Origin of the sequence: Burkholderia sp. MSMB1589WGS, from assembly GCF_001636105.1 — a bacterium.
Taxonomy (GTDB): domain Bacteria; phylum Pseudomonadota; class Gammaproteobacteria; order Burkholderiales; family Burkholderiaceae; genus Burkholderia; species Burkholderia humptydooensis.
Genome location: NZ_LNJT01000006.1, coordinates 1 through 56,269 on the forward strand (window position 1 = coordinate 1; position 56,269 = coordinate 56,269).

The window sequence follows — 56,269 nt, forward strand, 5'->3', positions numbered from 1 at the left end:
GAGGCGGGCAGCCGGGCGGTCGTCAAGGATGCGTTTCCGTTTCTGACGGCGATCGTCTGCACGTCGCCGTGAGCGCGCCGGCATACGACGGCCGACAGCCCAATGCGCGGGCGGCACAACCGGATCACGCGCCCGTATAGACGACGCGATACGGAATGCCGACCTTCTCCCACTCGGCAGCCTCCTGACTGAGGCTGTAGTCGGTGAGCGGATTCTGCTGGACCCACGCGCTCGGCAGGTGCACCTCGTAGCCGCCCTTTTTCATCTGCGCGACGCTGATGTCGGGCAGGCCGGCGTCGTTCCGGCGCCGGCACAGCAGCGACGCGAGGCGCAGGCAGAACAGCAGCGGCCATTCGACTTCGCGCGACTGCGACAGCTTGCCGAGCTTGCCCGCGTGCCCGAGCACGAGCGCGGCGAGCCGCGCCTGGTCGGTGCGCGAGAAACCCGGCATGTCGGCGTTGCTCGCGATGTACGCCGAATGCTTGTGGTACGCGCTGTGCGAAATCGACAGCCCGATCTCGTGCAACGCGGCCGCCCAGCCGAGGAACGTGCGGCTTTCGTCGCGAGCCTCGCCTTCGGGCTCGTCGAGCTGGTCGTAGAAACGCGCGGCGAGCGCGCCGATGCGCGCCGCCTGCGCGCGATCGACGCCGTAGCGGCGCGTGAAGCCGTCGACCGTCACCGCGCGCATGTCCTCGTGCTGCGTGCGGCCGAGCAGGTCGTACAGCACGCCCAGGCGCAGCGCGCCGTCCGTCGTGTCGACGTAGTCGATGCCGAGCTCCTCGAACACCGCGAGCATGATCGACAGGCCGCCCGCGAGCACCGGCACGCGATCGGGCTTCAGCGCGACGAGCTTCAGCCGGTTCACGTTCTCGGCCTTGATGAGCGCGCGCTTCAGGCGCTCGAGCCCGCCGCGCGAGATGCCGTGCGACACGCCCGCGTCGTTGAAGCCGTTCGCCTCGACGAGCTCCGCGAGCGCGCGCGCGGTGCCGGACGAGCCGATCGCCTGATCCCACCCGCCTTCTTGTATTCGCCGGAAATGATCTGGATTTCGCGCTTCGCGGCGAGCTCGGCCTGGCGCATCGTGTATTCGTCCACGTTGCCGGCCGGAAAGAACGCGCGGCTGTGACTCACGCAGCCAATGTAGAGGCTCTCCATCACGAGCGGCATGTAGTGCTGGCCGATGATGAACTCGGTCGAGCCGCCGCCGATGTCGACGACGAGCCGCTTGCCGGTGTTCGCCGGCACCGAGTGCGCGGCGCCCGCATAGATGAGGCGCGCTTCCTCGCGGCCCGCGATCACCTCGATCGGAAAGCCGAGCGCCGCCTCCGCCTCGGCGAGAAACTCGCCGGCGTTCTTCGCGACCCGCAGCGTATTGGTCGCGACCGCGCGCACGTGATCGGGATGAAAATCGCGCAACCGCTCGCCGAAGCGCTTGAGCGCCTCCCACCCGCGCTCCTGCGACGCGCGATCGAGCATCTTGTCGCGGGACAGGCCCGCCGCGAGCCGCACGGGCTCGCGCAGCGCGTCGACGGGATAGATCTGGCTGCCGGCGGGCGTCTCCTCGACGCGCCCGACAATGAGCCGGAAGCTGTTCGAGCCGAGATCGACGGCAGCCAGTAGATGCGGGGATGTAACCATCGAGGGGGCTCCGTTCTCGCCTGGTGCGCGCAGGCGATGCTGCGCGTACCGAAAAGATCAAAGGCGCCATTTTAAGCGCTGCGCGCCTTCCGGTGTCGGCCGCGAGCCGGCCGACACATGCTTTCATTGTATCCAGAGGACGCTTTTATGAAATCCCAGGTTTTCGAGCGTATGATTTGCCGATAAACATCAAACTGTCATCAGCACGTCATCGCACCGTGAGAATTTCCGAGCGACCTTTCGAGTCTGCGCCTGACCTTCCGTATTCTCTGCCGATGTCCCTTCGTTATCCGCTTCTGAATCGCGAGCTCGGCATCCTCGGCTTCAACGAGCGCGTGCTCGCCCAAGCCGCCGATCCGCACGTCCCGCTCCTCGAACGCCTGCGCTTCATCTGCATCACGAGCAGCAACCTCGACGAATTCTTCGAAGTCCGGATGGCCGGCCTTCAGGAGCAGATGCGCGACAATCCGGGCGCGCTCGCGCCGGACGGCATGTCGCTGCAGCATGTGTACGACCTCGTCGTCGAGCGCGCGCAGCGGCTCGTGCACCGGCAGTACACGATGCTGCACGAAACGATCCTGCCCGCGCTCGAACAGGAAGGCATCTATTTTCACGGCACCGAGACATGGAGCGACGCGCAGATCGAATGGGCGCGCCGCTATTTCTTCGACGAGCTGCTGCCCGTTCTCACGCCGATCGGCCTCGATCCCGCGCATCCGTTCCCGCGCGTGCTGAACAAGAGCCTGAACTTCGTGATCGAGCTCGAAGGCCGCGACGCGTTCGGCCGTCAGGCGGTGATGGGCATCGTGCAGGCGCCGCGCGCGCTGCCGCGCCTCGTGCGCGTGCCGCAGGAACTGTCGGGCTTTCAGCACGGCTTCGTGCTGCTGAGCTCGCTGATGCAGCGCTTCGTCGGCGAGCTGTTTCCGAAGCTCGTCGTCAAGAGCTGCAACCAGTTTCGGATCACGCGCAACAGCGAGCTCTTCGTCGACGAGGACGAAATCACGAACCTGCGCGTCGCGCTGCAGGGCGAGCTGCCCGCGCGCCATCTCGGCAATGCGGTGCGGCTCGAGGTGTCGGCCGACACGCCGCCGCATCTCGTGCGGCGCCTGCTCGACGAAAGCGGCCTGACCGAGAAGGATTGCTATCGCGTCGACGGCCCCGTCAATCTCGTGCGGCTGATGCAGTTGCCGGATCTCGTCGACCTGCCCGAGCTCAAGTTCACGCCATTCCTGCCGGCGATCCCGCCCGCGGTCGCGAACGCGCCGTCGATGTTCGACGCGATCGATCGCGGCGACATCCTGCTGCACCACCCATACGAGAGCTTCCAGCCGGTGCTCGAACTGCTGCAGCAGGCGGCGCGGGACCCGAGCGTCGTCGCGATCAAGCAGACGATCTACCGCACGGGCACCGATTCGCCGCTGATGGACGCGCTGATGGAAGCCGCGCGCAACGGCAAGGAAGTGACGGTCGTGGTCGAGCTGCTCGCGCGCTTCGACGAGGAGACGAACATCAACTGGGCCGCGCAGCTCGAATCGGTGGGCGCGCACGTCGTGTACGGCGTCGTCGGCCACAAGTGCCACGCGAAGATGATGCTGATCGTGCGCCGCGTGACGCAAGGCGGCAAATCAATGCTGCGCCGCTACGCGCACCTCGGCACCGGCAACTATCATCCACGCACCGCGCGCGTCTACACCGACTTCGGATTGATGACGTCGGAGCCCACGATCTGCGAGGACGTGCATCACGTGTTCCAGCAATTGACGGGCATCGGCGGCGAGCTGAAGCTGCACGAGATGTGGCAATCGCCGTTCACGCTGCACCCGCGGCTGATCGAGCACATCCGCGCGGAAGCCGGGAACGCGCGCGCCGGCAAGCGGGCACGGATCGTGGCGAAGATGAACGCGCTGCTCGAGCCGACCGTGATCGCCGAGCTCTACGAGGCGTCGCAAGCCGGCGTGAAGGTCGACCTGATCGTGCGCGGCGTCTGCGCGCTGCAGCCCGGCGTGCCGGGGCTGTCGGAGAACATCACGGTGCGCTCGATCGTCGGGCGCTTTCTCGAGCACCATCGGATCTATTACTTCCACGCGGACGGTGAAGAGCTCGTCTATCTGTCGAGCGCCGACTGGATGGATCGGAATCTGTTCCGTCGTGTCGAAGTCGCGTTCCCGGTGCGCGAGCGCAAGTTGAAGCGCCGCGTGATCGCAGAAGGGCTGTCGGTGTTCCTCGGCGACAACCAGTCCGCGTGGCTCATGCAGAGCGACGGCCACTATCGCCGCCGCCGCGCGGGCAAGGCGCCGCGCAACGCACAGCTCGGGCTCCTCGCGAAATTCTGCTGACGGGCGGCGGCGCGGCGCGTTTTCCGCCGAGTCGAAAACCGTTGACGGAGAAGCACGACACCCTCCGGCGCGGCGCAGGCGTCGAGCGCACCGCGCCGCACGCGCGTCACGTCACGCCGCATGCCGCCGGCTGATCGTCCGATGCGCGGGAAAGCGCGCGGCAAACGTGCTGCCGCGCCCTTCCTCGCTCTGGATCGCCAGTTGCGCATCGTGCCGTTGCAGCACGTGCTTGACGATCGCGAGCCCGAGCCCCGTGCCGCCCGTGTCGCGCGAGCGGCTGCGATCGACGCGGTAGAACCGCTCGGTGAGCCGCGGCAGATCGGCGACCGGGATGCCGAGCCCGCTGTCCGTGACCGAGAACACCGCCTGCGCGCCGTCACGCCGCCATTCGACGCGAATCGTCCCGCCCTCCGGCGTATAGCGGATCGCATTCGTCACGAGATTGCCGAGCGCGCTGAAGATCTCGGTCTGCGCGCCCGTCACCGCGAGCGTCTCGTCGACCTTGAACGTGATCTCGTGATGCCCGTTCGACAGCGTCTGCGCATCGTCCTTCAGGTGATCGAGCACCGTGCGCATGTCGACCGCGCGATCGGCAGGCGGCTTGCCTTCGCCCTCGAGCTTCGCGAGCACGAGCAGATCGGTGACGATGTGCCGCATCCGCGACGCCTGCTGCTCCATCAGCTCCAGATAGCGCGCGCGCTCGTCGTCGGACAGCGGCAGCTCGCGCATCGTCTCGAGAAAGCCCGACAGCACGGTGAGCGGCGTCTTCAGCTCGTGCGACACGTTCGCGACGAAGTCGCGCCGCATCGCGTCGGTGCGCTCGAGCTCGGTGATGTCCTGCGTGAGCAGCAGCTTGCGATTCTCGCCGTATGGAAACACCTGCACGGCGAGCACGTTCTGCCGGTTGCCGCCCATGCCGCGCATCACGAGCGTCTCGTCGTAATGCTGGCCGTTCAGGTAGCGGACGAAATCCGGATGGCGGACGAGATGCGTGATGTGCTGGCGCAGGTCGCGCTTCGTGTCGAGTCCGAAGTGCACTTCGGCGATCGCGTTGCACCACTCGATCTGATCGCGGTCGTCGAGCATCGCGACGCCGTTCGGCGACGCCTGGATCGCCTGGATGAAGCGCGAATGCTGCTGCTCGACCTGGCGCACCTGCGCGTGCCATTGCTTCGCGAGCTTGTGCAGCCGGTAATAGATCTCGCCCCAGATGCCCGGCGCGCTCGGCACTTCTCCGTAGACGGGCGCATCGAGCAGGCGCCAGAGGCGCTGCGTGTGAAACGTGCTGACGAAGCCCTGCACGACGAGCATCGCGAGCGCGAAAACGAGGCCCGGCACGGGGCCCGCGATTGCGCCGATGATCGCGCTGACGAGCGCGAGCAAGACGAGCGACACCAGAAAGCGCGCCCAGATGATGTTCATGATACGGCGCCCGACGAAAGAGGAAAACGATGGCACGCTGCGGCGCGGCTCCCTCGCGCCGCGCGCCCGTTACGCGTGTTTCGCGAGCCGGTAGCCGCTGCCGCGCACGGTTTCGATCATAGCATCGCAGCCGGCCGGCTTGAGCGCGGCGCGCAGCCGCTTGATGTGCACGTCGACCGTGCGCTCCTCGACGAACACGTGGTCGCCCCAGACCTGGTCGAGCAACTGCGTGCGGCTGTGGACGCGCTCCGGATGGGTCATGAAGAAATGCAGCAGGCGGAACTCTGTCGGGCCGAGATCGAGCTTGATCTCGCTGCCGTCCCCCTGCGCGGCGACGCGATGCGTCGCCGGGTCGAGCCGCAGCCCGTTGATCGACACGACGTCCTCGGTCAGTTGCGGCGCGCGACGCCGCAGCACTGCCTTGATCCGCGCCATCAGCTCCTTCGGCGAGAACGGCTTCGTCACGTAGTCGTCCGCGCCGATCTCGAGGCCGAGCACCTTGTCCTGCTCGTCGCCGCGCGCGGTCAGCATGATGATCGGGATGTGCTTCGTGCGCTCGTTGTTGCGCAGGTCGCGCGCGAATGCGATGCCCGACTTGCCCGGCAGCATCCAGTCGAGCAGCACCAGATCGGGCAGCACGTCGCTGATCAGGCTCTGCGCCTGCTCCGCGTTGTAAGCGCGAATCGGGCAATGTCCCGCGTGTTGCAGGTTCACCGAAATCAATTCGGAAATCGCGGGCTCATCTTCGATGACGAGAATGTTGCTGGGCATCGGCACCTCGGTCCGTCCTTGTCGGCAGTTAGCTATTGGCTTCGCGATCGAGCAGGTCGCGCGGCTGGTGCCGCACGTCGGTGCCCTTCACGATGTAGATGATGAATTCGGCGATGTTCTTCGCGTGATCGCCGATCCGCTCGATCGCCTTCGCGATGAACAGATAATCGAGGCCGACCGAGATCGTCCGCGGATCTTCCTGCATGTACGATACGAGCTTGCGCACGAACGCACGGAATTCCTGGTCGATCTCCTTGTCGTCCTTGACGATCTGCGCGGCGGCGACGGTATCGAGGCGCGCGAACGCATCGAGCGCGCGGCGCAGGATCGTGACCGCCATGTCGCCCGACACCTTGATCTCGGCGATGTTCACGCCGCGCGCGGCGGGCTCGTCGACGAGACGGCGCACGCGCTTCGCGATCTTCTCGGCCTCGTCGCCCGCGCGCTCGAGGTTCGTGATCGTCTTCGAGATCGACATCAGGAGACGCAGGTCGCGTGCGGCCGGCTGCCGGCGCGCGATGATGTTGCCGCACTCCTCGTCGATCTCGACTTCCATGTGATTGAGGCGCTCCTCCGTCTCGATCACGCGCTCGGCCGCGTTGCGGTCGAACTCGTTCAGCGCATGCATCGCTTCGGTGATCTGCGCCTCGACGAGGCCGCCCATTTCGAGCACCTTCGACGACACCGCGTTGAGATCGGCGTCGAACTGGCTCGACAGATGTTTATCCGACATTGTTGCCCTCCGTCACCCGGTCAGCCGAAGCGGCCCGTGATGTAGTCTTCCGTTTCCTTGCGCACCGGCTTGATGAAGATCTTCTCCGTTTCGCCGAACTCGATCAGCTCACCGAGATACATGTACGCGGTGTAGTCCGAGCAGCGCGCCGCCTGCTGCATGTTGTGCGTGACGATGACGACCGTGTAGTCGCTCTTGAGCTCCGCGATCAGCTCTTCGATGCGGCCCGTCGAGATCGGATCGAGCGCCGAGCACGGCTCGTCGAGGAGCAGCACCTCGGGCCGGATCGCGATGCCGCGCGCGATGCAAAGACGCTGCTGCTGGCCGCCCGACAGGCCGTAGCCGCTCTGGCCCAGCTTGTCCTTCACTTCGTTCCAGAGCGCCGCCTTCGTGAGCGCCCATTCGACGCGGTCGTCCATCTCCGAGCGCGTAAGCCGCTCGAACATCTTCACGCCGAACGCGATGTTGTCGTAGATCGACATCGGGAACGGCGTCGGCTTCTGGAACACCATGCCGATGCGCGCGCGCAAGAGCGAGATGTCGAGCTTCGACTGCAGCAGGTTCTCGCCGTCCATCACGATCTCGCCTTCCGCGCGCTGCTCCGGGTAGAGCGCGTACATCTTGTTGAACGTGCGCAGGAGCGTCGACTTGCCGCAGCCCGACGGGCCGATGAACGCCGTCACCTTCCCCTCGGGAATGCTCAGGTTGATGTTCTTCAGCGCGTGGAAATTGTTGTAGAAGAAGTTCAGGTTCTTGACTTCGATCTTCGCGTTGAGCGGCGCGAGCGGACGCTGCCCCGCCGCCGCGCCGACGCCGGCCGGACCCGTGGCGAGTTTCGAGGGATCGAGGTGGCTTTCTGCCATGTTCATCGGATTGCTCCGCCGTTACTTTTTCGAGAAGACCGAGCGCGCGAGGATATTGAGTCCCAGCACCCCGAGCGTAATCAGGAACACGCCCGCCCATGCGAGCGACTGCCATTCCGCAAACGGGCTCATCGCGAACTTGAAGATCGTGACGGGCAGGTTCGCCATCGGCTGGTTCATGTCGACCGAGAAGAACTGGTTCGACAGCGCGGTGAAGAGGAGCGGCGCGGTTTCGCCGGCAATCCGCGCGACCGCGAGCAGCACGCCCGTGATGATCCCGCCCACCGACGCGCGCAGCGTGATCTTCAGGATCATCCGCCACTTCGGCGTGCCGAGCGCGAAGGCAGCCTCGCGCAGCGCATTCGGCACGAGCTTCAGCATGTTCTCGGTCGTGCGGATCACGATCGGGATCTGCAGCAGCGCGAGCGCGATCACGCCCGCCCAGCCGCTGAAGTGGCCGGATTTCGCGACGACGAGCGCGTACACGAACAGACCGACGACGATCGACGGCGCCGACAGCAGGATGTCGTTGATGAAGCGCATCACGCTCGCGAGCCAGCTCTTCTGGCCGTACTCGGCGAGATAGACGCCCGCGAGAATGCCGATCGGCGTGCCGACGAACGTCGCAAGCGCGACGAGCAGCAGGCTGCCGACGATCGCGTTCGCGAGCCCGCCGCCCGCCGTGTTGGGCGGCGGCGTCGATTCGCTGAAGAGCGTGAGCGACAGCCCGTCGATCCCCAGATGCAGCGTCGTGTAGAGAATCCAGACGAGCCAGAGCAGGCCGAACGCCATCGCGGCGAGCGACGCGGTCAGCGCGATCACGTTGGTCGCCTTGCGGCGGCGCTGCAATCGCGCGCGCATCGCGTCGAGCACGGCGCCGTCCGGACCCGGCATGTTGACGATCGGCGCGCTCATTTGCGGCCCTCCCCGCGTTCGAGGCGCAGCAGCATCAGCTTCGAGATCGCGAGCACGATGAACGTGATCACGAACAGGATCAGGCCGAGCTCCATGAGCGCGGACGTGTGCAGCCCCGGCGCCGCTTCGGCGAATTCGTTCGCGAGCGCCGACGTGATGCTGTTGCCGGGCGAGTACAGCGACACGTTGTCGAGCAGGTTCGTATTGCCGATCACGAACGTGACGGCCATCGTCTCGCCGAGCGCGCGGCCGAGGCCGAGCATCACGCCGCCGATCACGCCCGTCTTCGTGTAGGGCAGCACGATCTTCCACATCACTTCCCAGGTCGTGCAGCCGATGCCGTATGCGGACTCCTTCAGCAGCACGGGCGTCACCTCGAACACGTCGCGCATCACCGATGCGATGTACGGAATGATCATGATCGCGAGAATCACGCCGGCGGACAGGATGCCGATGCCGATCGGCGGCCCCTGGAACAGCGCGCCGATGACCGGAATCGGGCTCAGCAGCGCGCCGATGGGCTTCTGGAAATACGTCGCGAAGATCGGCGCGAACACGAGGAGGCCCCACATCCCGTAGACGATCGACGGGATCGCGGCGAGCAGTTCGATCGCGACGCCGAGCGGCCGGCGCAGCCAGACGGGCGCGAGCTCGGTGAGAAAGAGCGCGATGCCGAAGCTCACGGGCACCGCGATGACGAGCGCGATGATCGACGTGACGACGGTCCCGTAGATCGGCACGAGCGCGCCGTATGTATCCGAATTGGGGTCCCATTCCGAGTGCCACAGGAACGGAAGGCCGAATTTTCCGATGGTCGGCATCGACGCGATGATGAGCGACACGATGATGCCACCGAGGAGGAGTAGCGTCACGATGGCCGCGAGGCGCGTGAGGCCGCCGAACACGATGTCGCCGTAACGGCTCGGCGCGCGCATGGGCGCCTGGTCGCCGGATCGTGTCGACGCGAAAGGAATGTCAGACATGGGAGCCTGTTTCTCAATGACGGGCGGCTTGCGTCGCCCGCCTGTACCGCACACGCCGCCCGGCCCTGCAGCCGGGCGGCGAACCGCTATGACGCTGCCGTCAAGCTTACTCGGCGACCGTCTTGCCGGCCGCGTCCGTCACCTTCGCCTTCCACTGCTTGCGGATTTCCGTCTCGACCGACGCCGGCAGCGAGATGTAATCCAGATCGTCCGCCGCCTTCGCGCCGTTCTTGAACGCCCAGTCGAAGAACTTCAGCGTCGCCGCGCCTTGCGCCGGCTTGTCCTGCTTCGCGTGCAGCAGCACGAACGTCGCGCCGACGACCGGCCACGCTTCCTTGCCCGGCTGGTTCGTCAGGATCTGATAGAACGACTTCGACCAGTTCGCGCCGGCGGCGGCGGCCTTGAACGTCTCGGTCTTCGGCTCGACCACGGTGCCCGTCGAGTTCTTCAGCGCGGTGTAGACCATGTTGTTCTTCTTCGCGTACGCCCACTCGACGTAGCCGATCGCGCCCGGCAGACGCTGCACGAATGCCGCGACGCCGTCGTTGCCCTTGCCGCCCGTACCCGTCGGCCAGTTGACGGTCGTGCCCTCGCCGACCTTCGACTTCCACTCGTCGTTGACCTTCGACAGATAGTTCGTCCAGATGAAGCTCGTGCCCGAGCCGTCCGCGCGGCGCACGACCGCGATGTCCGTATCCGGCAGCTTGACCTTCGGGTTCAGCGCCGCGATGGCCGGATCGTTCCACTTCTTGATCTTGCCGAGATAGATCTCGCCAAGGACCTCGCCCGACAGCGCCAGTTCGCCCGCCTTCACGCCCGGCACGTTGATGACGGGCACGACGCCGCCCACCACCGTCGGGAACTGGAAGAGGCCTTCCTTCGCGAGTTCGTCATCCTTCAGCGGCGCGTCCGAGCCGGCGAAATCAACCGTCTTCGCGATGATCTGCTTCAAGCCGCCCGACGAGCCGATGCCCTGATAGTTGACCTTCACGCCGCCCGACTGCTGATAGTCGGCTGCCCATTTCGTGTAAATCGGCATGGCGAAGGTGCTGCCTGCTCCCGTGATGTCGGCATGTGCGGCGACCGCGAAAAGCGCGCTGGCAAGACCGGCGAACGCGGTTTGCATCAATTTCATGAGACCTCCAGTGTGTGAGCGGATGACTACGGCACCGCGAAGATTAGGGGCTACTCATGACAGTAATGTGACAATCGATGAACCTCGTATGACAGTAACATGACTTAATTGAAAGGCGGCAGCGCCGTCTGTCAGGGGTGCCTGCGAGCGCGAGCGGACCGCCTGTAGAGCGTAGGAAAAAATTCACGCAAAGGAAAAGCCGACGTTGGCGGAGGATCGCGGGCGGACCGCATCGCCGCGATCGATGCGCGCCTGCCTTTTGTTTTTCTATTAGCCGGACGAATTTTCGAGGGGATGCGCGGTAACGCCGCGGGGCCGCCGATTCGTCCCGGATCGGCGGCCCCGCGATATGAGGTCCAGCTTCGGCTTCGACTCCGGTCCGGCCCCGCCCGACCGCACCGGCGCCGGCGCGAGCGCGCCGCGCTTACGCTGTCGCCTGCCTGACCGCGTTGGCGATCGCCTCCGCATGATGGTTCGCGTCCGCCGCCTGCCGCGCCTCGACCATCACCCGCAGCACGGGTTCCGTCCCCGACGCGCGGATCAGCACGCGGCCGCTGCCGGCAAGCGCCTGCTCGGCCGAATCGATCGCGCGGCGGATCGTGTCGCTGCCCTTCCAGTCGGCGCCCGGCTTCATCCGCACATTGATCAGCTTCTGCGGAAACAGCGTGACGCCCTCCAGCATCTGAGCGAGCGTCTTGCCGCTGCGCTTGAGCGCCGCGAGCACGAGCAGCGCCGAGACGATCCCGTCGCCCGTCGAATGCCGATCGAGCGACAGAATATGGCCCGAGCCCTCGGCGCCGAGCTGCCAGCCGCGCTCGCGCAACTGCTCGAGCACGTAGCGATCGCCGACCGCCGCCCGCACGAACTGCACGCCCGCATCTTTCAGCGCGACCTCGACGGCGAAATTCGTCATCAGTGTGCCCACCGCCCCTTCGACTTGGCCGTTAGTTGCAATGCGATCCTTGACGAGCACGTACAGCAGCTCGTCGCCGTTATACAGCCGCCCGGTGTGGTCGACGACGAGCAGGCGATCCGCATCGCCGTCGAGCGCGATGCCGAGATCGGCGTGATTCGCGCGCACCGCGCGCATCAGCGCGTCGGGCGCCGTCGCACCGACGCCGTCGTTGATGTTGAAGCCGTTCGGCGCGACGCCGATCGGGATCACGTCCGCGCCGAGCTCGTGAAACACGTGCGGCGCGACCTGATACGCGGCGCCGTGCGCGCAATCGACAACGAGCTTCATCCCGCGCAGATCGAACGCCGCCGGGAACGTGCTCTTGCAGAACTCGATGTAGCGGCCGGCCGCGTCGTCGAGACGCCGCGCCTTGCCGAGCCCGTCCGACGGCGCGCATTCGAGCGGCTTGTCGAGCCACGCCTCGATCTCGGCCTCGATCTCGTCCGGCAGCTTGTTGCCGTCGGCCGAGAAGAACTTGATGCCGTTGTCGTGATACGGATTGTGCGACGCGCTGATCACGACGCCCGCCGACAGCCGCAGCGCGCGCGTCAGATACGCGACGCCCGGCGTCGGCATCGGGCCCGCGAGCATCACGTCGACGCCCGCCGCGGAAAAGCCTGCCTCGAGCGCGGCTTCGAGCATGTAGCCCGACACGCGCGTGTCCTTGCCGATCAGCACCGTCGGGCGAGCGCCCGACGCCGCGCGCCCGGGCGCGCTCGCGAGCACCTTGCCCGCCGCGTAGCCGAGCCGCAACACGAAATCGGGCGTGATCGGCGCATCGCCGACCTTGCCGCGAATACCGTCCGTGCCGAAATAACGACGTCCCATGTAGAACCTTCCTCCTTGTTTCGACTTATTCGCGCCGCGCGGCATCGCGCACGGCGCTCCATACTTTCAGTGCGTCGACGGTCGCCGCGACATCGTGCACGCGCACGATCGCCGCACCCCGCTCGGCCGCGCAGACCGCTGCGGCGACGCTCGCCGCGACGCGTTCGGGCGCGGGCTTGCCGATCAACGCGCCCAGCATCGATTTGCGCGACATGCCGGCGAGAATCGGATACGCGCGCCCGTCGGGCCGCGCGGGCGCCGTCCGCGGCAAATGAGCAAGCAGCGCATAGTTGTGTTCTATCACCGACTTGCCGAAACCGAACCCCGGATCGACGCTGATACGCCGCGAATCGATGCCGGCCTGCACGAGCGCGTCGGCGCGATCGGCGAGAAACGCGCGCACGTCGGCGACCACGTCGCGATAGTCGGGCTCGCGCACCTGCATCGTCTGCGGCTCGCCGAGCATGTGCATCACGCAGAGGCCGCACGCGCTGTCGCGCACCGCGTCAATCGCGCCCGGCTGCCGCATGCCCCAGATGTCGTTGATCAGATCGGCGCCCGCGGCGAGCGACGCGCGCATCACGGCGGGCTTGTACGTGTCGATCGATAGCGGCACGTTCATGCCGCGCAGCGCTTCGACGAGCGGAATCACGCGCTCGAGCTCCTCGTCGAGCGGCACGGGCGGCGCGCCGGGGCGCGTCGATTCGCCGCCGATGTCGATGATGTCGGCGCCTTCGGCCAGCATCCGCTCCGCCTGCGCGAGCGCGGCGTCGCGGGCGACGTAACGGCCGCCGTCGGAGAACGAATCGGGGGTGACGTTGAGGATCCCCATCACGAGGGGCCGCTCGAAGGTCAGCGTGAAACGGCCGCACAGCAGCGGCTCAGGAACGGGAAAAACGGGATCGGAACTGGACACGGGCTGAAGCGTCGGATCGAACGCGATGGGAAGCGGCGAAAAGCGTCTGACAAGAAAGCAAAACGGGCCGGTGTGACAGCCACACCAGCCCGTGAACGAAAACCGCGATCGTTTATGCCGGCGCGGTGGCGTTGCCCGGCTTGACTTCGGCGCCGGACGAACCGCCCGACGAAGGATCGCCGGCCGGCGGCACGCTCTTCGGCGAGCGCGGCGGACGCCCTTCCATGATGTCGTTGATCTGATCGGCGTCGATCGTTTCCCATTCCATCAGCGCGGCCGTCATCGCCTCGACCTTGTCGCGGTTCTCTTCGAGCAGACGGCGAGCAAGGCCGTATTGCTCGTCGAGCACGCGGCGGATTTCCGAATCGACCTTCTGCTGCGTCGCCTCCGAGATCGTGCGCGTGAAGCCGCGCCCGAACGGACCGCCGTCGTTCTCGTCGTCGACGTAGACCATCGGCCCGAGCGCGTCCGTCATCCCGAAGCGGGCCACCATCGCGCGCGCGGTCTGCGTCGCCTTGTTGAAGTCGTCCGACGCGCCGGTGCTGACGAGATTCAGGAACAGCTCTTCCGCCACCCGGCCGCCGAACAGGATCGCAAGGCGGTCGAGCAGGTAGTCCTTCGAATACGTCTCGTTGTCGTGCTCGGGCAACTGCCACGTGACGCCGAGCGCGCGCCCGCGCGGGATGATCGTGACCTTGTGGACCGGATCGGCCTTCGGCAGCAGCTTTGCGATCACCGCATGGCCTGATTCGTGGTAAGCGGTCGCGCGCTTCGCCTCCTCGCGAATCACGGCCGACTTGCGCTCCGGCCCCATGAAGATCTTGTCCTTCGCGTCCTCGAAATCCTGCATCTCGACGATCCGCTTGCCGCGGCGCGCCGCGAAGAGCGCGGCCTCGTTGACGAGGTTCGCGAGATCGGCGCCCGAGAAGCCCGGGGTGCCGCGCGCGATGACCGCCGCATCGACGTCGTTCGCGATCGGCACCTTGCGCAGGTGCACGCGCATGATCTGCTCGCGGCCGCGGATGTCCGGCAGGCCGACGTAGACCTGGCGGTCGAAACGGCCCGGACGCAGCAGCGCCTTGTCGAGCACGTCGGAGCGGTTCGTCGCGGCGATCACGATCACGCCCGAATTCGCCTCGAAGCCGTCCATCTCGACGAGCATCTGGTTCAGCGTCTGCTCGCGCTCGTCGTTGCCGCCGCCCATGCCGGCGCCGCGATGACGGCCGACCGCGTCGATTTCATCGATGAACACGATGCACGGCGCATGCTTCTTCGCCTGCTCGAACATGTCGCGCACGCGGGCCGCGCCGACGCCGACGAACATTTCGACGAAGTCCGAGCCCGAGATGCTGAAGAACGGCACCTTCGCCTCGCCCGCGATCGCGCGCGCGAGGAGCGTCTTACCGGTGCCGGGGGGCCCGACGAGCAGCACGCCGCGCGGGATGCGGCCGCCGAGCTTCTGGAATTTCTGGGGATCGCGCAGGAAATCGACGAGCTCGGACACTTCCTCCTTCGCTTCGTCGCAGCCGGCGACGTCGGAGAAGTTGACCGCGTTGTTGTTCTCGTCGATCAACCGCGCGCGGGATTTGCCGAACGAGAACGCGCCGCCTTTGCCGCCTCCCTGCATCTGTCTCATCATGTAGAACCAGAACACGATGATGAGCAGCGTGGGACCGAGATAGTAGAGCGCGGAGACGAGCGCGTTCGGTTCGTCATCGGCCTTGCCGCTGACCTGCACGCCGTACTTCATCAGATCGCCGACCATCCAGATGTCGCCCGGCGACACGATCTGGTACTTCTGACCATCCGCGGGAGTGACGGTGAGGTTGCGCCCCTGCACGACAACGTTCTTGATCTTGCCGTTCTTCGCGTCATCCATGAACTGCGAATAGGAGACGCCTTCCTGGACGCGGGGCTTGTCGAACTGCTTGAACACCGTAAACAGCACCAGTGCGATCACCAGCCACACTGCTGCCTTCGAAAACATATTGTTGTTCAAAGCACCACTCCTTCACTCATAGACGAGCGCCTACATTTGCCTTGCGGCGCTCATCAGGCATTCTAATCCAGTCCGCAGCCCCTCGCCATAAGGATTCGCTACCGCGCCGAGAGGCGCGCGGCACGGCTGGCAAGGGCTCCGGCTCATCCTGCCGCGCGAAGCCACGTTCAGCGCGGCTGCTTCAGATGCCGACCCAAAATAAACGTTTCGGACGATTTGTCGCGGGAAGCTTTTGGCTTGCGCGGCGCCACCGTTTTAAATTGGTGCTTGAATTTCTCGACAATCTGGCTGTAGCCGCTGCCGTGGAAGCACTTCACCAAAAGGGCGCCATCCGGTTTCAGATGGTTTTGCGCGAATTCGAGCGCCAGATCGCAGACATGCTCGATCCGCGCCGCGTCCGCGACCGCCACGCCGGACAGGTTGGGGGCCATGTCGGAAATTACAAGGTCGACCGAGCGCCCTGCGAGGACTTCCTCCAATTGGTGCAGCACGCTCTCTTCGCGGAAGTCGCCCTGGATGAAATGGACGTCGGCGATGGGCTCCATCGGCAGCATGTCGAGCGCGACGATCGTGCCGTCGATGCCGCCTTCGCGCACCGCGTCTCGCCGCGAGCCCTGCGCGAGCTTGTTGCGCGCGTACTGGCTCCAGCTCCCCGGCGCCGCGCCCAGATCGACGATCACCTGGCCCGGACGGATCAGCTTGTCCTGCTCGTCGATCTCCTTCAGCTTGTACGCGGCGCGCGCGCGGTACCCTTCCCGCTGCGCCATTTTGACGTACGGGTCGTTGATGTGGTCGTGCAACCAGGATTGGTTAAAGCGGTTCTTTGCCATGCGATGGAGAGATTGCTGCCAATTGCTTCGTGAAGCCGCGCTTTTGGCGGATAATACGGGTCTTATTGGCGCGGCTTTCGGCCCCGAGGGGCCCAAGCCGCGATTTTACGTGGTTTCGGCACGCCGCCGCGGAAAAGCTTCGTCGCTCGTCCCGGCCCGCCGCCGTCAATTTGATTCGAATTCCTCATTCCGATGCCCGCCCTTTCGCTTTCCCCCGCCGAGCGCTCCGCGCTGCGTTCCGAAGCCCATGCGCTCAAGCCCGTCGTGCTGATCGGCGCCGAAGGGCTGACCGACGCCGTGCTCGCCGAGATCGAGGTCCACCTCGCCGCGCACCAGTTGATCAAGATCCGCGTGTTCGGCGACGAACGCGACGAGCGCGTCGCGATCTACGATGAAATCTGCGATCGCCTGAACGCCGCGCCGATCCAGCACATCGGCAAGCTGCTCGTGATCTGGAAGCCCGAGCAGGCCGAAGCGGCGCCGCAGCGCGGCCGCCGCGGCATGCCGAGCGCGCGCGAGGCGGCCCGCGCGGGCGCCGCGCAGCCCGAGGCCGCGAAGGGCCGCGCGCCGCGCGTCGTCAAGGTGATCAAGCAATCGCCCAACGCGCCCGCCGTGCGCCGGCCGAAGCCGCAGGCCGTGCGCGTGCTCGGCAACGAGCGCGTGACGGCAGGCGGCAACGTGAAGCGCGCGAAAAAGCGCCAGTCGAGCGCAAAGCGCCAGCATCAGAACGAGAAGTGATCGCCGCCCCGGGCGCGCCGCGCGGCCGGATCGGCCGGCCGGCGGGCCCGCGCACCGACGCGCGCAGGCCGCGCTCCGCAGGCTCAGGCGCGCCGCTCGCCGCCGAGCGGGCTCGTGCCGCCCTGCCCCGGCAGCCGCCAGATCAGCCACACGCCGACGAGGCTCTCGACGAGATAGAAGAAGCTCGATACGCCGTGCAGCAGCGCGAAGCGCCCTGCATACGCGGTATGGCCGACATCCGTGCCCGCCTCGAGCGCGGCGACGCGCAGCGCGTTCATGAACGGCTGCAGCGCGAAATAGCCGACGAGCACGCAGCCGAGCATCGCCGCGAGCAGCCAGCGCAGCCGCCGGTACGCGTCGTGGCCGCGCCGCACGAGCAGATTCGACAAGCCGATCAGCAACACGCCGCACACCGCGCCGATCGTCGCCTCGATGCTGAACAGGCGCGCGGCGACGGAACCCGCCGCCACCCGGTCGAGCGTCGCGAACAGCACCGGCGCGACCGCGTAGCCGATCGTCAGCAGGCTGCCGACCCAGACCGTCGCCAACAGGCGAAAGAGGCGATGCGGCGCCGCGGAACCGGCCATCAGATGTACAGCACCGAGATGATTTCGTACTCGCGCACGCCGCTCGGCGCCTGCACCGCCGCGACGTCGCCTTCGGACTTGCCGATCAGCGCGCGCGCGATCGGCGAGCTGACCGAAATCAGGCCGTGATCGAGATCGGCTTCGTCGTCGCCGACGATCTGATACTTGACCGTGTCGCCCGTCTCGAGATCCTCGAGCTCGACCGTCGCGGCGAACACCACACGGCCGTCGGCATCGACGACCGTCGGATCGATGATCTGCGCAGCCGACAGCTTCGATTCGATTTCTGCGATGCGACCCTCGATGAAACCTTGCTTTTCCTTCGCGGCATCGTATTCGGCGTTCTCGGACAAGTCACCCTGCGCGCGCGCCTCGGCGATCGCGTTGATGACGGCCGGCCGCTCGACAGACTTCAGGCGCTGCAGTTCATCGCGCAGTTGATCTGCGCCACGCTTCGTCAACGGAATGGTGCTCATAAACGACTCAATAGCTAAAAACGGCCATATAAAAAATCACCGCGATTAAGCGCATTTCCGAAACATCGGAAACGCCGCTTAATCGCGGCACGAATTGTCTTCGACAGGTAACTGGAGGCTTAGTTTAGGCGAGCGTGCAGACCTTGTAAATCATAGACTTCCAAGTCCTTCAGGTACCGAAGCCCCTCCACCGCCGCGCGCGCGCCCGACATCGTCGTGTAATACGTGACCTTGTGCGCCTGCGCGCTCATCCGGATCGAACGCGAATCGGCGATCGCCGCGCGCGTTTCATCGACCGTCGTGAACACGAGCGCGATCTCGCCGTTCTTGATCATGTCGACGATGTGCGGACGGCCGTCCTTCACCTTGTTCACGACCTTCACCGGCACGCCCGCCGCCTCGATCGCGGCGGCGGTGCCGCGCGTCGCGACGAGCGGATAGCCGAGATCGTGCAGCATCTTCGCGACCTCGACCGCCTTCGGCTTGTCCGCGTCCATCACCGTGAGCAGCACCGTGCCCGACTCCGGCAGGCGCGAGCCCGCCGCGAGCTGCGACTTGAAGAGCGCTTCGCCGAACGTCGCGCCAACGCCCATCACTTCGCCCGTCGAGCGCATCTCGGGCCCGAGCACCGGGTCGACGGTCGGGAACTTGATGAACGGGAACACCGCTTCCTTCACGCTGAAGTACGGCGGCACGACTTCCTTCGTCACGCCCTGCTGCGCGAGCGTCTGGCCGACCATCGCGCGCGCGGCGATCTTCGCGAGCGGCAGGCTCGTCGCCTTCGACACGTACGGCACCGTGCGCGACGCGCGCGGGTTCACTTCGAGCACGTAGATGACGTCTTCCTTCGAGCCGTCGGACTGCGGCACCTGCTGGATCGCGAACTGCACGTTCATCAGGCCGACCACGTTCAGCGCCTTCGCCATCGCGGCCGTCTGGCGCTTCAGCTCGGCGACGGTTTCCTTCGACAGCGAGTACGGCGGCAGCGAGCACGCCGAATCGCCCGAGTGGACGCCCGCCTGCTCGATGTGCTCCATCACGCCGCCGATGAACACGGCGTCGCCGTCGCAGATGCAATCGACGTCGCATTCGATCGCGTCGTTCAGGAAGCGGTCGAGCAGCACCGGCGAATCGTTCGACACCTTCACCGCCTCGCGCATGTAGCGCTCGAGGTCGCGCGGCTCGTGGACGATCTCCATCGCGCGGCCGCCGAGCACGTATGACGGACGCACGACGAGCGGGTAGCCGATCTCGTCGGCGAGCGCGAGCGCTTCGTCCTCGGCGCGCGCGGTGCGGTTCGGCGGCTGGCGCAGGCCGAGGTCCTGCAAGAGTTTCTGGAAGCGCTCGCGGTCTTCGGCCGCGTCGATCATGTCCGGCGACGTGCCGATGATCGGCACGCCATGCGCCTCGAGGTCGAGCGCGAGCTTCAGCGGCGTCTGGCCGCCGTACTGGACGATCACGCCAACCGGCTTTTCCTTGTCGACGATCTCGAGCACGTCCTCGAGCGTGAGCGGCTCGAAGTACAGGCGATCGGACGTGTCATAGTCGGTCGACACCGTTTCCGGGTTGCAGTTGACCATGATCGTCTCGTAGCCGTCCTCGCGCATCGCGAGCGCCGCGTGCACGCAGCAGTAGTCGAACTCGATGCCCTGGCCGATCCGGTTCGGGCCGCCGCCCAGCACCATGATCTTCTTGTTGTCGGTCGGCTGCGCCTCGCACTCTTCCTCGTAGGTCGAGTACATGTAGGCGGTCTTCGTCGCGAACTCGGCCGCGCAGGTGTCGACGCGCTTGTAGACCGGGCGCACGTTCAGCTCGAGGCGGCGCGCGCGCACGTCGGCGGGCGTCGCGCCGAGCAGCTTCGCCAGGCGCCGGTCGGAAAAGCCGCTTTGCTTCAGATAGTGCAGCTCGTCCTTCGTCAGGCTCGCGAGCGTGCGGCCGGCGAGCGCCTTCTCCTTCAGCACGATCTGCTCGATCTGCGCGAGGAACCACGGATCGATCGACGTTTCCTCGAAGATCTGCTCGCGCGACATGCCGACGCGGAACGCGTCGCCCACGTACCAGATCCGGTCCGGGCCCGGCTCGCCGATCTCGCGGATGATCTCGTCGCGGCTCGTCGTCTTCTCGTCGAGGCCGTCGACGCCGACTTCGAGGCCGCGCAGCGCCTTCTGGAACGATTCCTGGAACGTGCGGCCGATCGCCATCACTTCGCCGACCGATTTCATCTGCGTCGTGAGACGCGAATCGGCCTCGCGGAACTTCTCGAACGCGAAGCGCGGAATCTTCGTGACGACGTAGTCGATCGTCGGCTCGAACGACGCCGGCGTCGCGCCGCCCGTGATCTCGTTCTTCAGCTCGTCGAGCGTGTAGCCGACGGCGAGCTTCGCCGCGACCTTCGCGATCGGGAAGCCCGTCGCCTTCGACGCGAGCGCCGACGAACGCGACACGCGCGGATTCATCTCGATGACGACCATGCGGCCGTCCTTCGGGTTGATCGAGAACTGCACGTTCGAGCCGCCCGTGTCGACGCCGATCTCGCGCAGCACCGCGAGCGATGCGTTGCGCAGGATCTGGTATTCCTTGTCGGTGAGCGTCTGCGCGGGCGCGACGGTGATCGAGTCGCCGGTGTGCACGCCCATCGGGTCGAGGTTCTCGATCGAGCAGATGATGATGCAGTTGTCGGCGCGGTCGCGCACGACTTCCATCTCGTATTCCTTCCAGCCGAGGAGCGACTCCTCGATCAGCAGCTCGCGCGTCGGCGACAGGTCGAGGCCGCGCTTGCAGATCTCCTCGAATTCCTCGCGGTTGTACGCGATGCCGCCGCCCGAGCCGCCGAGCGTGAACGACGGACGGATCACGACCGGGTAGCCGCTGCCGCCCGTGGCCGCCATGATCTCGCCGTGCACCTTGTTCGCCTCTTCCATCGAGTGCGCGATGCCGGACTTCGCGGAACCGAGGCCGATCTTCGTCATCGCGTCCTTGAACTTCTGGCGGTCCTCGGCCTTGTCGATCGCTTCCGGCGACGCGCCGATCAGCTCGACGCCGTACTTGTCGAGCACGCCGTGGTGGAACAGGTCGAGCGCGCAGTTGAGCGCGGTCTGGCCGCCCATCGTCGGCAGGATCGCGTCGGGGCGCTCCTTCGCGATGATGCGCTCGACGACTTCCCACGTAATCGGCTCGATATACGTGACGTCCGCCGTGTTCGGATCGGTCATGATCGTCGCCGGATTGCTGTTGACGAGGATGACCTTGTAGCCCTCCTCACGCAACGCCTTGCATGCCTGCGCGCCCGAGTAGTCGAACTCGCACGCCTGGCCGATGATGATCGGGCCGGCGCCGATGATGAGGATGCTGTTGATGTCTGTGCGTTTTGGCATGGCTCTTGGGATTCAAAAAATAATCGTTGATGCGCGATCCGCGAACGGCGCTCAGCTCATTGTCGCCAGCGCGAGCTTCACGGAAAAGCCGACGAACAGGCCGCCCACGCCGCCCGACGCGCCCGCCGCGAGCTTGCGGCGGCGGCGGAAGTGATCGGCGAGGCGCGCGCCCGTGAAGATCAGCGTGCTCAGATACACGAAGCTCGCGAGTTGCGCGATCGCGCCCAGCACGACGAACGTCAGCGCCGGATGCGCGTAGGCCGGATCGACGAACTGGATGAAGAACGAGATGAAGAACAGGATCGCCTTCGGATTCAGGAGGCTCACGACGAGCGCCTTGCGAAACGGCCGCTCGCCGTCGACCGCGCGCGGCGCATCGGCGCCCGCGTCAGCGGGCCGCGCGAGCTTGCGCCACGCGCCGCGCAGCATGCCGAGCCCGATGTACAGCAGGTACGCGGCGCCGCCGTACTTGACGACCGAGAATAGCAGCGGGTTCGCCTTCAGGAGCGACGCGACGCCCGCGGCGGACAGCACCATCAGCACGGTGTCGCCAAGGAACACGCCGCACGCGGCGCGGTAGCCGGCTCTCACGCCGCGCTGCGCGGCGAGCGACAGCACGTACATCGAGTTCGGCCCCGGCAGCAGAATGATGAACACCACGCCGAACACGTAGGTCCAGAGATCCGTGATGCCGAGTGCGTGACCGAACATGATGCGAGGCTCCGTAACCGATGCGATGGGCTCAGGCGCTGCGTGTCTTCGCCGCGTCCATCAGCGCGGTGAAGCGGTCGAACAGATAGCCGATGTCGTGCGGGCCGGGCGATGCTTCCGGGTGGCCCTGGAAGCAGAACGCGGGCTTGTCGGTCAGCTCGAAGCCCTGCAGCGTGCCGTCGAACAGCGAGACGTGCGTCGCGCGCGCGTTCGCGGGCAGCGAATCGGCGTCGACCGCGAAGCCGTGGTTCTGCGACGTGATCACGACGCGGCCGTTCGCGAGATCCTTCACCGGATGGTTCGCGCCATGGTGGCCCGTCTTCATCTTGAGCGTCTTCGCGCCGACCGCGAGGCCCATGATCTGGTGGCCGAGGCAGATGCCGAAGGTCGGCACGCCGCGCTCGATGAATTCCTTCGTCGCGGCGATCGCGTAGTCGCACGGTTCCGGATCGCCCGGGCCGTTCGACAGGAAGATGCCGTCCGGATTGAGCGCGAGCGCTTCGGCCGCGCTCGATTGCGCCGGCAGCACGGTCACGTGGCAGCCGCGCTCGGCGAGCATGCGCAGGATGTTGTATTTCACGCCGAAGTCGAACGCGACGACACGGTAGCGCGGCGTCTCCTGCATCCCGTAGCCGCTGCCGAGGCGCCACTCGCTCTGCTTCCACTCGAACGGCTTCGCCGTCGACACGACCTTCGCGAGGTCCATCCCCGCGAGCCCCGGGAACGAGCGCGCGAGCGCGAGCGCGAGCGCCTTCGATTCATCGTCGGAGCCCGTCAGGATGCAGCCGTTCTGCGCGCCCTTGTCGCGCAGGATGCGGGTCAGCTTGCGAGTGTCGATGCCCGCGATCGCGACGACGCCTTCGTCGCGCAGATAATCGCCGAGCGTGCTCGCCATCCGGAAGTTCGACGCGAGCGCGGGCAGATCGCGCACGATGAGGCCGGCGGCATGGACTTTCGTCGCTTCGACGTCCTCGGCGTTCACGCCGACGTTGCCGATGTGCGGATAGGTCAGCGTGACGATCTGGCGCGCATAGCTCGGATCCGTGAGGATTTCCTGATAGCCGGTGATCGCGGTGTTGAACACGACTTCGCCGATCGTATGGCCGGCCGCGCCGATCGAATAACCACGAAAGACCGTGCCGTCGGCGAGTGCGAGCAAAGCGGGAGAAAAAGACGGCAACACGGGGGGCTCCTTGGGGGACACCCTTGCCGCCGACCTGTCTATCCTGCCGCGCGCTCGCGGGCCGCGTGACGCATCACGCGCGCGTGGGCGCTTTCGCGCGCGGGCTTGCGGTCGAGCGCGAAACGGCGCGCGCAGGCGCGGGTTTCGCGGCATCGCCTGCATCAAGCGGCGTGCGGCGGACGAACGGGATGAAGGAGGTAGGCGCTAGGGTGCGAGGTTGATTAGCACAAACTTTCAAATTATAGCGTGAAATTGGCCTTATCTTCAATCGATCAGCGCACTTCCCGCGCGCTTCGCGCCAGCCGGGCGGAACTCGGCTGCGCGAAGCGCCGAGCCGGCGCGGCTCGCCTCCCCTCTTTCAGTGTCGCTTGGTTGTATGCGGCGACGATCGATTCGTCAAGCCGATATTCATTCCTCAGCCGATTCGCGCCGCCGGCCTGTCGAGCGCGCGATCGGGCAGCACGTACCAGACCGCGCTCGCGATCTGCAGCGCGACGAGCGCGCCCCAGGCGCTCAGGTGCGCCGCGGCCGGATAATGCCCGGCCTGCGTCGGCCAATGCGACAGCACCGCGCCCACGCCGACCTGAAAGCCGAAGATCAGCACGAAGATGACGAGGGTGAGCGTCGTGTTCGCGCGACCGATCAGGTGCACGGGGAAGTATTCGGCCAGCACGGCGTAGCTCAGAATGCCGACGCCTCCGAATACGCCGTACGCCGCCCACAGCACCGTGGCGGGCAGCGGCGCGCGCAGCATGATCGCGAGCTGGGTCGCGACGAAAAGCGCCATCCCGAGCCCGCAGAACGCGTACAGCGATACGCCGCGCCGCTCGAGCCCGCGCGCCGCCGCGCCGAAGCCGACGCAGCCCGCCATCATCGCGAAGCCGAGCACCGACACGAGCGCAGCCGCGTCGCGCGGCGCGAAGCCGCTCACGTCGCGCAGGTACGCGCCGACCCACAGCGACTGCATCGCGTAGAACACGCCCTGCGTGGCGACCGAGAACGAAGCGATCTTCCAGAAGGTCCGGTTCGTGACGATCCGCCAGGTGCCCGCGAATTGCTCGGCGACGCTCGCGTCGTGGCGGCCTGCCTGCGCGTCAGGGGCGAACGCCCACAACGCGGCCGCGACCGCCGCCGTGAACGCGCCGAGCCCCGCGCACACCGCGCGCCAGCCGGCGAAGCCGAGCAGCCATTCGAGCGGCGAGCCGACCGCGACGCCGCCCAGGCCGCCCACCGCCATCACGAAGCCGTTCAGAAGCGGCAGCCTGGCGACCGGGAAATGCTGCGCGAGCGCCTTGAACGCACCGCCGAGGCACACCGACACGCCGACGCCGATCAACAGCCGCCCCACCATCATCGCGCCGATGTCGTGCGCGGCGCCGAACACCCATGCGCCCGCCGCCGCGACGAGCAGCAACGCGGCGCTCACGCGGCGCGGGCCGTAGCGGTCGAGCAGCACGCCGGCCGGAATCTGCGCGCAGGCGAAGCCGAGGAAATAGAGACTCGTCAGCAGCCCGAGATCGGCGGCGGACAGACCGAGGTCGCGCGTGATGAGCGGCGCGAAGCCGAGATTCACGCCACGAAAGACATACGAAACGAAGTAGCCGATCGCGAACAGCGCGAACACGCGAAATTGCACGAGGGACATCAACGGTCACCGGTAAAGCGCCGGCCGACGAACCGACGGCGACGCGCACAAACGAAAACGCCGTCACCTGGGTGACGGCGTCCGGCGATGATAGTCGATTGCGCGCCAGCGGCCGGAAAGCCCCCGCGGCGCGCGCGCCCTTTCGTCTTACTTCTTCTTCGCCGTCTTGCGGCTCGAGGTCTTGGCGGGCGCGGCCTTCGCGCCGCTCTTCGCCGCGGCCTTCGCCGACGGCTTCGCGGCGACGGGCGCCGCCTTGCGGCCGCGGCTCGACGCCTTGCCGCCCGTATGCAGGCTCGCGCGCTCGATGTGGCCGCCCGCGACCGACGTCGCGATCCGCTCGGGCCCGGGCTCGGCCGGCACCGCGCGGCCGACGGGCACGTGCAGCACCATCGTCTGGCCCGGCATCACGACCGCGCGGCGCGTGCGGTTCCATCCGCGAAGCTGCGCGACCGACACGCCGTAGCGGCTCGCGAGCGCCTCCATCGACTGCTTGCGGCGCACGCGGATCAGCATCTTGCGCGTATCCGGCACGTCCGGCTCCATCGCGAGCACGCCGTTCTCGGCGACGTCGGCGCTGATGTCCTCGTCGTCGTCGTCGGTGCGCGGCACGACGATCGTCGAGCCGGGCTTCAACCGCATGCCGGCCGGAATCTTGTTCACCTGCATCAGCGTGTCCGCGTCGACGCCGATCTTCTCCGCGATCGCGGCGGGCCGCGCGCGCTCGGTGACGGTGTACGCGGTCCACGACGACAGTTGGCCGTCGTACGACTTCAGGCTCTTCTCGAACGCCGACGCGTTGTCGAACGGCAGCAGGATCTGCGGCTGCGTCGCGCCGAGGATCACGGGCTTCGAGAACGACGGGTTGAGCGACTTGAATTCGTCGAGCGGCAGATTCGCGAGCTTCGCGGCGACCGTCACGTCGATGTCGCGCGACGTCGTGACCGTCACGAAATACGGGTGGTTCGGAATCTCCGGCAGCGCGAGGCCGTACTGCTGCGGGTTCATCACGATGTTCTTGACCGCCTGCAGCTTCGGCACGTAGTTGCGCGTCTCGTTCGGCATCCGCAGGCTCTGGTAATCGGTCGGCAGGCCGGCCGCCTGGTTGCGCGCGATCGCGCGCTGCAGGTTGCCCTCGCCCCAGTTGTACGCGGCGAGCGCGAGATACCAGTCGCCGAACATGTCGTGCAGGCGCGACAGGTAATCGAGCGCGGCGCTCGTCGACGCGAGCACGTCGCGCCGCTCGTCCTGCCACATGTTGCGCTTCAGGTTGAACGTGCGCCCCGTGGCCGGCATGAACTGCCACATCCCCGCCGCCTTCGCGACGGACAGCGCCTGCGGGTTGTACGCCGATTCGATGAACGGCAGCAGCGCGAGCTCGGTGGGCATGTGGCGCGACTCGAGCTCCTCGACGATGTGATACAGGTACTTCTGCGAGCGCTCGGTCATCCGCTGCACGTAGTCGGGACGCTGCGCGTACCAGGACGCCTGCATGTCGACGAGGTCGCTCTGCAGATCGGGCATCTGGAAGCCGCGGCGGATGCGCGCCCAGAGATCGCTGTCGGCGGTGGTGAGGTCGCCGACCGATTGCTTGTCGACGTCGACGGTTTCTTTTGCGGAAGCAGACTTGCGCAAGTAGTCCGAAGCGGCTTGCGGGTCGGAGGCTGCGGGATTTTGGGCAGTCGGCCCGGTGCCCGCGCACGCGGCGAGCGTCAGGACCAATAGCGCACTGAGGAGGAATCGCATGAAAATCTCGGCTTCCAACGGCTGGAAATTGCAGGCGATAGTACGAAAGTGCGTGCTTCGCGTCAACAAAAAGGCCGGAAAAACCCGCTAAATCGGATATTTGGGGCCGATTCTCCAGATTCCGGTTGAGCTTGACCCGACTGTCCGCGAGCTCAACGAAAACGGTTTTTCCACTCCCGCATCAGCGTGAATGCCGCGAGCCGGTCGGGCGCCGCCTCGTGCAGTTGCGTTTCGAGCGTCGCGCGGATTGACGGGCTGTCCGCGCGCAGGAACGGGTTCACCGCGCGCTCGTGCGCGATCGTCGTCGGCAGCGTCGGCTCGTGGCGCGCGCGGCGCGCGAGCGCTTCGTCGCGCCACGCGGCGAGCGCCGCGTTCTCCGGCTCGCACGCGAGCGCGAACTGGATGTTCGACAGCGTGTACTCGTGCGCGCAATGCACGCGCGTGTCGCCCGGCAGCGCCGCGAGCGCGTCGAGCGACGCGAGCATCTGCGCGGGCGTGCCCTCGAAGAGGCGCCCGCAGCCGCACGAGAACAGCGTATCGCCGCAAAAGAGGTGTGGCGCGGCGTTGCCCGGCCCGGCCGGCTGGAAGTACGCGATATGGCCGCGCGTGTGGCCCGGCACGTCGATCACGTCGAACTCGAGCGCGGGCGAACCGATGCGCACGCGCTCGCCGCCCGTCACGCGGCGCGTGATGTGCTCGATCGCCTCGTGCGCGGGGCCGAACACCGCGAGCGGCTCGCCTTCGCGCGCGGTCGCGAGCAACTCGGCCACTCCGCCGACGTGGTCGCGATGGTGGTGCGTGAGTAAAATAGCGGTCAGCCGCCAGCCTCGCGCGTCGAGATGGCGGCGCACCGGCGCGGCTTCGCCCGGATCGACGGCGACCGCATGGCGGCCATCCGACACGAGCCAGATGTAGTTGTCGTCGAATGCCGGCACCGGCACGTATTCCAGCTCGTTCATGGGCGCGCAATCACCGAGATATGTCTGACCGTTCGATTATAGACTGGCCCGCCTGGACCGACTCCCCGCCCGGGCGCTACGTGCTCGGCTGGGAGCAGGCGCAGCTCGACCGCACCGTGTCCGACGTGTTCGGCTTCCACGCGCTGCAGCTCGGGCTGCCACAGCTCGACGCGCTGCGCGAGAACCGCATGCCGTGCCGCGGCCTCGTGCTCGATCCGGCGAGCGGCGCGAGCGCGCCCTATCATTATCCGTGGGCGCGCGAGGCGCGCAGCGCCGAGCACGCGCCCGCCGGGCGCAGCACCGTGTGGTGCGACCTGCTCGATCTGCCGTTCGAATCGCAAAGCGTCGATCTGATCGTGATGCCGCACACGCTCGAGTTCACGTCCGATCCGCATCGGCTGTTGCGCGAAGCCGAGCGCGTGCTGATGCCTGAAGGCCAGCTCGTGATCACGGGCTTCAATTCGCTGAGCCTCTGGGGCGCGCGGCATTCGGTCGGCAAGATGGCAAGGCGGCCGTTCGTCCCCGCCACGCGCGACCAGATCACCTTCATCCGGCTGAAGGACTGGATCAAGCTGCTCGGTTTCGATCTCGAGCGCGGCCGCTTCGGTTGCTACCGGCCGCCGCTCGCCACCGACAAGTGGCTGTCCCGCTACGCGTTCATGGAGGCCGCGGGCGACCGCTGGTGGCCGATCTTCGGCGCCGTCTACATGGTGACGGCGATCAAGCGCGTGCGCGGAATGCGGCTCGTCGGCCCGATCAAGATGAAGAAGCCGGTGCGCGCGCCAGGCCTCACGCCCGCCGCCACCCCGACCACCCACCAAGAACATTCATGACGTTGCAAACCATCGACATCTATACCGACGGCGCCTGCAAGGGCAACCCCGGCCCCGGCGGCTGGGGCGCGCTGCTGCGCTACGGCACGCAGGAGAAGGAACTCTTCGGCGGCGAAGCCGGCACGACCAACAACCGGATGGAGCTCACTGCGGTGATCGCCGCGCTCGCGGCGCTCAAGCGCCCGTGCAAGGTGGTCGTCCACACCGATTCGCAGTACGTGCAAAAAGGCATCAGCGAATGGATCCACGGCTGGAAAAAGAAAGGCTGGGTGACGGCCGCGAAGACGCCCGTGAAGAACGCGGACCTCTGGCAGCGGCTCGACGCGCTCGTCGCGCAGCACGACGTCGAATGGCGCTGGGTGAAGGGGCACGCCGGCCATCCGGAGAACGAGCGCGCGGACGCGCTCGCGAACCGCGGCGTCGAATCGCTCGCGCAGGCATGAGCCCGCTCGCGCCCCTCTTTCCGCTTCACGACTGACTCGAATTCCGTATTCCCGACATGCGCCAGATCATTCTCGATACCGAAACCACCGGCCTGAACGCCCGCGCGGGCGACCGCATCATCGAAGTCGGCTGCGTCGAGCTGCTGAACCGGCGGCTCACCGGCAGCAACCTGCACTTCTATGTGAATCCCGAGCGCGACAGCGATCCGGGCGCGCTCGCGGTGCACGGCCTCACGACCGAATTCCTGAGCGACAAGCCGAAGTTCGCCGAAATCGTCGATCAGTTGCGCGACTTCGTCCGCGACGCGGAACTGATCATCCACAACGCGCCGTTCGACCTCGGCTTTCTCGACGCCGAGTTCGCGCTGCTCGGCCTGCCATCCTTCACCGACCACTGCGCGGGCGTGATCGACACGCTCGTGCAGGCCAAGCAGATGTTCCCCGGCAAGCGCAATTCGCTCGACGCGCTGTGCGACCGGTTCGGCATCAGCAACGCGCACCGGACGCTGCACGGCGCGCTGCTCGACTCGGAACTGCTCGCCGAGGTGTATCTCGCGATGACGCGCGGGCAGGAAAGCCTCGTCATCGACATGCTCGACGAAGCCGGCGACGCGCACCGCAACAGCGACGAGCCGCGGATGGCGTTCAGCGGGCTCGACCTGCCGGTGCTCGCCGCGACCGGCGAGGAGCTCGCCGCGCACGAGGCGCAGCTCGACGCGCTCGACAAGTCGGTCAAGGGCTCGTGCGTGTGGCGCAAGGAAGCAGCGGCCGGCGAGGCCTGACGGGGCGGTGGGCGGCACGGCGCGCATCGCCGCGCCGAACCGGTCTCACCCGCGCGGCTGGAGCGCGATCACCGACATCCCGGCGAGCGCGAGCGCCGCGCCCGCCGCATCCCAGCGCGACAGCGGCACGCCGTCGACGATCCTCAGCCACGCGAGCGCGACGGCGATGTAGACGCCGCCGTACGCCGCGTAGGTGCGCGCGGCGGCGGCGGGATGCAGCGTCAGGAGCCACGCGAAGAGCGCGAGCGACATCGCCGCGGGCGCGAGCAGCCACGCCGGCTTGCCGGCCTTCAGCACGAGCCACGGCAGATAGCAGCCGACGATCTCGGCGACGGCGGTCAAGACGAACAGCGCGGCGATCTTCGCGAGTGAGAGCATGCCGGAGAGCGCGCGAGACGCGCGTCGAAAACGCCGCGCGACGCCGCGGCAACGGGCGCGATCATACCCCCCGCAGCGCCCGCGAAATCGGCACCCGATCGGCAATTTGCGCGATCCTCCGCTATCGTGCTATCATGTCGCTTCTTTCAACAGTCTACGTCTGCCATTTATTTCGGTCATCAGGCCGTCCGGCTTTACGCCGCAACGGGTTGACCGGAATTTCGCTCACAAGAAAGCACGCCTTCGGGCAGCTTTTTTCGTTTCGACGCCCTTGAAGGGCATTCAACCGGCCGCGCGCGCCACGCGATGCGCCGGTTCGCCGACCGTCCCCAAGCGGCGGTCTTTTCTCACGAGTGCACGTGCGCGACAACCACCGGGTCCGCGCCGATCGGCTCCCGTTATGGATTAAGCGCTTCATGCGCCCGGTCACGCTCGCGACCCTTGTCCGATCGCGAGCCGCACTCCCCGGCGAACCGTGCGCCCCGTCGCGCGATTCGGCCGCCGTCACAGGAGTTTTCGACCTTGACTGCAACACCCGCTCCCTCTACTTCGTCCATTGCGTCCGCCGAAGGCGCATCCGCCGCTCCGCACGAAATCACCGTCGTCGACCAGGGCCTCCTGAAGCGCGCCGTCGGCGCGATGGCGCTCGGCAACGCGATGGAATGGTTCGATTTCGGCGTCTACAGCTACATCGCCGTCACGCTCGGCCAGGTGTTCTTCCCGTCGAGCAGCCCGTCCGCGCAGTTGCTCGCGACGTTCGGCACGTTCGCCGCCGCGTTCCTCGTGCGCCCGCTCGGCGGGATGGTATTCGGGCCGCTCGGCGACCGCATCGGCCGCCAGCGCGTGCTCGCGATGACGATGATCATGATGGCGGTCGGCACCTTCGCGATCGGCCTCATTCCGAGCTACGACTCGATCGGCCTCCTCGCGCCCGCGCTGCTCCTCGTCGCGCGCCTCGTGCAAGGCTTCTCGACGGGCGGCGAATACGGCGGCGCGGCGACCTTCATCGCCGAGTTCTCGACCGACAAGCGCCGCGGCTTCATGGGCAGCTTCCTCGAGTTCGGCACGCTGATCGGCTACGTGATGGGCGCGGGCGTCGTCGCGCTGTTGACGGCCTCGCTGTCGCACGACGCGCTGCTGTCGTGGGGCTGGCGCGTGCCGTTCCTGATCGCCGGCCCGCTCGGCCTGATCGGCCTGTACATCCGGATGAGGCTCGAGGAGACGCCCGCGTTCAAGCGGCAGGCCGAGGCACGCGAAGCGCAGGACAAGGCGGTGCCGAAAGCGCGTTTCCGCCGGCAGCTCGCGCTGCACTGGCGCGCGCTGCTGCTGTGCGTCGGCCTCGTGCTGATCTTCAACGTCACCGATTACATGGCGCTGTCGTACCTGCCGAGCTATCTGTCGTCGACGCTGCATTTCGACGAGGCGCACGGCCTCGTGCTGATCCTGATCGTGATGGTGCTGATGATGCCGATGACGCTCGCCACGGGCCGCCTGTCGGACGCCGTCGGCCGCAAGCCGGTGATGCTCGCCGGCTGCATCGGGCTCTTCGCGCTCGCGATTCCCGCGCTGCTCCTGATCCGCACGGGCGAGACGTCGCTCGTGTTCGGCGGCCTGCTGATCCTCGGCGCGCTGCTGTCGTGCTTCACGGGCGTGATGCCGTCGGCGCTGCCCGCGCTCTTCCCGACCGAGATCCGCTACGGCGCGCTCGCGATCGGCTTCAACGTGTCGGTGTCGCTGTTCGGCGGCACGACGCCGCTCGCCGCCGCGTGGCTCGTCGACGCGACGGGCAACCTGATGATGCCCGCGTACTATCTGATGGGCGCGGCCGTGATCGGCGCGATCTCGGTGCTCGCGCTGCCGGAGAGCGCGCGCCAGCCGCTCAAGGGCTCGCCGCCCGCCGTCGCGTCGCACCGCGAGGCGCACGCGCTCGCGCGCGAGATCAAGCGCCGCGAGGCGGCCGAGCGCGACGACGGCGGCTATGCGAGCGCGGCGGCGCTGCGCGCGTGAGATTCGAGCGCCGCGACGCGGCCGTGCAGGCGCGTCGTTCGATGACGGACCGCGGAGGCGGCTCCCGCGATACCCAATGGGCGTGGCGGGGCCGCCTCCGCGTTTTTGCGCGTGGCGTGCAGCAGGCGGGGAAGCACGCCGCACGCCCGAACCGCCCCGCTCAATCGAGCGGCGTGCTCTCGAACTCCGGCAGCGCCTCCGCACGCGCGGACAGCGCGGCGAGCGCCGGATAGCGCGCCGGATCGATGCGCGCGAGATCCGGGTAGTCGCCCTTCATGAACTGCGTGAAGCGCCACGCGACCGCGACCGTCACGTCCGCCTGCGTGATCCGTTCGCCGACGAGCCAACCGCCCGCGCGCTCGATGCGCGCATCGAGCGCGCCGTACGCGGCGTCGAGCTGGCCGAGCACGCGGTCGAGCCAAGGCTGATGCTGTTTTTCGCCCGGCCGCAGGCCATGCTCGTAGACGACCTGCACCGTCTTTTCGGCCGCCGCGAGCGCGAGGCCCGTCAGTTCCAGCACGCGCACGCGGGCCGGCGGATCGTCGGGCATCAGCCGCCGCTGCGGCGCGACGAGCCGGTCGAGGTAATCGACGATCAGCGACGAATCGACGAGCATCGTGCCGTCGTCGGTAAAGAGCGTCGGCGCCTTCACGACCGGATTGAGCGACTTGAACGCGTCGAACTGGCGAAACACCGATATCGAGTGATGCTCGAACGGCAGACCAAGCAGCTTCGCCGAAATCGCGACGCGGCGGACGAACGGGGAATCCAACATGCCAATCAGCTTCATCGGTAACGCTCCGCGTGACGTGGGGGAACCGACGACTTTAGCGCGTCGCGCGCGCTTCGCCTAGCGCCTGTTCACGTTCATGACGGGCTTGCGCCGGCCGCCCGCCGAGGCCACGTGACGCGATACGACATGATCCGGTTTGGCCAGACCGGACCGGACCGGGCCGTGCCGGGCTCGGCTCGATGCGTGCGGCCGCGCGAGCCCGTCACTGCTCGCGCAGCCACGCCGCGCCGAGCGGCCACAGCGCGCGATTGTCGTCGCGGAAATAGCCGAAGTGGCCGATCGCGTGCTGTCGGCGATCCGGCGAGATCTCGCGATGCTCGACCTGCGCGCTCGAATAGAAGCGATGCAGCGCCTGCACCGCGGCGGGCGGCGCCATCCAGTCGTCGCTGACCGTGTACGCGAGAATCCGGCCGCGGAAGCCGCGAAAGTGCTCGCGCAGCGGGCGGCCTGCGCCGTCGACCAGATAGTCCGGGTGGCGGCACCAGCGCGCCCACTCGCGCATCACGCCGGATGGCAGATCGGCGCCGCGCGCGAGGCCGGCGCGCCGCGCCGGCAGATGCGACAGCACGCCGCCCAGCACCGGCACGATGCCGAACCACAGCGGCGCGAGCATCAGCCGGCGCGGCCACGGCCAGAGCCACCAATAGCCGCTCGGACAGCAGATCGACAGCAGCGCCGCCGCGCGGCCGTTGTTATAGGCGAGGCCGAACATCTGGCCGCCGACGCTGTGCGCGACCGCGAGCAGCCGATGCGACGGCGCGCGTGCGGCCAGGTGATCGAGCGCAGCCGGCAGATCGGCCTCGCCCCAGTCGCGCAGCGACGCGGCGTCGGCCTCGGCGGGCGGCTTGCGCGAATCGCCGACGCCGCGATAGTCGTAGGTCAGCACGGTGAAGCCGTCGCTCGCCAGGAAGCGCGCGTAGCGCTCGTAGAAGCCGCGCGGAACGCCGAGCGCGCCGTTCATCAGCACGCTGCGGCCGTTGCTCGCCGACGGCGCGCCAGGCGCATAGAAAGTCCCCGTCAGCAGCCGGCCGTCCAGTGCGGCAAACCGTGTCGTCTCGGCCGTGATCGGCGGTCGTTCGTGCATCGACATCCTCGCTATCGAGCGGCTATTGTGCAAGCGAACGCGATCGGCCGCCAGCCGCCCTCCGATTCGACGGCGCGGCGGCGAACCGGAACCGGTTGCGGCGGCCGCGCCGGTCCGACCGGCGCGGCGAAGTCGGCGACGCTGCCCAACGCGGGCATCGCGACGCACGCGACGGCGCGACACGTCCCGCGCTCACGCCGCCCACGGCCAGCGCGCAGCCAGCAATCTGCGCCCGCGCGCCGTGACCGTCGCCCGTTATCGGCGCGCCAGGCCGTAGAGCCGCCAGAATTCCGTCGCATACGACCGCGCGAGCTGCGGCGCGCGATAGAACACGTTGAAGTTGCCCGCCGCGCGCTCGTCGCGGGTCTGCGCGAAGCTCGCGCTGCCGAGCACGACCGCATCGACGCGCCGCCCACGACCAGCACGCGCGCGCGTGCGCGGCGGATCAGATCGACTTCGACCTCGGTCGAGCCGGCGTCGGCCAAACGCCGAAGCTGCGCATAGCAATGCGCAGAAAGATGAGAAAACGGGAGCGAGACGAACGCGGTAGGTCATGGGGCGGCAATTGTAGCCACCTCCCGTTTCGTTGCAAACCGTTTTGCCGAGAAGCGGCGCGCGACGCGCGCTATGCGTCGAGATCGACACGGGAAAGCCACGCGCGCACGCCGTCCCACGAGCGGAAATCGGCCAGGCTGCGCGCCGGCAGCGCGGGATACGCGGCGGCCGCCATCTCCGCGAGCGCGCGGCCCGGACCGAGTTCGACGAACGCGCGCGCGCCCGCCTCGACGCAGCCCGCGACGCACGCGGCCCAGTCGAGCGGCTCGGCGATCTGGCGCGCGAGCTTGTCGACGCCCGCCGCGACGTCGAGCACCGGCGCGCCGTCGATGCCGGACACGAGCCGCGTGCCGGGCGTCGGCGCGCGCGCGATGCGCGCGCCGGCAAGCGTCGCGCGAAACCGGGGCACGGCGGCATCGAGCCAGCGCGTATGCGACGCGACACGCACGCAGACGGGCGCGACGCGCACTGCGCCGCGCGCGCGCGCGGCCGCCGCGAGCGCGTCGAGCGCCGCGTGCGGGCCGGCGAGCACGTACGCGTCGCCCGGGTTGACGATCGCGACCGCGGCGCCGTGCGCGGCGCACGATGCGTCGACGACGTCGCGCGCGAGCCCGCGCACGAACAGCATCCGCGCGTCGCCGTCGCTCGCCGCGTCCATCGCGCGTGCGCGCGCCGCGACGAGATCGAGCGCGTCGCGCGCGTCGACGAGCCCCGCGACGCTCCACGCGGCGACCTCGCCGACGCTGTAGCCCGCGACGCAGCGCCGGCGCGGCAGCAGCGCGTCGAGCCGCGCCATCGCGGCCACCGCCTGCAGCGTGCAGACGAGCTGCGCGGCGAAGTTCTCGCGCAGCGCGTCGTCGCCAGCGTCGCGCGCCCAGGCGCGCGGGTCGGCGCCGAGCAGCGTCGCCGCATGCGCGAAAAGCGGCTCGGCTTCCGGCACGTCGGCCGTCAGCTCGAACATGCCGGCGCGCTGGCCGCCCTGCCCCGAACAAAGAATCGCAATCGTCATTGCAAGCCCTCTGCGTCCAGTGCGGCGACGAACAGGCTCATCGCGAGCAGGTCCGCCGCGCCGCCCGGGCTCAGCCGGCGCGCGACGAACGCGCGATGCGCGGCGGCCGCGCGCGCGCGCCAGTCGAGCGCGCCCACGCCGCCCGTTGCGAGAAATTCGCGCGCGGTTCGTTGCGCGAAGTCGAGGCCGTCGCGACCGCCCCGATGCAGCAGATTCGTGTCGTCGAGCGCGGCGATCAGCGCAAAGCACGCGTGCACGCGCGCCGCCTCGGCATCGTCGGGCGCGAGCTGCGCGCCGTCGCGCAGCGCCGGCACGCCGACCGCGTAGACGCGCGCGAAGCCTGCCGCCGCTTCCGCGCGCGCGCCGCCCGCGCCGTAGCGGTGGCCGGCGCGTTCGCCGTGACTGTCGGCGAGGCGCGGACCGCCGACGATCTCGCCGCCCCAGCGCGCGGCGACGAGCGCGCCGAGTGTCGCGCCGGCGTGTGGTGCTGGTGCGTATCGCTCGCGTTCCGGCGATGCGCGCAGGCCCGCGCCCGCGCACAGCAGGCCAAGCCCGAATATCGCGCCGCGATGCGTGTTCACGCCGCCGGTTGCCGCCAGCATCGCGCGCTCCGCGCGCAGGCCGATCTTGCGCAGCGTCGGCATGTCGGCGTCGTGCGCGCCGGCGTCGGCAAGCTCGGCGAAGAACGGCGCGAGCGCCGCCGCGCTGCGGTAGAAGGTGTCGGCCGTCATGTCGTCGTGGCTGCCCGCGTCGACGTGGCTCACGAGACCGGGCTTCGGCCACGTGTCGATCTCGAGGCGCAGGCAGCGCGTCGCTTCGGCGGCGATTGAAGTTGCTGTCGGCGCCGGCGTTGCCGGCCGATGCGGACCGAGCGCCGGATAGCCGCGACGTCCTGAGCCAGTCCACGCATCAGATCCGCCTGAAGCGTCCTGCATGGCCGGAAAGTGCCGGGAAACGTACACGTTCGATACAGCAACGGCGCTCGACGCATTCGACGCGCCCAGCAGCGTACCCTCCACGCTCGCGCCGTCAAGCGCGCGCGCCGAATCCCGACGCATCGCATCGCGCCGGGCCGCCTTCGCCGCCGCGCATGCGGCCCGCTTCATCGCCACGCCTCCAGAAACGTCTGCGGCGCGGCCAGCTCGACGCCCGTCGCCGTCTTCATCGCGACCTCGCGCTCGCCTGCGTGCAGCTCGCGCCAGTTCACGCCCGTGCCGTCCGCGCAAAGCAGCTCGCCGTCGATGCGCATCGGCGCATGTGCGTCGATCTCGGCGAGCGCCGCGAGGAACGACGCGATCGCGCCGCGCCGCGACAGCGTCGAAGACAAAGGCGACGACGGCGACGAACACGAAGACGAAGACGAAGCCGGCCTCGAGGGCATCAGCAAAACGTCGAGATCCGATCCGTCGCCCAGATAGCGCAGCCCCGTCAGCGTCTGCCACGCCAGGCTGCCGAACACGCGACAATCGACGCGATGCGCGTCGGCGAGCGCGCGCAGCCGCGCAAGCGTCGGCCGCCATGCGGGCGGCGCGTCCCGATCGACGTCGGCGAGCGTCGGCAGCGCGCACACCTCGCCGATCTGCTCGCGCGCGGCCGCGAGCGCGATGCGCCGCTTCCCCGCCGACGGCGGCAGCGGCAAGCCGAGCGGCACACCCGCTTCGCACGGCGAGCGCCGCCGCACGACGAGCGGCCAGCCGCGCACCGCCCAGTCGCGCACGAACGGCTGCGCGTCGGCATCCTCGTGCGCGGCGAGCAGCCCGGGCCACGCATCCGCGCGCACGCGCACGAGCGCGTGCCGCACGAGCGGCGCGTCAGCGGCCGGCGCGCGCGAGTTCATACACGCGTTGCGCGACGTCGGCCGCGACGGGCCGGCCGCCGCGCTCGGCGCCGAGCCGGTCGCGCCGGTCGGTGCGGTCGGTCGGCCGCGCGACGATCGCGGCCAGTTGTTCGGCGAGCGAGCGCGCCGGATCGAGCACCGCATCGACCGCGCCCGTCTTCGCGAAGTTCTCGAGCCCCGGCGCGAACACCGCGGTCGACCGCGCCTTCTCGCGCAGCACGTCGACGGACAGCTTCGTCACGCGCGACATCGCCTGCAGATCCATCACCTCCGGCTCCGCGCCGGGCAGCGCGACGAGCGTGCGGGTCGCGAGCGCCGTCGCGATGAACGCGCCCGCCGCCGCATGCCCGTACAGCACGCCGATCGTCGGATGACCGAGCGCGTCCGCGTGCAGCAGGCACTTCGCGAGATGCGCGAGGCACTCGTTCAGGCCGAGCAGTTCGTCTCGCTTGCTCATCCGCTGGCTGTCGCCGTCGACGAGCACGAGAATCGGCGTATCGCCGCCGCGCCGGATCGTCGCGAGCACGCGCCCGGCGAGCGCAAGCGCGCCGTCCACGCCGAGCGCCGCGCCATGCGCGACGCCGATCACGTCGACCGCGCGCCCCGCGAGCGCGCCGCGCCCGGCGAGCAGGCCGCCGGCATCGGCCGCGATGTCGTGCCCCGACGGAAACAGCGAAGCCAGCACGTCATCGAGCGTCATTGCGCACCTCCGTCAGCCGGTCCGCCAGCGCCGCGAACGCGGCGGCGTCGAGCGCGGGAATCGCGTTCGCGTCGGGCGCGCCGAGCGCGCGCCACACGTCGAGCGCGTCGTCGCAGTCGCCGAAACGCGCAAGGCGCCCGGCGAGCCGCGCATGCTCCGCTTCGAGCGTCGCCGTGCCGAACCCCTCGCCCGCGCGCACGCGCGCGAGCAGCGCGATCGCCGCATCGCGAAACGCGTCGATCGTATCGTCGACGAAGCGCTCCGCGCCGCCGACGAGCCGCCGATGCTTGCCGCCCATCGTGCGCCAGACGAGCCCGCGATCGCGCGAATCGAACTCGTCGACGCCGCGCCGGCTCTCGATCACCTCCGGCCCGGACACGCCGATGCGCCCGGCCTCCGACACCGCGAGCGCCGAGCAGCACGCGGCGATGATCCCGCCGCCGCCGTAGCAGCCGGCGCGCCCGCCGACGAGCCCGACGACGGGCACGCCCGCCGCGCGCGCATCGATCACCGCGTGCACGATCTCGGACACCGCGATCTCGCCCGCGTTCGCCTCCTGCAGCCGCACGCCGCCCGTGTCGAACAGGATCAGCACGGGCGCGGCGCGCAGCTCGCGCGCCGCGCGCAGCAGGCCCACGAGCTTCGCGCCGTGCACCTCGCCGAACGCGCCGCCCATGAAGCGCCCTTCCTGCGCGGCGACGAAGACGGGCGCGCCGGCGAGCGTCGCGCGGCCGACGATCATCCCGTCGTCGAACTGCTGCGGCAAATCGAAGAGCGGCAGATGCGGGCTCACGAGCCGCGCTTGCGGGCCGGCGAACTCGTCGAACGAACCGGCGTCGACGAGCCCCGCGAGCCGCTGCCGCGCCGACGCCTCGAACCAGCTCGCGCCCGCCGGCGCGACCTTCGGATGCAGGGTCGTGGCGGCCGCGTTCATCGCGCGTCTGCCTCGATCGCGCGCACCGCCTGCGCGAGCCGCAGCGACACCATGTCGGGCCGCGCGCCGCCGTCGTTGACGGACAGCCGCAGCCCGCCCGGCGAGCGGCGCTCGACGAAATCGGCGACGACCGCCTGCCACACGTCGCCGAAGCCGACGGCGGCCGTGCGGATGTCGACTTCGCATGCGTTGCCGGGCAGCACGCGCTCGACGAGCACTTCGAGATTGCCCGACGCGACGACGCCGACGAGCGCCCACGCGGCGTCGCCCTTCGCGCGCTCGCGCGCGGTGTGGCGATAGTTCAACTGTTCCATTGCGAAACGCTCCTCACCAATTGCGGAATCGGGCGGGCGGCGCGTAGAGGCCCCCCGACCAATGCACGAGATCCTTGATCGACCGCGCGGCGAGGAGCCGCCGGTCGGCGTCGAGCGGATCGATGCCGAGATCCTCCGGGCGCCGGATCGCGCCGCGCTCGCGCAGCCGCTCGACGAGCCGGCGGTCGCGGCCGCGGCCGATCTCCGTGTAGCCGGCCACGCCGCGAATCGCATGCTCGCGCTCGTCCGCGTCGCGGCAGAGCAGCAGGTTCGCGATCCCTTCCTCGGTGACGATATGCGTGACGTCGTCGCCGTACACCATCACGGGCGCGAGATCGAGCGCGAGCTTGTCGGCGAGGCGCAGCGCGTCGAGCTTCTCGACGAACATCGGCGCGTTCTTCTCGCCGAACGTCTCGCCGATCTGCACGACGAGCTTGCGCCCGCGCCGCAGCGCCGCGGGCGTCGCCGGATCGGCATCCTCGCCCGCCTTGATCCACGGCTCGCTCGGATGGCGCCGGCCGCGCGCGTCGCTGCCCATGTTCGGCGCGCCGCCGAAGCCCGCGATCCGCTCGGCCGTCACCGTCGACGAGTGGCCCGCGAGATCGATCTGCAGCGTCGAGCCGATGAACATGTCGCACGCGTAGAGGCCCGCCGTCTGGCAGAACGCGCGGTTCGAGCGCAGCGACCCGTCGCTGCCCGTGAAGAAGACGTCCGAGCGCGCGCGGATGTAATCGTCCATGCCGACTTCGGAGCCGAAGCAATGGATCTGCTCGACCCAACCGGATTCGATCGCGGGGATGAGCGTCGGATGCGGGTTCAGCGCCCAGTGCGTGCAGACCTGCCCTTTCAGGCCGAGCCGCTCGCCGTAGGTCGGCAGCAGCAGCTCGATCGCCGCCGTGTTGAAGCCGATCCCGTGATTGAGCCGCTTCACGCCGTAGCGCGCGTAGATGCCCTTGATCGCGAGCATCGCGGTGAGGATCTGCGTCTCGGTGATGCCGGCCGGATCGCGCGTGAAGAGCGGCTCGACGTAGAACGGCCGTCCCGCCTCGACGACGAAGTGCACGCGGTCGCCCGGAATGTCCACGCGCGGCACGCGATCGACGATCTTCTCGACCTGCGCGATCACGATGCCGTCCTTGAACGCGGTCGCCTCGACGACGGTCGGCGTGTCCTCGGTGTTCGGGCCGGTGTACAGGTTGCCGTCGGCGTCGGCGCTCACCGCGGCGACGAGCGCGACGTGCGGCGTCAGATCGATGAAGTAGCGCGCGAAGAGCTCGAGATACGTATGCACCGCGCCGAGCTCGATCTTGCCGCCGAACAGGAGCTTCGCGATCCGTTGCGATTGCGGGCCCGAGTACGCATAATCGAGCCGCTTCGCGATCCCGCGCTCGAACACGTCGAGATGCTCGGGCAGCACGACGCCCGATTGCACCATGTGCAGGCCGTGCACCTTCGCGCCGTCGACGGCGGCGAGCGCCGCGGCGAGCAGGTCCGCCTGCTTCTGGTTGTCGCCTTCGATGCAGACGCGCTCGCCCGGCCGCAGCACCGCTTCGAGCAGCGCGGTCGCGTCGCGCGCGGCCACCCGCTTGCGCTGCGCGAGCGGCGCGGCGGCGGCGAGGCGCGCCGCTCGCGCGTCGCGGGCGTCGTTCCATCCCGTCATAGAGTCGTCTCCTGCGAAATCCGTCCGGTAGGTTTCGCGGCATTGTAAGCCGCGCCGCCGCGGCGATTGATGAAGTTGGGCGATGCGACTCAGTGGCGTGCGTGATGGATCGGCGGGGCCGCGGCGCGCACGCCGATGACCGACCTCGCCGCGCGCGATTTCACGGGCGATTTCACGGGCGACTTCACGGGCGACTTCACAGTCGACTTCGCAGTCGACTTCGCGGCCGAGACATCACGCCCCGATCGCCGCCTTCGTCGCGAAAAACAGCAGCGACGGCCCGAGCAGGCACCCGACGCCCGTATGGAACGTCGCGATCAGCGCGCCGTACGGCACGAGCCGCCGGTCGGTCGCGGCGAGCCCGGCGCTCACGCCGCTCACGGTGCCCGCGAGCCCGCCGAAGATCATCGCCGCGCGCGGCGTGCGCAGCCCCATGAAGTTCGCCGCGAACGGCGTGCCGACCATCACGATGATCGCCTTCACGAGGCCCGTCGCGATGCTGAGCGCGATCACGTCGGAGCTCGCGCCGATCGCCGCGCCCGTCACGGGCCCGACGATGTACGTGACGGCGCCCGCGCCGATCGTCGTCATGCTGACCGCGTCCGAATAGCCGAACGCGCGCGCGACGCGCGCGCCGACGACGAACGGCAGCACCGTGCCGAGCAGCAGCGACACGACGCCGATGAGCCCCGCCTTGCGCGCCTCCGCGGGCTGCACCTCGAACGCGGTCGCGACGATCGCGAAGTCGCGCAGCATCGCACCGCCCATCAGGCCGACGCCCGCGAAGAGCGGCACGTCGGCGATGCCTTTCTCGCCGCCCGTGCACGCGCCGCCGACGTACGCGAGCGCGAGGCCGATCACGATCGCGATCGCCGAGCCGTGCACGCGGCCGAGCGTGAGCTTCCTCGACAGCGCCGCCGACGCGAACATGATGCAGCCGACGAGCGCGAACGACGCGACGAGTCCGTTGTGCGCGACGACCTTTCCGAGCATGTCGATCATGGCCGCCTCCCGCTCAGTTCTCTTCCGGCTGCGGCAGCGCCGCGAGCGCCGTGGCGTCGCGGCCGACGCGCGCGAGCACCGCGATGCAGACCGCGCACACGGCGACCGCGCCCAGCGCCGACAGGAGCGCGACGGGCCCGCCCTTCAGCGCGGCGACCACGTTCTGATTGGCCGCCATCGCGACGACGACCGGAATGTACATCGCGCCCCAGAACGCGATGCCGGACTCGGTCTCCTTCGGCAACCAGCCGCGGCGATGCAGCGCGAGCCGCAGGCCGATGAGCAGCAGCATCGCGATGCCGACGCCGCCGACGTTGGTCTTCGCGCCGATCGCGGCGCCCAGCAGATCGCCGAGGAAAAGTCCGGCCAGATGGCAGAACGCGAGCAGCGCGGTTCCGTAGATGAGCATGCTTGTCTCCTGAGTCCTGATTCCTGATGACGGATCGTCGCGGCGCGAGCGCCGCGGCCCGGCGGCTCGTCGTGCGAAGCGCGTTCTCGGGCGGTAACGGCAATACATCGGCAATAGCGTGAAAACCCGACGGCCCGCCGCGCCGGCTTGCCGTAGACTGGCGGCGGCGGGGGCGTCGCCGGCGCGCGCCACGCACATCGTAGTCCCGCCGCCCGCGGCCATTTATGAAGTTGTCGAATTCGATTCAGTGGGTTTAGCAATGCGTCCGTTACCGCCTGAACTGCTGCGCAGTTTCGTCGCCGTCGCGCAGACGGGCAGCTTCACCGCCGCGTCCGAGCGCGTGAACCTGTCGCAATCGACGGTCAGCCAGCACATCCGCCGCCTCGAAGAGCTGCTCGACCGGCCGCTGTTCGAGCGAGACACCCGCAACGTGCGCCTCGCGCCCAACGGCGAGGCCCTCTTTCGCTACGCGGTGCGCATCCTCGATCTGATGGACGAGGCGGTCGCGTCGGTCTGCGGGCCGCCGCTGTCGGGCAAGGTGCGGCTCGGCCTGTCGGAGGATTTCGCGCTCACGCACCTGACGGCCGCGCTCGCGAGCTTCCTGCAGCGCAACCCGGAAGTCGAGCTCGAGATCGCGACCGGCCTGTCCGGCGACCTGTTCGACGCGCTCGACGCCAGCCGGCACGATCTCGTGTTCGCGAAGCGGATCGCGGGCAGCCGGCGCGGCCGCGTGATCCGCACCGAGCCGCTCTACTGGTGCACGGGCCCCGATTCGCCGCTCACGGGGCGCGAGCCCGTGCTGCCGCTCGCGCTGCATCCACAGCCGAGCGTGTCGCGCAAGCGCGTGCTCGAGACGCTCGACGCGATCGGCCGGCCCTACCGGATCGCGGTCGCGAGCACCAGCATCGCGGTACTGCGCGCGGCGGCGAGCGCGGGGCTCGGCATCAGCGCGTTCGCCGGCTACGTGATCCCGCACGGGCTCGCGAAGCTCGAAGCCGATCTGCCGCCGCTCGGCGATCTCGAATACGTGATCGACCGGCCCGCGAACGCGTCGCGTCCGGCGCTCGCGCTCGAAGCGACGCTCGTCGCCGCAGCGCACGAGTTCTGACGGAACGCGAAAGAAAGGCCGCGAGCAAGCCGCGAAGGCCACGTCACGCCCGCCGGCCGGTCAAGCCTGACCAAATCGCCATGAAGCGGTCATCGTCCGCTCAGGCGCGCCTGTCCAGAATGCGACTCACCGGCACGCGAAGTCGCCGCGCTTCGCGTGCCGATCCCGTCACCTTTCTGGAGCTTTCGATGAATACGCTTCGCTTTCTCGCCGCGGCAGCAGCCGTCGCGGCATCCGCGCTGACCGCCACGGCGGCGCTCGCGTCGACGCCCGACGCGCCGCAAGGCAAGACCCGCGCGCAGGTGCGCGCCGAGCTGATCCAGGCGTACCGCGACGGCGTGATCCCGACGTCGGACGGCGACTATCCGCCGAGCCAGGCGACGATCGATGCGAACCGCGCGCGCCTCGCGGCGACCCATCCCGCGTGGGCTCGCGAGCAGCAACAGTAGCCGCGCCGGCGGCGCGCGGCTGCCGGCGGGCGACGCTTACGGCAGGAAGCTGCTGCGCCGCGCGTCGATCAGCTCGACGAGCAGACGGTCGCGCTCCGCGCCGAGTGCGCGCATCGAATGCGCGCCCTGGATCTCGCGCAGCGCGTCGATCAACTGGCGATCGACGTCGGGCGAGAACGACGGCGCGCCGAGATCGCTCCACCAGCTCGCCATCGGGCCCGACAGGTGCTCGAGAAAATGCGCGATGCCGCCCTCGCCGCCGCCGAGATGGTAGATGAGGCTCTGCCCCATCAGCCCCCAGCGCAGGCCCGGCCCCCACGACACCGCCTTGTCCGCGTCCTCGACGCTCACGACGCCTTCGCCGACCAGGTGATACACCTCGCGAAAGAGCGCGGCCGCGAGCCGGTTCGCGACGTGGCCCGCCATCTCCTTGTTGAGCACGATCGTCACCTTGCCGAGACCGTCGTAGAAGCGCTTCGCCTGCGCGATCGCGCCGGCGGACGTCGCCGCGCCGCCGACCAGCTCGACGAGCGGAATCAGATGCGGCGGATTGAACGGATGCGCGATCAGGCAACGCTCGGGATGCGCGCCGCATGCGCTCTGGATGTCCGACATCCTGAGCCCGGACGAGCTCGATGCGACGAGCACGTGCGCGGGCAGCCGCGCGTCGATCCGGCGATACAGGTCGCGCTTGAAGTCGAGGCGCTCGGGGCCGTTCTCCTGCACGAAATCGGCGCCGTCGAGCGCCGCGTCGAGCGTCGGCTCGAACGCGACGCGCGGCGCGAGCGTTCCGGCGCGCTCGCCGAGAAAATTCGCGAGCGCGGCGTCGAGCCGCTCGCGCGCGTCGGGCGCCGGATCAGTCACGGCGACGTCGAAGCCCTTCGACAGATAGAACGCGGTCCAGCTCGCGCCGATCACGCCGGCGCCGACGACGGCGATCCGTTGAATCTTCATGGGCGGGTCTCCTGGATGGGCGAATGTGCGGACGATTGTCGCATCGAACGACGCCGGCTGCGCGACGCGCCGCGCCGGCTCGGATGCCGCCGAATGCGCGAGGCCGCTCGCGCGCATTCGGCCGCTCCAGCACATTCGTCGGGCGCAAAAAAACCGCATGAGCGCCGAAGCGTCATGCGGTTGTTTCGATTCGCGCGGTTCGGCGGTGCGCCCGATCAGCACTCGATCGACGCGCGCGCGTCGTCGCTCAGCCGCCGAGCCTTGCTTCGATCTTCGCCTTCGTTTCGGCGAGCGCGCCCGGCAGCCGCGCGCCCAGCTTGTCGAACAGCTCCGCGTGCAGCGCGAGCTCGGCGCGCCATTCGTCAGGATTCATCGACGTGACCTGCGCGTACTGCGCGGACGAGAACGCGAGCCCCGTCCAATGCAGATCCTCGTAGCGCGGCGTCACGCCGAACGCATGCTCGACGCCCTCGCCGCGGCCGTCGATCCGGTCGAGCATCCACTTCAGCACGCGCATGTTCTCGCCGAAACCCGGCCACGCGAAGCGGCCGTCCGCGTCCTTGCGGAACCAGTTCACGCAGTAGATCTTCGGCAGCGTCGCGCCCGATGCCGCGAGCTTCTCGCCGAGCGCGAGCCAGTGCGCGAAGTAGTCGCTCATGTTGTAGCCGCAGAACGGCAGCATCGCGAACGGATCGCGCCGCACGACGCCCTGCTGCCCCGCCGCCGCCGCCGTCGTCTCCGAGCCCATCGTCGCCGCCATGTACACGCCTTCGCGCCAGTCGCGCGCCTCGGTGACGAGCGGCACCGTCGTCGAGCGGCGGCCGCCGAAGATGAACGCGTCGATCGGCACGCCGGCCGGGTCCTCCCAGTCGTCGTCGATCGACGGGCACTGCGACGCGGGCGCCGTGAAGCGCGAGTTCGGATGCGCGGCCTTGCGGCCCGTCTCGCGGCCGATCTCGGGCGTCCATGCATTGCCCTGCCAGTCGGTGAGCCGCGCGGGCGGCGTATCGGTGAGCCCTTCCCACCAGACGTCGCCGTCTTCCGTCAGCGCGACGTTCGTGAAGATCACGTTCTCCTTCAGCGTCGCGAGCGCGTTCGGATTCGTCTTCTCGCCCGTGCCCGGCGCAACGCCGAAGTAGCCCGCCTCCGGGTTGATCGCGTACAGGCGCCCATCCTTGCCGGGCTTGAGCCACGCGATGTCGTCGCCGATCGTCGTCACGCGCCAGCCTTCGAAGCCCTTCGGCGGAATCAGCATCGCGAAGTTGGTCTTGCCGCACGCGGACGGGAATGCCGCGGCGATGTGGTACTTGCGGCCTTGCGGCGACGTCACGCCGAGAATCAGCATGTGCTCGGCGAGCCAGCCCTCGTCGCGCCCCATCGTCGACGCGATCCGCAGCGCGAAGCACTTCTTGCCGAGGAGCGCGTTGCCGCCGTAGCCCGAGCCGAAGCTCCAGATCTCGCGCGACTCGGGGAAATGCACGATGTACTTGGTCGGATTGCACGGCCACGGAACGTCCTGCTCGCCCGCCGCGAGCGGCCGCCCGACGCTGTGCACGCACGGCACGTACTCGCCGTGCTCGCCGAGCGCGTCGAGCACGGCGCGCCCCATGCGCGTCATGATCCGCATGTTGGCGACGACGTACGGGCTATCCGACAGCTCGACGCCGATGTGCGCGATCGGCGAGCCGAGCGGCCCCATCGAGAACGGCACGACGTACAGCGTGCGGCCGCGCATCGCGCCGCGAAAGAGGCCGTTCAGCGTCGCGCGCATTTCGGCGGGCGCGATCCAGTGATTGGTCGGGCCCGCGTCGTCGCGATGCTCGCTGCAGATGAACGTGCGGTCTTCCACGCGCGCGACGTCCGACGGATCGGACAGCGCGAGAAACGAGTTCGGCCGCTTCGCCGGATTGAGGCGCACCATCGTGCGCCGTTCGACCATCTCGTCGCAGAGGCGGTCGTACTCCTCTTGCGAACCGTCGCACCAGACGACGCGATCCGGCTCGGTCAGCTCCGCGATACGCGCGACCCAGTCGATCAGGCCGCGGTGCTTCACGTATTCGGGAACGTCGATCGGAACGGTGCGCGTCGCCGCGACCACGTTGCTTCGGGTCATGAGAGTGTCTCCGTGTTGTAGAACCAGAATTCCGTGCGTGCGCGGCGCGACGGCGCGCGCGGCGACGCGCGCAGCGGCGCTATGCGATGGCTGGGGGCGACGCATGCGCGTGTCGCGCATCGTGATCGTCGCATTCCACGTTCCGACTCCGACAATGGCGGAGCGTTCGTTTTTTTAGGGTTGGGAACGACTGAATCGCCGAGCTTGCTCATGCACCTGCCATACGATCAAGGTGAAAGCCAGCATACCATCGCGGCGCGCCCGGCGGCGTTGCGCCGCAACAAGGCGCGGCCCGCGCACGCGCGGCGCGGCTGCGTCGCGACGAACACACGCCGGGCCGTCCGCCGAACGCAATTGGAGCAATCCAGCATGCGGACGATAGGCGCCGACGCGGGTTTTCACCGACGGCCGCGCGCGGTCGGCGAGCGCCTGCTGCGCGCGCTGTCCGACGCCCGATTGTCGAACGCCTCTTGAAATCGCCTTCGCCGCGCCTATCTTCGAGACGCCGACGCAGCCGCCCCCGCGCGCTGCTCGCTTCGACCGATTTGTCGCGGTCCGGCAAACGAACCGGTACGTATGCGCATACCGCCGATGCGTTCGCAGGGCCTCGTTCCAGGAGGACACGACCATGAGCGATCTCTATTTCGGCGCCGATCTCTTCAGCGAATTCGATCGTCTGCATCGGCAGATGACGAACCTGCTCGGCGGCTTCCCTTCCAGCATTCGAGCGAGCCGTCTCGGCGGATTCCCGCCACTGAACATCGGCACGACCGAGGATTCGATCGAGATCGTCGTGTTCGCGCCCGGCATGCGCGCGGCCGATTTCGACGTGTCGATCGACAAGGGGCTGCTCGCGATCAGCGGCGAGCGCAAGGCCGCGCAACGCGCGGAAGGGGACGTGCGCGCCTATGCGCAGGAGCGCTACAGCGGCGCATTCCGGCGCGTCGTCGAACTGCCGCAGAACGCCGATCCCGACAAGATCCGCGCGCGCTACGAGAACGGCTGCCTGCTGATCAGCGTCGGCAAGCGCGAAGCGTCGAAGCCGCGTGCGATCACCGTGCAATGAGCCCCGTCAGTCCCGAATCAAGGAGTCGATCGTGAACACCAGCCATCCAGCCGCACCACGTCAATCCGCCGCGCCGGCCCGCCGCGACGCGAGCGATGCGCCGCGCGCGCTCACGGTCACGCCGGCCGTCGACGTGTACGAAGACAAGCACGGCGTGACGCTATGGGCCGATCTTCCCGGCGTGCCGAAGGAGCGCCTCGAAGTGAAGGTCCACGACGGCCATCTGTCGATCGACGCGCACGCGGCGCTGCCGATGCCGGCGGGCCTGCGCGCGCAGCACGTCGAGGTGCGCGAACCGCATTTCACGCGCACGTTCCAGTTGAGCCCGGACTTCGACACGTCGAAGATCGAGGCGAATCTTCAGGATGGCGTACTGAAGCTGACGATTCCGCGGCGCGACGAAGCGCGCCCGCGGCGCATCGAAGTGATGTGATGCGACGTGAAGCGGCTGCCGCATCGGGCGCACCGTATACAGATTGCCGAAGCGCGCGGAAAACATGCCGTAGCCGAATCGCTTGCGCTCGTCGGCCGGCAGATGCGCGCCGGCTTCCGGCACGAAGTCATTGAAGCCGATGCCGGACAGCCGCCGCGAGATGCGCTGCGCGAAGCAACTGCCCGCGGTGCTCACCCTCTGCTGCGCGCTGATCCTGAATTTCGGCTCGACGACCGGATCGAACGCGTGCATATCGACATTGGCGACCGCCTTGCGCCAGAACTGGTGAGGCGGCAGATGCTTTGCGCGATCGTGCAGCCGAGATCCAATTAAAAATATACCGATTCGGATTTCGAATCATTCCCATCCGTCAATTCGCTGGTGAATTCGATGTTTTTTGGGCAGGCATGCAATGCCGGCAGCAACCATCCCGATAAAAACCAGACGAATATGCTCGTGCCGGCCCGTCGGTTTCCATGCGCGACGTCAATCCGGCTTGCCGATGCAACCATGCGAATGCATTTCGCAAGAATGCAAAATTTCCGCTGCTTCAGCGTAGAATGCCGCAACCAATTTCGGTCCTACCCGGGAGAAAAATGGACATCCGCAATCGGGATATTGCGTCGCTCAACAAAATCAATATTGGTTGCGGGCATGACAAGCGGCCGGACTTTCTGAATGTCGATACGGACCCCGCCTGCCAGCCCGACATCCTGATTTCCGACAATGACTACGGCGGACTGCCGCGGCGGCATTTCGCCGCGGCGCTCGCGAAAGACGTGCTCGAGCACATCCCGCGCGGAGATACGGCGAACGTGGTGCTCGAATGGGCGGACCTGCTGTCGCCGGGCGGCACGCTCGAGCTGCGCACATCCAGCCTCCTCGGTATCGCCCGGCTGATGGAGCAGCATCCGAATTACGCCGACCAGGCGAACTACGCCGCCGGACTGTTCGGCAATCAGACTCATGCCGGCGAATTCCATTGCACGGCGTTTACCGAAGCGACGCTGAAGACCCAACTGATCGCGGCCGGCTTCGAGATCGCGAGCTTCGAGCTCGTCGACCATTGGCGCTTCGCGGTGCGCGCGATCAAGCAGACGGACTGGACGAAGCTGGCCGCCGCCGCGGCCGGAGAATCCAATCGCGCGTTCGTCGATATCGCGTATCGCGAGATCCTGTTTCGCGAGCCCGAGGCGTTCTTCCTCGAAATCGATCTCGCCGCGCTCGACGGCGGCACTTACTCGCGGCGCGATTTCGTCAAGAAGCTCCACGGGTGCGAGGAGCGCCGTCTGCGCGTCGCGATGAAGCACGGGTTGTAACCGCGCCGCTTGCGCGCGCACCGCCGCGACTTTTCTTTTGCCACCTCGCATTGGACAATGTGCGGCCAAGCTTCGCGCGCGCGAACGCTCGGGCTACTACGTCGTGCACGGCGCGCAGGCGAGCGCCCGCGCGAACGACGCGATCCGCACCGTCGGCGAGCTCGTCGCGCAGCCGTCCGTGCGCAAGCGGCGCCGACAGGCCGCGGGCCGCTCAGCGCGTCACGGTGGCCGAGATCTTCGCGATCGCGAACAGGAACCCGCCGAAGCACGCGGCGAGCAGGATCGCCATCACCGGCACCCACGGCAGCTTCACCGACGCGAGATCGGCCTGATGCTCGGCCCCCTTGCTCACGCCGAAGAGACTTCACAACACCATGCGCATCATTCTCGTCAGCCCCATCGCCATTCTCCGCCATCGCGGCCCGCGGAAGGATCGGACCGCATCTCGTGCGCACCACGTTGGCGTCGCGCGACGAGCGATGAAAGCAGCAGTTCCGGGTTGTTCTCGCGCAGCAGACGGGTTCGCGGGTTCGCGGGTTCGCGGCTTCGCGCTCGCCGGGCTCGAGCATGACAAAACGCCTTCGACATCCGCTGTCCATCAGACAATTCAAGTTGTAATATTCTGAAATTCCGGAAGCTCGCATGTTGCGTTCGCTCCGGATATCGAAAATCCAGCGGCCATGAGCCGCGAGGGGGAGCATCGATGATCGATGGTTTCTATCGGATGTCGAACCAGACGGAATCCCGTCAGCTTTATCCCGTTCAGGAATACATCGATCAGCAAAACATGCCGCCGAAGGAGGGACTGCGCGGCATCTGTCCCGTCTGCGGCTCCGAGGCCAGCTTCACGAAATTCACGGAAAACCTGCGCGAGTCGGGGACGTGCTCGCATTGCGGCTCGTCGAGCCGTCAACGGCAGATGGCGCTGATGCTCCGGCGGCGCTTTCATGTCGGGCCGATCGGTCCCATCGAATTCCCGCGCGGATTTTGCGTGTACAACGCGGAATCGAACGGCCCGTTGCACAAGCGGCTGTCGAAATTGCCGGGGTACGTCTGCTCCGAGTATTTCGGGGATCGCTATCGCAGCGGCGAGATCGTCAAGGGCGTCCGGCACGAAGACCTCCAGAAGCTCTCCTTTCGTGACGCGTCGGTGGACGTCGTCCTGTCGAGCGACGTGCTCGAGCATATGCCCGCGCCCTACGACGCGCACCGCGACATCTTCCGCGTGCTGAAGCCAGGCGGCCGCCACATCTTCACCGTTCCCTTCAATCCGTCGAGATACGAAGACGACGTGCGCGCCCGGCTCGTCGACGGCGAGATCGAATATCTGGCCGAAAAGCAGTTCCACGGCGACCCGGTTCGTCCCGGCGAGGGCATTCTGGTCTGGACCATCTTCGGCGTCGACATGCTGCACAAGCTCGAGCAAATCGGCTATGTCGCGCGAGCGTGGAATCTCTACGAACCGGAACACGGCATCGTCGGCAATTGCAATACGATTTTCGAAGCGTACAAGCCGGATGCCGGCAAGGGCTTTCAGGCGCTTCACGGCATCCGCGATCTCTATCGTTCGCTGACGTTGAAGCGCTGAGCCGCCTCCTGGACGCTCGCGATATTTCGCCGAATCAAGCTTGCGGGGCGCATTCATGCTGCCGCGCACCAGGAAAATCTATAATAACGGGCTTGCCATGCCACATCGCGTCGGCCGACGCCGCATGCGGCAGGCCGCACCGATCACCCCGCGCCGGTTCGCCCGCGCCACCGCGCCGATCGGCAGCGCCGAGCCCGCGCATCTGCCAGGGCCGGATTGCGCTGCACGTGGCCGGCCACTTCGAATTACGCCATGCACAACCGATTCCGACCGTTTCTCGTTGCGTCCGCCGTGGCGATCGCGACCGTGCTGTCCGCCTGCTCGTCGGCGCCCAAGCCTCTTTACCAGCAGGAACAGTTCGACGCGACCGCGAGCCCGTACGCGCGCACGTTCCACGAAAAATCGGCTGCGACGTGCGAAGCCGCGCGCCGCGCGCTGCTGAGCCAGGGCTACATGGCGAGTGCGACGCGCGCGGATGCGGTCGAAGGCAGCAAGAACTTCCAGCCGAGCAACGATTCGCACGTCGTCATCGAATTTCACGTCGTCTGCGCGGACGCGGACGTCGACGGCGCGTCGAGCATCGCGTATGTGAACGCCGTGCAGGACCGCTACTCGCTGAAGAAGAGCAACACGTCGGCGAGCGTCGGCCTGAGCGTGTTCGGCTCGCTGTCGCTGCCGATCGGCTCGAGCGACGACGCGATGGTCAAGATCGCGAGCGAAACCATTCCCGCCGGCGTGTTCTACGAGCGCTTCTTCAATCTCGTCGACCATTTCCTGAAGATCGACCCGGCGCGGCGCGACAAGGCGGCCGTCAAGGCGGCCGAGAAGGAACGCGTCGCGCCGCTGCCCGAACCGGCGGAGACTGCCGAAGGCGCGCCGATGAAACTGAAGACGCCTGTCGCGCCGACGCCGCCTGCGGAGCCCGTGCATCCGTCCGCGCCCGAGAGGAACGCCGCGCCAGCGCCCGCTTCGGCTCCGGCCGCTGCGTCGGCGCCCACGGCCGCGTCGACGCCGACACCTACGCCCGCACCGGCACCCGCACCGGCTTCCGCCCCGACGCCGGCTTCCGCGCCCGCCCCGGCGCCAGCGGCGAGCCCGGCGTCGTCGATCGCGCCGGCGGCCGCGCCGCTCGCATCGGCAGATCAACCGGAGCGGGGGGAGAAATCGATCTCGACAACGGCAACGGCGACGATGCCCTCTTCGACGTCCGCTTCGACATCCGCTGCGACATCGACGCCAGCATCGGCACCGGCATCGGCCGCCGCGCTGCCCCCGATGTCGCCCGACGCGACGCAATCCGCCCCGCGCGACATCAACGCGAACTGAGCCCGCCGTCCCGGCGCCCGCACTGCCTCGGGCGCGCCATCGCCATCGCCATCGATCGGCGCAGCGGAGCGCGCGACGGGCGTGGGGCGTGGGGCAAGGTCCGCTGCTCGCCGCAAGACTTCGCCGCGCCCCGCCACCGCCGACTCCGCTTACTTCGTCGTATACCCGCCGTTGATCAGGATCGTCTGGCCGGTGATCCACCAGCCGTCGCTGACGAGGTGGCGAATGAACGGCACGACGTCCTCGATGTCGGTCAGGCCCGTCCTCGAGAATGCCGACAGCGCCGCGGCCGTCTTGTGATACGCGACCGCGTCCGCGCCTTCGGCCGGATAGAAGAACGGCGTATCCATCGGGCCGGGGCCCACGGCCGTCACCGAGATGCCGCGCGCGCCGTACTCCTTCGCCGCCGCGCGCGTGAAGTGCTCGACGCTCGCCTTCGTCCCCGCGTAGGCCGCGTAGAACGGCGTGAATGCGCCGAGCAGCGACGTGACGAGCGTGACGATCTTGCCGTTGTCGTTCACGTGCTTGCCCGCTTCCTTCAGGAAGAAGAACGCCGTCTTCGAATTGACGGCCGCCATTTCGTCGTATTCGGCCTCGGTGATCTCGACGAACGGCTTCTTCAGCACCTTGCCGACGGTGTTGATCGCGATGTCCGGACGGCCGACCGCAGCCACCGCGTCGGCGAACAGCTTCTCGACGGCGCCCGCCGTCGTCAGATCCGCCTGCAACGCGACCGCTTGCGCGCCGGCCGCCTTGACCGCCGCCACGGTCTCGTCCGCGGCGCCCTGGGATGCCGCGCTGTTGTAGTGAATCGCGACCGCCTTCGCGCCTTGCGCGGCGAGATCGCGCGCGATCAGCCCGCCGAGATTCTTTGCGCCGCCCGCGATGATGACGGTTTTGCCCTTGATGCCGTGGTCTGCCATGTTTGCTCTCCGTTTTGACGCGCGGGGCCGTCCGATACGGCCTCGCATGCCTTCGGATGATATAGTCCAAAAAATCCTTATAAAGCCATCACTTCTGACATCACCCGTCAGAAAACTCGACCAATTGTCAGTTAATCCACGTTCCACCCCTCAACGATGACCCCGCTCGCCCCCGCACTCGCGCCCGCACTCGCGCCCGCGCCGCCCGCCGCATCCGGTACGGCGGACATGCCGTCCCTCCCGCGTCGCCACGGAGCCGCCGATGGACCGCATTGACCTCTTCCGCGTGTTCGCGCGCGTCGTCGAATGCGCGAACTTCACGCGCGCGGCCGATACGCTCGGGATGCCGCGCTCGTCGGTATCAGCGGCGATCCAGGAACTGGAAGGCCGCGTCGGCGCGCGGCTCTTGCACCGCACCACCCGCAAGGTGACGCCGACCCAGGACGGCGCCGCGCTCTACGAGCGCTGCCTGCGCCTGATCGCGGACGTCGAGGAAACCGAAAACCTGTTCCGCCATTCGATCGTCGGGCCGAGCGGCACGCTGCGCGTCGACATGCCGGGCCGCATCGGACGCCTGATCGTCGCGCCCGCGCTGCCCGGGTTTCTCGACCGATATCCGCAGATCAGCGTCGACCTCGGCGTCACCGATCGCGCGGTGAACCTGATCGAGGAACGCGTCGACTGCGTGCTGCGCGTCGGCACGCTGAGCGATTCGGGCCTCGTCGCGCGCGCGATCGGCGACCTGCCGCTCATCAACGTCGCGAGCCCCGCCTATCTCGCGCGCCACGGCGTGCCGCACACGCCCGCCGATCTCGAGCGCCATCAGCCCGTCAACTACGCGTCGCCGTCGAACGGGCGCATCGCGCCGTGGGAATGGACCGAAGGCGATGCGGTGAGGCGCGTCGCGCTGCGCGGGCGCGTGACCGTCAACAGCGCGGAGGCGTACATCGCGTGCTGCCTGTCGGGGCTCGGCCTCATCCAGATTCCCGCGTACGACGTCGCCGCGCACCTGCGCGCGGGCGAGCTCGTCGAAGTGCTGCCGAACCATCGCGCGGCGCCGATGCCGATGACGCTGCTGTATCCGCACCGGCAGCATCTGTCGCGACGCTTCCAGGTATTCGCCGAATGGCTGGAGGCGCTGCTACGGACGAAGGTGCTGTAGGCGTCGAAACGCGCCTCCGCATCGAGCGCCGCCTCGCACCTCGCGCCGCACGGCGCACCGCCCGACAGGCGCGGCGGCCGGACAACAAATATTACCCGGATATTATTGACATCCAATTTATGCCCGGATATAAATATCGCATTGTTCCGATCAATGAGACCGATGCGATGACGAACCCTCCTCTTCCCTCCCATACCGCGTTCGACGGCTACCGGCGCCTCGCGACTGGCCCGTTGCCGGCGGTCGCGCTCGCGATCAAGCGGGCTGTCGCCAGCGACGCGATCGGCGGCGCGATCCTGATCTTCGACAACGCGACCGGCCGCTCGATCGACATCGACACGCGCGGCTCGGACGACGAAGTCGCCGCCCGCTACGCGCAAGCCGCGACGCTCGGCGAGCCGGCTGATGCGAACCACGAAACCGCATCCGACGCCGCCAGCACCGCCGGCGTCGACCCGCTCGCGAACGGACCGCGCGGCCGCGGCCGCCCGAAGCTCGGCGTCGTCGCGCGCGAAGTCACGCTGCTGCCGCGCCACTGGGAATGGCTCGCGACGCAGCGGGGCGGCGCATCGGTCGCGCTGCGCCGCCTCGTCGACGAAGCACGCCGCTCGCACGCGCACAAGGACCGAAGCCGCCGCGCGCAGGAGCGCGCGTACCACTTCATGTCGGCGATCGCGGGCGACATGCCCGGCTTCGAGGAAGCGTCGCGCGCGCTCTTCGCGAACGACGGCGCGCGGCTGCGCGAGCTGATCGCCGGATGGCCCGCCGACGTGCGCGATCACGCGCTCGCGCTCGCGTCGCCGGGCGATGACGCGCCATCGCCCGGCGCGCGCTGACCCACCCTGACACACCAGACGACGATGACCATCGATTTGAATGCGGGCGCCTTGGCGCCCGTGACCGACGAGGTCGACGCCGTCGACCTGCGCATGACCGGCGCGATTCCGCGCGACCTGAACGGCGTGCTCGTGCGCAACGGGCCCAATCCGCTGCGCGGCCGCTTCGACGGCGGCGGCGTGCTGTCGTGGTGGCCGGAAGACGCGATGCTGCATGCGATAACGTTCGGCGACGGCCGCGCGACGCGCTACCGCAACCGCTGGGCGCGCACGCAGCGCTGGGCGCGCGTGTACGATCCGGCGCGCGCCGTTGCTCGTCGACACGAATCCGAACGTCAGCGTGCTCGCCCACGCGGGCGAGATCCTCGCGCTCGCCGAAGGCGGCGCGCCGCTCGCGATCACGGCCGGGCTCGACAGCATCGGCGCGGCGCCATCCGGGCCTCGCGCGCGGGATGGCCGCGCATCCGAAAGTCGATCCGCAAACGGGCGAGCTGATCGCCTTTCGCGCCGAC

General features: G+C 68.2%; 52 protein-coding genes and 4 pseudogenes (1 of these 56 cut by a window edge). 17 read left to right on the top strand and 39 right to left on the bottom strand.

The features are described from left to right. Window positions 1–124: 124 nt before the first annotated feature. Window positions 125–1,638: pseudogene (gene ppx, locus WT16_RS02355) on the bottom strand (exopolyphosphatase). 275 nt (window positions 1,639–1,913) lie between these two features. Between ppx and ppk1 the strand changes: the two are divergent. After that, the gene (gene ppk1 / locus WT16_RS02360) at window positions 1,914–3,974 is read left to right on the top strand and encodes a polyphosphate kinase 1 (RefSeq protein WP_006026357.1); all 2,061 of its coding nucleotides are present in this window, start codon (window positions 1,914–1,916) and stop codon (window positions 3,972–3,974) included. 111 nt (window positions 3,975–4,085) lie between these two features. Here ppk1 and phoR read toward each other — a convergent pair whose 3' ends face one another. The 11 genes from phoR to WT16_RS02415 form a co-directional block, all read right to left on the bottom strand. Beyond that, entirely contained in the window at window positions 4,086–5,396 is a 1,311-nt protein-coding gene (gene phoR, locus WT16_RS02365; RefSeq protein ID WP_063532617.1) for a phosphate regulon sensor histidine kinase PhoR, read from the bottom strand. Window positions 5,397–5,465: 69 nt separating this feature from the next. Further along, window positions 5,466–6,167 (bottom strand): phosphate regulon transcriptional regulator PhoB, encoded by a 702-nt coding sequence (gene phoB, locus WT16_RS02370; RefSeq protein WP_009911934.1) that lies wholly within the window; start codon window positions 6,165–6,167, stop codon window positions 5,466–5,468. 28 nt (window positions 6,168–6,195) lie between these two features. Then, on the bottom strand, window positions 6,196–6,900 hold the full coding sequence (phoU, locus tag WT16_RS02375; RefSeq protein WP_006026354.1) for a phosphate signaling complex protein PhoU: 705 nt from the start codon (window positions 6,898–6,900) through the stop codon (window positions 6,196–6,198). Between the two features lie 20 nt (window positions 6,901–6,920). Then, on the bottom strand, window positions 6,921–7,769 hold the full coding sequence (gene pstB / locus WT16_RS02380) for a phosphate ABC transporter ATP-binding protein PstB (protein ID WP_015602404.1): 849 nt from the start codon (window positions 7,767–7,769) through the stop codon (window positions 6,921–6,923). 15 nt (window positions 7,770–7,784) lie between these two features. Next, window positions 7,785–8,678: a phosphate ABC transporter permease PstA gene (gene pstA / locus WT16_RS02385; RefSeq protein ID WP_009911933.1), complete on the bottom strand. Its 894-nt coding sequence runs from the start codon at window positions 8,676–8,678 to the stop codon at window positions 7,785–7,787. Continuing rightward, window positions 8,675–9,661: a phosphate ABC transporter permease PstC gene (gene pstC, locus WT16_RS02390; protein WP_041861723.1), complete on the bottom strand. Its 987-nt coding sequence runs from the start codon at window positions 9,659–9,661 to the stop codon at window positions 8,675–8,677. Before pstC ends, pstA begins: the two co-directional genes overlap by 4 nt. Before the next feature lie 106 nt (window positions 9,662–9,767). After that, the gene (gene pstS, locus WT16_RS02395) at window positions 9,768–10,796 is read right to left on the bottom strand and encodes a phosphate ABC transporter substrate-binding protein PstS (protein WP_006026351.1); all 1,029 of its coding nucleotides are present in this window, start codon (window positions 10,794–10,796) and stop codon (window positions 9,768–9,770) included. A gap of 424 nt (window positions 10,797–11,220) precedes the next feature. Then, window positions 11,221–12,579: a phosphoglucosamine mutase gene (glmM, locus tag WT16_RS02400; protein ID WP_063532627.1), complete on the bottom strand. Its 1,359-nt coding sequence runs from the start codon at window positions 12,577–12,579 to the stop codon at window positions 11,221–11,223. 25 nt (window positions 12,580–12,604) lie between these two features. Further along, a complete protein-coding gene (folP, locus tag WT16_RS02405) occupies window positions 12,605–13,495 on the bottom strand; it encodes a dihydropteroate synthase (RefSeq protein WP_006026349.1) in 891 nt (296 codons plus the stop codon). Between the two features lie 112 nt (window positions 13,496–13,607). Next, a complete protein-coding gene (ftsH, locus tag WT16_RS02410; RefSeq protein ID WP_009911931.1) occupies window positions 13,608–15,494 on the bottom strand; it encodes an ATP-dependent zinc metalloprotease FtsH in 1,887 nt (628 codons plus the stop codon). A 167-nt stretch (window positions 15,495–15,661) separates the two neighbouring features. Further along, the gene (locus WT16_RS02415) at window positions 15,662–16,324 is read right to left on the bottom strand and encodes an RlmE family RNA methyltransferase (protein ID WP_009911930.1); all 663 of its coding nucleotides are present in this window, start codon (window positions 16,322–16,324) and stop codon (window positions 15,662–15,664) included. Between the two features lie 192 nt (window positions 16,325–16,516). Here WT16_RS02415 and WT16_RS02420 point away from each other — a divergent pair, with 192 nt between their 5' ends. Beyond that, window positions 16,517–17,062 carry a YhbY family RNA-binding protein gene (locus WT16_RS02420; RefSeq protein ID WP_006026346.1) on the top strand — a complete coding sequence of 182 codons (546 nt, stop codon included), beginning with the start codon at window positions 16,517–16,519 and terminating at the stop codon, window positions 17,060–17,062. An 83-nt stretch (window positions 17,063–17,145) separates the two neighbouring features. Here the strand turns inward: WT16_RS02420 and WT16_RS02425 are convergent, their stop codons facing one another. From WT16_RS02425 to gloB, 8 genes are all read right to left on the bottom strand, one after another. Continuing rightward, a complete protein-coding gene (locus WT16_RS02425) occupies window positions 17,146–17,649 on the bottom strand; it encodes a DUF4149 domain-containing protein (protein WP_063532628.1) in 504 nt (167 codons plus the stop codon). Then, window positions 17,649–18,125 (bottom strand): transcription elongation factor GreA, encoded by a 477-nt coding sequence (greA, locus tag WT16_RS02430; protein ID WP_006026344.1) that lies wholly within the window; start codon window positions 18,123–18,125, stop codon window positions 17,649–17,651. Before greA ends, WT16_RS02425 begins: the two co-directional genes overlap by 1 nt. 119 nt (window positions 18,126–18,244) lie before the next feature. Beyond that, complete coding sequence (gene carB, locus WT16_RS02435; protein WP_063532629.1) at window positions 18,245–21,499, bottom strand: carbamoyl-phosphate synthase large subunit; 3,255 nt, start codon at window positions 21,497–21,499, stop codon at window positions 18,245–18,247. Between the two features lie 51 nt (window positions 21,500–21,550). Further along, window positions 21,551–22,210 carry a leucine efflux protein LeuE gene (gene leuE / locus WT16_RS02440; RefSeq protein ID WP_006026342.1) on the bottom strand — a complete coding sequence of 220 codons (660 nt, stop codon included), beginning with the start codon at window positions 22,208–22,210 and terminating at the stop codon, window positions 21,551–21,553. 31 nt (window positions 22,211–22,241) lie between these two features. Then, entirely contained in the window at window positions 22,242–23,393 is a 1,152-nt protein-coding gene (carA, locus tag WT16_RS02445; protein ID WP_063532630.1) for a glutamine-hydrolyzing carbamoyl-phosphate synthase small subunit, read from the bottom strand. A 415-nt stretch (window positions 23,394–23,808) separates the two neighbouring features. Then, a complete protein-coding gene (locus WT16_RS02450) occupies window positions 23,809–25,038 on the bottom strand; it encodes an MFS transporter (protein ID WP_059929555.1) in 1,230 nt (409 codons plus the stop codon). Between the two features lie 147 nt (window positions 25,039–25,185). Further along, window positions 25,186–26,781, bottom strand: coding sequence for a transglycosylase SLT domain-containing protein (locus WT16_RS02455; RefSeq protein WP_059929630.1), 1,596 nt, complete (start codon window positions 26,779–26,781; stop codon window positions 25,186–25,188). Window positions 26,782–26,933: 152 nt separating this feature from the next. Beyond that, on the bottom strand, window positions 26,934–27,740 hold the full coding sequence (gene gloB / locus WT16_RS02460; RefSeq protein ID WP_063532631.1) for a hydroxyacylglutathione hydrolase: 807 nt from the start codon (window positions 27,738–27,740) through the stop codon (window positions 26,934–26,936). A gap of 20 nt (window positions 27,741–27,760) precedes the next feature. Between gloB and WT16_RS02465 the strand changes: the two genes are divergently transcribed. Genes WT16_RS02465 through dnaQ form a run of 3 tightly spaced genes read left to right on the top strand, consistent with a single transcriptional unit; the run spans window position 27,761 to window position 29,798 of the window. Then, window positions 27,761–28,573: a class I SAM-dependent methyltransferase gene (locus WT16_RS02465; RefSeq protein ID WP_009911917.1), complete on the top strand. Its 813-nt coding sequence runs from the start codon at window positions 27,761–27,763 to the stop codon at window positions 28,571–28,573. After that, on the top strand, window positions 28,570–29,016 hold the full coding sequence (gene rnhA, locus WT16_RS02470) for a ribonuclease HI (protein WP_006026336.1): 447 nt from the start codon (window positions 28,570–28,572) through the stop codon (window positions 29,014–29,016). Before WT16_RS02465 ends, rnhA begins: the two co-directional genes overlap by 4 nt. Window positions 29,017–29,072: 56 nt before the next feature. Next, window positions 29,073–29,798 carry a DNA polymerase III subunit epsilon gene (gene dnaQ / locus WT16_RS02475; protein ID WP_063532632.1) on the top strand — a complete coding sequence of 242 codons (726 nt, stop codon included), beginning with the start codon at window positions 29,073–29,075 and terminating at the stop codon, window positions 29,796–29,798. Window positions 29,799–29,843: 45 nt separating this feature from the next. On the opposite strand, the gene WT16_RS02480 is transcribed toward dnaQ, so the two are convergent. Next, on the bottom strand, window positions 29,844–30,176 hold the full coding sequence (locus WT16_RS02480) for a YnfA family protein (RefSeq protein ID WP_063532633.1): 333 nt from the start codon (window positions 30,174–30,176) through the stop codon (window positions 29,844–29,846). A gap of 522 nt (window positions 30,177–30,698) precedes the next feature. Between WT16_RS02480 and proP the strand changes: the two genes are divergently transcribed. Then, window positions 30,699–32,183, top strand: coding sequence for a glycine betaine/L-proline transporter ProP (gene proP, locus WT16_RS02485; protein WP_015602107.1), 1,485 nt, complete (start codon window positions 30,699–30,701; stop codon window positions 32,181–32,183). Between the two features lie 160 nt (window positions 32,184–32,343). On the opposite strand, the gene WT16_RS02490 is transcribed toward proP, so the two are convergent. The 13 genes and pseudogenes from WT16_RS02490 to madL all read right to left on the bottom strand — a co-directional run bounded on the left by WT16_RS02490 (window position 32,344) and on the right by madL (window position 42,480). Further along, on the bottom strand, window positions 32,344–32,973 hold the full coding sequence (locus tag WT16_RS02490; RefSeq protein WP_059929563.1) for a glutathione S-transferase: 630 nt from the start codon (window positions 32,971–32,973) through the stop codon (window positions 32,344–32,346). Window positions 32,974–33,178: 205 nt separating this feature from the next. Continuing rightward, window positions 33,179–34,060 carry an alpha/beta fold hydrolase gene (locus tag WT16_RS02495; protein WP_063533036.1) on the bottom strand — a complete coding sequence of 294 codons (882 nt, stop codon included), beginning with the start codon at window positions 34,058–34,060 and terminating at the stop codon, window positions 33,179–33,181. 11 nt (window positions 34,061–34,071) lie between these two features. Next, window positions 34,072–34,359, bottom strand: a complete 288-nt coding sequence (locus tag WT16_RS34740) for a hypothetical protein (RefSeq protein ID WP_080595027.1) — start codon at window positions 34,357–34,359, stop codon at window positions 34,072–34,074. Further along, window positions 34,316–34,615, bottom strand: a pseudogene (locus tag WT16_RS02500) (hypothetical protein). Before WT16_RS02500 ends, WT16_RS34740 begins: the two are co-directional and overlap by 44 nt. A gap of 70 nt (window positions 34,616–34,685) precedes the next feature. Further along, window positions 34,686–35,624, bottom strand: coding sequence for a malonate decarboxylase subunit epsilon (mdcH, locus tag WT16_RS02505; RefSeq protein ID WP_006026329.1), 939 nt, complete (start codon window positions 35,622–35,624; stop codon window positions 34,686–34,688). Continuing rightward, complete coding sequence (gene mdcB, locus WT16_RS02510) at window positions 35,621–36,730, bottom strand: triphosphoribosyl-dephospho-CoA synthase MdcB (protein ID WP_231892025.1); 1,110 nt, start codon at window positions 36,728–36,730, stop codon at window positions 35,621–35,623. The genes mdcH and mdcB overlap by 4 nt, the downstream gene beginning before the upstream one ends. Continuing rightward, entirely contained in the window at window positions 36,727–37,461 is a 735-nt protein-coding gene (gene mdcG, locus WT16_RS02515) for a malonate decarboxylase holo-[acyl-carrier-protein] synthase (protein WP_063532634.1), read from the bottom strand. Before mdcG ends, mdcB begins: the two co-directional genes overlap by 4 nt. Continuing rightward, a complete protein-coding gene (gene mdcE, locus WT16_RS02520; RefSeq protein ID WP_015600737.1) occupies window positions 37,436–38,161 on the bottom strand; it encodes a biotin-independent malonate decarboxylase subunit gamma in 726 nt (241 codons plus the stop codon). Before mdcE ends, mdcG begins: the two co-directional genes overlap by 26 nt. Next, window positions 38,148–39,095: a biotin-independent malonate decarboxylase subunit beta gene (locus WT16_RS02525; RefSeq protein WP_059929569.1), complete on the bottom strand. Its 948-nt coding sequence runs from the start codon at window positions 39,093–39,095 to the stop codon at window positions 38,148–38,150. The genes mdcE and WT16_RS02525 overlap by 14 nt, the downstream gene beginning before the upstream one ends. Further along, complete coding sequence (mdcC, locus tag WT16_RS02530) at window positions 39,092–39,409, bottom strand: malonate decarboxylase acyl carrier protein (RefSeq protein ID WP_063532635.1); 318 nt, start codon at window positions 39,407–39,409, stop codon at window positions 39,092–39,094. The genes WT16_RS02525 and mdcC overlap by 4 nt, the downstream gene beginning before the upstream one ends. 13 nt (window positions 39,410–39,422) lie before the next feature. Beyond that, the gene (gene mdcA / locus WT16_RS02535) at window positions 39,423–41,069 is read right to left on the bottom strand and encodes a malonate decarboxylase subunit alpha (protein WP_063532636.1); all 1,647 of its coding nucleotides are present in this window, start codon (window positions 41,067–41,069) and stop codon (window positions 39,423–39,425) included. A gap of 234 nt (window positions 41,070–41,303) precedes the next feature. Further along, complete coding sequence (madM, locus tag WT16_RS02540; RefSeq protein WP_063532637.1) at window positions 41,304–42,071, bottom strand: malonate transporter subunit MadM; 768 nt, start codon at window positions 42,069–42,071, stop codon at window positions 41,304–41,306. Window positions 42,072–42,084: 13 nt separating this feature from the next. Next, a complete protein-coding gene (madL, locus tag WT16_RS02545) occupies window positions 42,085–42,480 on the bottom strand; it encodes a malonate transporter subunit MadL (RefSeq protein WP_063532638.1) in 396 nt (131 codons plus the stop codon). A 247-nt stretch (window positions 42,481–42,727) separates the two neighbouring features. Between madL and WT16_RS02550 the strand changes: the two genes are divergently transcribed. Together WT16_RS02550 and WT16_RS02555 are read left to right on the top strand one after the other, a co-directional pair. Next, window positions 42,728–43,588, top strand: a complete 861-nt coding sequence (locus WT16_RS02550) for a LysR substrate-binding domain-containing protein (protein WP_006026320.1) — start codon at window positions 42,728–42,730, stop codon at window positions 43,586–43,588. A gap of 188 nt (window positions 43,589–43,776) precedes the next feature. After that, on the top strand, window positions 43,777–44,037 hold the full coding sequence (locus WT16_RS02555; RefSeq protein ID WP_063532639.1) for a DUF4148 domain-containing protein: 261 nt from the start codon (window positions 43,777–43,779) through the stop codon (window positions 44,035–44,037). Between the two features lie 36 nt (window positions 44,038–44,073). Here the strand turns inward: WT16_RS02555 and WT16_RS02560 are convergent, their stop codons facing one another. Next, window positions 44,074–44,991, bottom strand: a complete 918-nt coding sequence (locus tag WT16_RS02560) for a 3-hydroxyacyl-CoA dehydrogenase NAD-binding domain-containing protein (RefSeq protein ID WP_063533038.1) — start codon at window positions 44,989–44,991, stop codon at window positions 44,074–44,076. Window positions 44,992–45,238: 247 nt separating this feature from the next. Further along, complete coding sequence (locus WT16_RS02565) at window positions 45,239–47,104, bottom strand: phosphoenolpyruvate carboxykinase (GTP) (RefSeq protein WP_063532640.1); 1,866 nt, start codon at window positions 47,102–47,104, stop codon at window positions 45,239–45,241. A gap of 210 nt (window positions 47,105–47,314) precedes the next feature. Between WT16_RS02565 and WT16_RS33410 the strand changes: the two genes are divergently transcribed. The 3 genes from WT16_RS33410 (at window position 47,315) to WT16_RS02580 (ending at window position 48,603) form a co-directional block, all read left to right on the top strand. Beyond that, a complete protein-coding gene (locus WT16_RS33410; RefSeq protein WP_063532641.1) occupies window positions 47,315–47,578 on the top strand; it encodes a hypothetical protein in 264 nt (87 codons plus the stop codon). 154 nt (window positions 47,579–47,732) lie between these two features. Continuing rightward, window positions 47,733–48,170 (top strand): Hsp20/alpha crystallin family protein, encoded by a 438-nt coding sequence (locus tag WT16_RS02575; RefSeq protein ID WP_015602170.1) that lies wholly within the window; start codon window positions 47,733–47,735, stop codon window positions 48,168–48,170. Between the two features lie 31 nt (window positions 48,171–48,201). Continuing rightward, entirely contained in the window at window positions 48,202–48,603 is a 402-nt protein-coding gene (locus WT16_RS02580; protein WP_006026313.1) for an Hsp20/alpha crystallin family protein, read from the top strand. A gap of 12 nt (window positions 48,604–48,615) precedes the next feature. Here the strand turns inward: WT16_RS02580 and WT16_RS29990 are convergent. Beyond that, window positions 48,616–48,855 (bottom strand): annotated as a pseudogene (locus tag WT16_RS29990) (GSCFA domain-containing protein); the annotation flags it as partial. Window positions 48,856–49,199: 344 nt separating this feature from the next. Between WT16_RS29990 and WT16_RS02590 the strand changes: the two are divergent. After that, window positions 49,200–49,922, top strand: a complete 723-nt coding sequence (locus WT16_RS02590) for a methyltransferase domain-containing protein (protein WP_063532643.1) — start codon at window positions 49,200–49,202, stop codon at window positions 49,920–49,922. Window positions 49,923–50,133: 211 nt separating this feature from the next. Here the strand turns inward: WT16_RS02590 and WT16_RS02595 are convergent, their stop codons facing one another. Then, window positions 50,134–50,274, bottom strand: a complete 141-nt coding sequence (locus tag WT16_RS02595; RefSeq protein ID WP_231755882.1) for a DUF2970 domain-containing protein — start codon at window positions 50,272–50,274, stop codon at window positions 50,134–50,136. Between the two features lie 351 nt (window positions 50,275–50,625). Here WT16_RS02595 and WT16_RS02600 point away from each other — a divergent pair, with 351 nt between their 5' ends. Both WT16_RS02600 and WT16_RS02605 read left to right on the top strand, forming a co-directional pair. After that, entirely contained in the window at window positions 50,626–51,510 is an 885-nt protein-coding gene (locus WT16_RS02600) for a class I SAM-dependent methyltransferase (RefSeq protein ID WP_063532644.1), read from the top strand. A gap of 252 nt (window positions 51,511–51,762) precedes the next feature. After that, complete coding sequence (locus tag WT16_RS02605) at window positions 51,763–52,836, top strand: DUF2242 domain-containing protein (RefSeq protein ID WP_063532645.1); 1,074 nt, start codon at window positions 51,763–51,765, stop codon at window positions 52,834–52,836. 149 nt (window positions 52,837–52,985) lie between these two features. On the opposite strand, the gene WT16_RS02610 is transcribed toward WT16_RS02605, so the two are convergent. Next, window positions 52,986–53,759, bottom strand: a complete 774-nt coding sequence (locus WT16_RS02610; RefSeq protein WP_063532646.1) for an SDR family oxidoreductase — start codon at window positions 53,757–53,759, stop codon at window positions 52,986–52,988. A 262-nt stretch (window positions 53,760–54,021) separates the two neighbouring features. Here WT16_RS02610 and WT16_RS02615 point away from each other — a divergent pair, with 262 nt between their 5' ends. From WT16_RS02615 to WT16_RS02625, 3 genes and pseudogenes are all read left to right on the top strand, one after another. Next, complete coding sequence (locus WT16_RS02615) at window positions 54,022–54,921, top strand: LysR family transcriptional regulator (protein ID WP_006026306.1); 900 nt, start codon at window positions 54,022–54,024, stop codon at window positions 54,919–54,921. Window positions 54,922–55,088: 167 nt separating this feature from the next. Beyond that, complete coding sequence (locus WT16_RS02620; protein ID WP_063532647.1) at window positions 55,089–55,757, top strand: DUF2239 family protein; 669 nt, start codon at window positions 55,089–55,091, stop codon at window positions 55,755–55,757. A 24-nt stretch (window positions 55,758–55,781) separates the two neighbouring features. Further along, window positions 55,782–56,269 (top strand): annotated as a pseudogene (locus tag WT16_RS02625) (carotenoid oxygenase family protein); it runs 834 nt beyond the window's last position.

Coding starts and splice junctions, on each gene's coding strand:
- WT16_RS02590 (WP_063532643.1), top strand. CDS start 49,200: ATGGACATCCGCAATCGGGATATTGCGTCGCTCAACAAAATCAATATT.
- WT16_RS02415 (WP_009911930.1), bottom strand. CDS start 16,324: ATGGCAAAGAACCGCTTTAACCAATCCTGGTTGCACGACCACATCAAC.
- greA (WP_006026344.1), bottom strand. CDS start 18,125: ATGAGCACCATTCCGTTGACGAAGCGTGGCGCAGATCAACTGCGCGAT.
- mdcG (WP_063532634.1), bottom strand. CDS start 37,461: ATGAACTCGCGCGCGCCGGCCGCTGACGCGCCGCTCGTGCGGCACGCG.
- pstC (WP_041861723.1), bottom strand. CDS start 9,661: ATGTCTGACATTCCTTTCGCGTCGACACGATCCGGCGACCAGGCGCCC.
- madM (WP_063532637.1), bottom strand. CDS start 42,071: ATGATCGACATGCTCGGAAAGGTCGTCGCGCACAACGGACTCGTCGCG.
- WT16_RS02615 (WP_006026306.1), top strand. CDS start 54,022: ATGGACCGCATTGACCTCTTCCGCGTGTTCGCGCGCGTCGTCGAATGC.
- leuE (WP_006026342.1), bottom strand. CDS start 22,210: ATGTTCGGTCACGCACTCGGCATCACGGATCTCTGGACCTACGTGTTC.
- rnhA (WP_006026336.1), top strand. CDS start 28,570: ATGACGTTGCAAACCATCGACATCTATACCGACGGCGCCTGCAAGGGC.
- WT16_RS02610 (WP_063532646.1), bottom strand. CDS start 53,759: ATGGCAGACCACGGCATCAAGGGCAAAACCGTCATCATCGCGGGCGGC.
- WT16_RS02575 (WP_015602170.1), top strand. CDS start 47,733: ATGAGCGATCTCTATTTCGGCGCCGATCTCTTCAGCGAATTCGATCGT.
- WT16_RS02455 (WP_059929630.1), bottom strand. CDS start 26,781: ATGCGATTCCTCCTCAGTGCGCTATTGGTCCTGACGCTCGCCGCGTGC.
- WT16_RS02480 (WP_063532633.1), bottom strand. CDS start 30,176: ATGCTCTCACTCGCGAAGATCGCCGCGCTGTTCGTCTTGACCGCCGTC.
- gloB (WP_063532631.1), bottom strand. CDS start 27,740: ATGAACGAGCTGGAATACGTGCCGGTGCCGGCATTCGACGACAACTAC.
- WT16_RS34740 (WP_080595027.1), bottom strand. CDS start 34,359: ATGCGACGGAATTCTGGCGGCTCTACGGCCTGGCGCGCCGATAACGGG.
- WT16_RS02620 (WP_063532647.1), top strand. CDS start 55,089: ATGACGAACCCTCCTCTTCCCTCCCATACCGCGTTCGACGGCTACCGG.
- ppk1 (WP_006026357.1), top strand. CDS start 1,914: ATGTCCCTTCGTTATCCGCTTCTGAATCGCGAGCTCGGCATCCTCGGC.
- WT16_RS02560 (WP_063533038.1), bottom strand. CDS start 44,991: ATGAAGATTCAACGGATCGCCGTCGTCGGCGCCGGCGTGATCGGCGCG.
- WT16_RS02425 (WP_063532628.1), bottom strand. CDS start 17,649: ATGGCCGGTTCCGCGGCGCCGCATCGCCTCTTTCGCCTGTTGGCGACG.
- mdcB (WP_231892025.1), bottom strand. CDS start 36,730: ATGAAGCGGGCCGCATGCGCGGCGGCGAAGGCGGCCCGGCGCGATGCG.
- WT16_RS33410 (WP_063532641.1), top strand. CDS start 47,315: ATGCACCTGCCATACGATCAAGGTGAAAGCCAGCATACCATCGCGGCG.
- glmM (WP_063532627.1), bottom strand. CDS start 12,579: ATGGGACGTCGTTATTTCGGCACGGACGGTATTCGCGGCAAGGTCGGC.
- WT16_RS02565 (WP_063532640.1), bottom strand. CDS start 47,104: ATGACCCGAAGCAACGTGGTCGCGGCGACGCGCACCGTTCCGATCGAC.
- mdcA (WP_063532636.1), bottom strand. CDS start 41,069: ATGACGGGATGGAACGACGCCCGCGACGCGCGAGCGGCGCGCCTCGCC.
- mdcH (WP_006026329.1), bottom strand. CDS start 35,624: ATGACGATTGCGATTCTTTGTTCGGGGCAGGGCGGCCAGCGCGCCGGC.
- WT16_RS02420 (WP_006026346.1), top strand. CDS start 16,517: ATGCCCGCCCTTTCGCTTTCCCCCGCCGAGCGCTCCGCGCTGCGTTCC.
- phoB (WP_009911934.1), bottom strand. CDS start 6,167: ATGCCCAGCAACATTCTCGTCATCGAAGATGAGCCCGCGATTTCCGAA.
- WT16_RS02495 (WP_063533036.1), bottom strand. CDS start 34,060: ATGCACGAACGACCGCCGATCACGGCCGAGACGACACGGTTTGCCGCA.
- WT16_RS02555 (WP_063532639.1), top strand. CDS start 43,777: ATGAATACGCTTCGCTTTCTCGCCGCGGCAGCAGCCGTCGCGGCATCC.
- mdcE (WP_015600737.1), bottom strand. CDS start 38,161: ATGACGCTCGATGACGTGCTGGCTTCGCTGTTTCCGTCGGGGCACGAC.
- WT16_RS02525 (WP_059929569.1), bottom strand. CDS start 39,095: ATGAACGCGGCCGCCACGACCCTGCATCCGAAGGTCGCGCCGGCGGGC.
- madL (WP_063532638.1), bottom strand. CDS start 42,480: ATGCTCATCTACGGAACCGCGCTGCTCGCGTTCTGCCATCTGGCCGGA.
- mdcC (WP_063532635.1), bottom strand. CDS start 39,409: ATGGAACAGTTGAACTATCGCCACACCGCGCGCGAGCGCGCGAAGGGC.
- pstS (WP_006026351.1), bottom strand. CDS start 10,796: ATGAAATTGATGCAAACCGCGTTCGCCGGTCTTGCCAGCGCGCTTTTC.
- pstB (WP_015602404.1), bottom strand. CDS start 7,769: ATGAACATGGCAGAAAGCCACCTCGATCCCTCGAAACTCGCCACGGGT.
- WT16_RS02450 (WP_059929555.1), bottom strand. CDS start 25,038: ATGTCCCTCGTGCAATTTCGCGTGTTCGCGCTGTTCGCGATCGGCTAC.
- phoR (WP_063532617.1), bottom strand. CDS start 5,396: ATGAACATCATCTGGGCGCGCTTTCTGGTGTCGCTCGTCTTGCTCGCG.
- WT16_RS02465 (WP_009911917.1), top strand. CDS start 27,761: ATGTCTGACCGTTCGATTATAGACTGGCCCGCCTGGACCGACTCCCCG.
- dnaQ (WP_063532632.1), top strand. CDS start 29,073: ATGCGCCAGATCATTCTCGATACCGAAACCACCGGCCTGAACGCCCGC.
- phoU (WP_006026354.1), bottom strand. CDS start 6,900: ATGTCGGATAAACATCTGTCGAGCCAGTTCGACGCCGATCTCAACGCG.
- pstA (WP_009911933.1), bottom strand. CDS start 8,678: ATGAGCGCGCCGATCGTCAACATGCCGGGTCCGGACGGCGCCGTGCTC.
- carB (WP_063532629.1), bottom strand. CDS start 21,499: ATGCCAAAACGCACAGACATCAACAGCATCCTCATCATCGGCGCCGGC.
- WT16_RS02605 (WP_063532645.1), top strand. CDS start 51,763: ATGCACAACCGATTCCGACCGTTTCTCGTTGCGTCCGCCGTGGCGATC.
- WT16_RS02490 (WP_059929563.1), bottom strand. CDS start 32,973: ATGAAGCTGATTGGCATGTTGGATTCCCCGTTCGTCCGCCGCGTCGCG.
- WT16_RS02600 (WP_063532644.1), top strand. CDS start 50,626: ATGATCGATGGTTTCTATCGGATGTCGAACCAGACGGAATCCCGTCAG.